The sequence below is a fragment of the Campylobacter sp. LR291e genome, assembly GCF_008633915.1.
GTDB lineage: Bacteria > Campylobacterota > Campylobacteria > Campylobacterales > Campylobacteraceae > Campylobacter_D.
This window is the reverse complement of sequence record NZ_VJNV01000035.1, coordinates 1-57,671: the sequence shown is the minus strand read 5'-3', so window position 1 is coordinate 57,671 and position 57,671 is coordinate 1. Positions and strand designations below refer to the sequence as shown.

The window sequence follows — 57,671 nt, the reverse complement described above, 5'->3', positions numbered from 1 at the left end:
TTTTAGGGATATTTTGCAGGGTATGGACTATGCCAGTTAGTGAATCCATAGGGTCGTTTCCGTGATTTCTTACTATAAATCTTATAATATCTACTAGTTTTAAATTTAATTTTTGAATTTCATTTTGATAAAATTGTATATAAAAATCGCTATGTATGAAAAGATTATAAATTTTAACGCTTTTTTGAATTTCATTATAGGTAAAAAGGGTGCTAAGTTGGGCAGTTGTGATATTTGGCGTATAAAAAAGTATAAGTTTTTCACTACTTAATTCTTTGCTAAAATCATTTAAATGAAAGGCTAGGGCTAAAATTTCAAGATTATCTTCAAAAACTACTATATGTTTATGCTTTTCATTTTTACATAATTGTTTTATTAATGCTCCATTTCCAAAGCCATAAAAAAACAAAACGGGATATTTTTTATAAGTTGTATTAAACAAATTTAAATGTTCGTTTAATTCTGCTTTTGCATTATTATAAAGTATATGCCCATTATCATCTTTAAAATTTGCTACGTTCTCTTCGTTTACAACTTTCATAGTATAGGGCTTTTTTAGGCTTTTTAGTTTATATGCTAAAATTTCATCTACTTGAAAAAGTGCTTTTGTATTATTTAAAAAAAATATCTCATTCATACAAACTCCAAAAATTTAATTATAATAAAAAAATATTAAATTTATCTCATTACAGAATAATAAGCCTTTAAAACCTTGCCAACACTGGCTTGTCTTTGTCTTCTATAAATAAATTTTTCTTGGGCGTTTTGTCTTTGTAGGCTTATTTGTTCTAATTTTTCTTTATCTTGAGCGTTGTATTCATCTTTTAAGCTTTTAAATTCAGATTTCACTCCGTTAATATAAATTTGATAAGTAGAACTTGAATCTGCAAATTCCTTTATATCTAAATCCTTGCTATAAGCTAAATATTGATTATAAAGGCTTGATAATTGTTCTTTTGATGCTGAGTTTTTATCTACGCTATTTACATACAGATATAAATCAAAACTCATTTGTTCTTCGTTATTTTTTTTTACATATTCTTCTATATCTTCTTCGCCCTGTAAAATTTTATATAATTTTTCATGCCCATTATATTCGCTTAAAAAGCTTAACTCATTTTTATTTGCTTCTTTTATATCTTGATAAATAAAATTCATTAATAAACCAGACTTTGAAATTTGACCACTTTTATTTAGATAAGGCTTTAAAATTTCATTATTTGAAGTATCATTAACAGCCTTGTCAAAATGAAAATTTATAATCTTATTATCAAGCATTAAGGTATTTAAACTATTTTGCTTTTCAAGGACCTTGTTTAGCTCATTTTTATTATTATAAATTCTTTGAATATCACCCATAAAATCACCATTACTAGTAGAAAAACCTTGGGCTAAGCTATTAATTTGAGACCGGTTAAATAAACTTTCATCATTGCTATTAAACTCATCATTTACGGCTGATAGGGCATTGTGATATTTATTTAAAAGTTGAGGTAAATCAACATGGGCGTAATTAATATTATCCTGCTTACTAGCAATTTCTTTTGTGATAAGTCTAATGCTTTTAATATTTATATCGTAGTTATTTGGGATATTTGCTAGTTTATTTAATTCTTTTTCAAAAAAGCCATTATCATCGATTCTAAAACCAAATTCACTAGCATAATTTTGATTAAAATTAAAATACAAGCCACTATTTTCGTTTTCTTTTGTCTTATTATTTAGTGAATTTTTTGTCTTTAAACTCTCATAAGCATAGGCTACGTTTTGATAATTTAAACCCGAATCAACTTTCATTCATTCTCCTTATTGCTAAACAAAATTAAGCAATAAATGTGCCAATTTTAAAAAAGCATTTAAGAGTAAAAAAAGAATTAATTTAGTAAAATTAGCCTTTTTTCTTAAAACAAATTTATAAGGAAAAGTTATGCCAAAAATGAAAAGCGTAAAAAGTGCTGTTAAACGTTTTAAAGTAGGTAAAAACAAGATTAAAAGAGGTTCAGCTTTTAGAAGCCATATTTTAACTAAAAAACCTGCTAAAAGAATGCGTGATTTAAGAACAACAAAATATGTTCACAGCACAAATGTAAAGGCAGTTGAAAAAATGCTATGTTTATAGCAAAAAGTTTTTGACATTGGTCATTCAAACTCCCCTTATATAAGGGAAAGCTCCAATTTGGACGCCACTTTATGAAAGGATAAAAATGGCAAGAGTAAAAACAGGCGTGGTTAGAAGACGCAGACATAAAAAAATTCTAAAACTAGCAAGAGGTTTTTATAGCGGACGTCGTAAGCATTTTAGAAAGGCAAAAGAACAGCTTGAAAGAAGTTTAGTTTATGCTTATCGTGATAGAAGACGTAAAAAAAGAGATTTTCGCAGATTGTGGATAATTCGCATTAATGCAGCTTGCAGACTTAATAATATAAGTTATTCTAAATTCATTAACGGGCTTAAAAAAGCAAATATTCAACTTGATAGAAAAATTCTAGCAAATTTAGCTATGAATGACTTAAATGCTTTTTCAAAGGTAGTTGAAGAGGTTAAAAAAGCTCTTTAGTGTTTGATGAGAATTTTTCTCATCAACTTACAAAAAAATCTTTCATAAATTAATCAAATAAAATAATAAATAAATCAAATTTTAGCTATAATGATACATTTCAATTTAAGGAAATATTTATGAATGAAGATATGAACGAACTTTTGCTAAAAAGTGTTGAAGTTTTACCTCCATTGCCTGATACAGTTATGAAACTTAGAAAATATACAGATGAGGCTGGGGCTGAGGTTGATACTAAAAAAGTAGCCCAGATTATACAAGCTGACCCTGTCGTAACAGCTAAGCTTTTACAACTTGCAAATTCGCCATTTTACGGCTTTACAAGCGAAATAACCACAATTACTCAAATTATAACCTTACTTGGTATAGGAAATATTAAAAATATAGTTATAGCAAATTCAATAAGAGATAATTTTAAAATTGATGTTAGCCCTTATGGCTTAGATACCCAGGCTTTTTTGGCTAATTGTAATGAAGAAGTAAATTTTATAACCCATTGGCTAGGCGAAGAAGATGTAAGACTTTCTCGCTCCCTTGTTCCTTGTGCCATGCTTTTAAGACTTGGAATCATTGTTTTTTCAAATTTTTTAATACAAGAAAAGAAGGATAAAATTTTTTATGCCCTTTTAGAAAAAAATAAATTTAAAAATATAACTATGGTAGAAAATGAAATTTTAGGTGTTGATCATATTTCGTTTTTAGGCTTTTTATTGCATAGGTGGAATTTTGATGAAAGCCTTATAGAAAGTATTTGTTTTGTAAATACCCCACATTCTGCCGATGATAGCATAAAAAAAGCAGCCTATGCCCTAGCAATCACCGACCGACTCTTTGCACCTTATAGTAATAATTCTCCATTTCGTGCTAAGGCCGCAGTGGCACTGGTTAAAGAGGCTATTAGCGTGGGTGTGCCTTTTAAATTAAAGACCTTTATTGATAAACTTCCAGCTAAGGCTGTAGAAAATTTAGACAAAGAAGATTAATCAAGCTTTTAAAGCTTGATTGTTATAAATGACAAGCCTTATTTTACCTCCTAATGAATTTTTAGACAATTACATTTTAAACGCTCAATTCCATAAACTTGCTAATATTTCTAAAAACGCTTATAAATTTTGGAAAAAGGTTCAAGTTGGAAGATATCAAGGTACAAGAATCATTTTTTTACATAAAAATTATATACTTGAAAAACATAAAAATGCCCTTTTAAAATGCGATGATTTAAGTGGTTATGTCCTAGCTAGTGCTTTTTGTTCTTTTACTACCTTAGCCCCATCTCACCTTGTAGCAAAAAATAATTCAGCCATTTATAAGCTTTTGGATATAAAAGAACTTTGTGGGATTAAATTTGTAAATTTAAAGGCCTTTTATGATTTTTTAGGGCTTGAATATAACAAGCATATTTATATAGAAAAATGCCATTTTTTTAGCCCTGCACCCTTTGAAAAACGCATTAAAATCACTGATACAATGTGTGTTGGATATTATTAAAATTTTAAAAGTGGCTCTGGATGTAGGATTCGAACCTACGACCAATCGGTTAACAGCCGACTACTCTACCGCTGAGCTAATCCAGAATAAAAGTTGTATTATATTAAAAAAGTATGTTCTTGTCAAGCTGTTTACAAAGTTTTTATTAAATTTAGCCTATTATTTAGCTAAATTCAAAAAGTGATTTTTCAAGTACAGACAAAGGTGTTAAGCCTATGAATTTATCACTCATTTTTCCATTTTTAAACACGCTTAAAACGGGCACTCCATACACTCCATTAACCACACTTGAAAAAAATTTCCCAGCCCTTTTTTCATAAAAGGTGCTTAATTTTAAATCCTTTTTTTTGCTCCAAATTCTAGCTTCGTTTTCATCCTTAATCCCGTCTAAAATAAGAAAAATTTTTAAATCATTTTTCAAGGCTAAGTCTTTTAAAATAGGAATTTGTTCATTGCAAACATTGCATTCTTTAGTAAAAAAAACTAGCAAAAAATTATCTAATTTAGAATTTAAACTCAAGGTTTTTTCAAAGCCATTATAAGAAAATGCTAATCTTTCATTAGTATTTATGCTTTTAAATTCTTCACTACAAGCACTTAAAAAAATGAGTATTAAAGAAAGGATACAAGCTTTGATTCTATATTTTTCCAAGGTTTTTCTCCTAGAATTCTTTCTTTTATGAGATTATCTTTAATTATAATTGTAGTGGGGGTTGCGTAAATGCCATATTTTTGCGAGGTTAGCTTTAAATCATCCTTTAAAATATACACATTTTTAAGCCCTAATTGTTCGGCTATTACTTGTACTACTTCCTTGCTATCGGTTGAATTTATAGCAAAAACTTCTATTTTGTTTTTATTATCAAGCACGAATTTATCAAGCCTTGGTAATTCTTCAAGGCAAGATGAACAGCCATTTTGAAAAAAAACTAAGACCTTTAAATTTGCCTTTGAATTGCTTAGTTTAATGTTTTCACCCTGCATATTTTTAGCTAAAATTTCAATTGATTTACTTCCTACCTTTCCTACACTTTCTTCATTAAAACAAGCACAAAAAAATACGCATAAAAAGGATAAAATAATTTTTTTCATTGCATTATACCATGATGAAGGTGTATGCTCCTATCAGCACTTTCTGCAAGCTCAGGATTATGCGTGATTAAGATTATAGTTTTACCTTCTTTTTTAAGTTCTTTTAATGTGTTAAGCACGATTTGTTCATTTGTCTCGTCTAAGTTACCGGTTGGTTCGTCAGCTAAAATAATATCAGGATTATTTATCAAGGCCCTTGCTATGCAAACTCTTTGTTGTTCCCCTCCACTTAATTGGCTTGGTAAGTGAGAAATTCTATGAGAAAGTCCTACTTTTTCAAGCATCATTTTAGCATCTTCTTCATCAGGGCTTGAGTGATAATATTGTGCTAACATTACATTTTCTAAGGCACTAAGATAGGGGATTAAGTGAAATTGTTGAAAGACAAGACCGATTTTTTCGCGTCTAATAATGATTTTTTGTTCTTCACTTAAATCCTGCAAATGCTTATCATTTAATATATACTCTCCACTACTTGGAGAATCCATTAAGGATAAAATATTTAAAAGCGTGGATTTTCCACTGCCAGAAGGTCCCATAATGGCTAACCACTCCCCTTCATAAACACTTAAATTTATATTATTTAAGGCCTTTACCTTGCCAAATTTTTTATTTAAATTATGAATTTTAATAATTTCTTTCACTTATTCTCCTTTTAAATTATCGCAAACATTGATTTTTAAAGCCTTTTTAATAGGAAAATAGGCTGCAAATGCTGAAAATATCAAAGATATTAACACTGCTAAAATTAAGGCAAAAAATCTAAAATCAATACTTGCATTGAAAATCATATAACCAAAAATGTTTGCTAAAAATATCCCACAACTTGCCCCTATTATGCTAGAAATAAGGGCTAATACAGCATACTCGCTTGAAAAAAGTTTTAAAATTTCATTTTTTTTAGCACCAAGGGCTAAACGCAGGGCTATTTCTTTTTTTCTTGAAAAAATAATAGAACTAAGCGTGGTATTTACGCTTGTTGTAACTATTACTAAAATAATTAATATTATTAAAAACATTAAGGCCTTAATTTTATCTAGTACCATGGCCTCGCTTAGTGATACTGATGAAATAGGCTTTATGCTTATTAAATCATTACTTAGCTTTGCAGTTTTATCGTTAATTTGTTCAAAAGAACCATCAAGCACGGCAGTTGCGTAATTAATCCCACTTATATTGCTTAAATTTTGAACTATTTTTAAAGGGGCTATTAATAAAGAATCAAATTCATCGCTACTTGATAGAATTCCTTTAACCACTAGTTTAACGCTTTTTGAAGTGTTAGGATTATAAATTTGAATGCTATTTCTAACCTTTGCTTGTAAGCTTTTTGCTAAGTCAATGCCTAAAAAGCAAGTATCATCATTAAAATCGCTTAGATTAAAACTTCCTTCCTTAACCTCTAAAAAGGGCTTTGTAACCTTTAAAGAGCGAAAATCAGTACCTAAAACAATGCCACTCGTACTTCCTAAATTTAAAAAATCAAATAAAAAAGGCGTTATAGCCCTTGCTTTTAAGCTTTCTTTTATGGTGTTAAACTCATCATTATCTATAAAATTTCTTTCAATATCCTTTGAAGTAATGCTAATATTAGCTCCATACGCCTTTAACTCCCTTGAAAGCTTTATATCAATGTCAAAATAAATATTTAAAAATGCTGAACTTACCATAGCTCCTATAAAGATTGATAAAAATACTATAAAAAGCCTATGATAAGAAAAACTAAGGCTTTTTAGAATTTCTGTTATAAAAAATTTACCTGCCACAAAGCACCTCCCAAGCCGATAAGCCCATAATGCTTTTAATAGGTAACAAACAACCCAAAATCGCAATAAAACCTGCAAAGATTAAACTTAAAGGCAGGGCTATAAAAGAAATTTGTATTAAATAACCAAATATATTAAAGCTTATTAATTCTGAAATTCCTATACCACAAATAAAGCCACAAATTGCTGCGACTAAGGCTACAATGAGATTTTCACTAGCAAAGATTAAATAAATTTGAAAGGTGTTTGCCCCTAAAACCTTTAAAAGTCCTATTTCTTTTTTGCGTGAATTTATCTCAGAACTCATTAAACTAGCAATTGCAATGCTAGCTACTATAATGCAAATTAAGCTTGTAACACCCATTAAGGATTGAATTTTTTTAACCACTAAACTTTCTGCATCGCTAATGGAATTTAAAGGCTTTGCACTAACTCCTGGCAATTCTTCTTCTATTTGATAAGCAATAGAACCAACATAAGCACTACAATACCAAGTATCATGTTCAATCGCATCCAAACTTGCCACATCTCTTCTTGCTTTTTTTGCTAAATCATCTTCTGGTATAGTTAAAGCAGAAACTTCAGCCCTTGCATAAAGTCCTTCTTTATCAAATAAATTTTGGGCTAATTTTAAAGAGGTGATAATTTTATTGCTAAGCTTGTTTGCATGTAAAATAATGCCTACAACTTCTACTTCTTTGTTGTTTAATAAAAGTTTATCGCCTATTTTTAGATTATTATTTGTAGCAAATTCATCACCTAGCATAATTTCTTCTAAGCTATCATCCTTAGCTAATTTTCCTTGAATTTCAATAAAGGGATAAAGGGTTTTAATGCCTGTTTGAAAATCTTCATCTTCCAAGGGTATATCTTTATTAAAATATGTCCCAACAACTAAAGCCTTTTTATCATTTATGTTAAGTTCTCCTTCTAAGAAAGGAGCAAAGGCCGTTATATTGTTTTGCCAAAAAATTTCTTTTATGATTTTTAAATCCTTTTCTTCTAGGTAGCTTTTATTTTTCAAAGGTTCATAAATTTGATTGCCTATTTCTATGCTAAGGCTTGAACCTTTGGGTAAAACTACTATATTTGAGCCATAACTTCTTAATTGTTTAGTAATTTCATTGCCTATGCTAAGGGTAATATTTAGCATAGTACAAATCAATAAGGTAGCTAAAAAGCAGGTTAAAAAGGCTAGAAATTTTTGTAATTTATTTTTAAATATTGAATTTTTTACCATGTTAACTAACATCATTGCGCCTTTGAATTAAAAATATAGCACTATTTTCATCTACGAATTTAGCAGGGTCTTCTTTGAAAAGTTCGTAATTTTTTTCATTTGTAAAATAATAAGTAATGCCCTTGTAAGAATAAGAATAAGGTGCTTTAAGATTAATAAGCTTTTCTTTTGAAACAGGATCACTTACCTCAATCTCCTTAATCTCATTAAAATAACTTGACCCAGCTACCACATCTTTTAAGGCAATTATTATTTTGCCATTTTCTACTTTGTATTCTAGGGGTATTGGATTACAACCTCCAAATTTACCAACGCTTGGTAAGAAAATTCTAACATTACAAGCTATACAAATTAACTCCCCTCCCTTTTTAATATAGCCTAAATCACCACAAATCATACACGCATCAAAGACGGCTACGGGCGAGCTTTTATCTTCTCTTTTGTTTATTAAGAAAAATCTTATTACCTTGCCTTCTGAACTTACATAAGAAAAACGGTGCAGGTTATTATCATTTAATAAATCTACATTAAAGACAAAATTTCCTTCTTCATTTGGTACAAGTTCAGTTGGAGGGTCTATTTTAATAGGTTTTGATGATATAGTATGAAAATAAGCTAAGATAAATAAAGAACAAAGGCTTATAAATAAAATTGACATAAAATAATTATTTACAAAGCTTCTTTGAGCTATTTTTTTTCTAAATTCACTATCTAAAAAGCCCTTTTTTTGATTGATATCTAGGCGAATTCTTAGGGTAAAAAAGGCTAGAAAAATTATATAAAAAAGATAAATATATATAAAAAAGCCACCAAAATAAAGGCTTTTTGCTACAAAACTAAGCAAGACTGAGTAAGTAGGGATTATATCATTTCTCATTAAGGTAAGAAAAATGTTAGCTAGAACCTTGTCAAATTCAAATAAGATAAGCAAGATTAAAAAGATAAAAGAAAGTGTTTTATTGTATGTTTTTTGCCATTTTAAAAAGAAAAATATCACTACACAAAAAACCATGCCAAGACCTATAAAACCAAGCGAAGAAATGGCAACGCTATCAAGTAAGGAGGTACTAAAAATAGGAAAGTCTTGTGAAATTGTATAGTATCCAAGCACTAAGCAAAAGCTAAGTAAAAAGCTTATTATATAAGATAAAATTTTATTTTGCCAAAAAAACAAAATAGGGGTAAAAAGGCAAGTTACAATAAAAACAAAGTTAAAAACAAAGGCTAAATTTTGCGTTTTTAGAAACTGGGCTGCTATAAAAAATGCAAAATATGAAAATAAAACACCTAAAAATAAGGCTAAAAAATTATTTAAAACAGCTTTTTTAGGCACTATTAAACTTACAAAAATAAAAAGTGGCATAAAAAAACTTATGAAATGCACAAAATAAATATTCATATAACTTCTTTCAATTTTGATAAAGGTTTTCTTTATTCTAAAGAGAACTTATACAAAGTTATCGCTTAATATTTTATAAAATTTGTAAGTTTAACATAATATTTTAAGGGCTTTAAGTTTATTTAAGAAAAGTTAATTTAACATGTAAATTTTGATAAGAATTATAACCTTGCTAATTTGCAAGGTTATTTAGTAGCAAAAATATTTTTAAGGTCAAATTTTTGTGTTTGTTTTTCTTCAAAGACACCAGCATTTGAAAAATCAAGTCCCAAAGTAATAGCCATAGTAACATCAACTAAGATATTTGAAATTTCTTCTCTTTTATCTTCTATATAGGCCAAAACGCCGTTATAATCGCTTTTTTCAAGCACTAATAAGGGGTTTGCAATCTCAAATTCAAAATTTTGCTTTCTCACATAAACGCTAAAGACATTATCAAATAAAGCAGTTCCCATAAAAGAACAATTTTGTATAATAGAAGACGCATCAGCATCAAGGGTCCTTTTTTGCATATCATCAAGGCTTTCATCAATCCTTTGACTAAGGCTAGTATGAATTTTTTTCAAGGCTATATCTAAAACCTGTAAAGCCCCTATAAAATCATTTGCATCGCTAATTTGAGAACAAATTTGCTTAGCCTTAAATACGCCTATATTATCAACATCACCTAAGTGCTTTTTTAAAACATCTAACTCATTCATTTTTCATCCTTCAAAGTTGCATTTGTTTTTAAAAAAGCAATAAGTGTTCCTAATTTTTACTAGTCATTAAAGAACAATCTTTAATAATAGAATTAGTAATGGAATTTAAGGCATTCTCAAAGGCCTTTCTTAAAGAATTGACATTATCATTTTCTAATTTTTCATGTTCATTAATATAATTTTTACTTAAAATTACTTGTAAATTTTTAGAATCAATTAAAGTAATATCCATACTTATACGCACATAACTTTCACCATTTTCATTATAAATTTGAGTAAAATCATTAAGTCTACTTTCGAGTATAAAATCACTTTGTACAATGCTATCTTGACTAAGTACCACTTTAAAGCCACTAGTTGCTTTTTGAATCAAAAAAGAAGTGATAATTTTAGCTGGTGTATCTTCAAAAAAGTGATAAGCCCAAGTTTGCATAATGCCATTTTGTTCGTATATAATATCCTTAGAGTTTAACATTGAAGGCATGGAAGGGGTTAAAATTTTAATGCTTTTATTTGTGTTATTTAGATTTAATGTACTTTCACTTTTAAGACGTAGAATTTGAGTTTTATCAACTTGAGGTGCATCCTTGATAGAACAAGATATAAAAACTAAGCTTATAAGTACTATTAAAAATTTTTTCATTATTCTTCTCCTGGGGCTAATTTTGTTTTTGTTTCTTTAAATATCAAATTTGATGGGCTTTTTTGTAGTTGCATTAATAAAGAATTTGCATTTTGCAACACATTTTTTAAAAGTTCTAAATCCTGTGTTAAGCTATAGCGAATGCTATCATAAGAATCAAGCTTTTTACTAGCCTTTGTAGTAAATTCATTAATAGAATTAATGCCCTTATCCACGCTATCTAAGCTAGTTTGTAGCTTTTTACTCAAAGCAGAAATATTATCAGACATTACTATAAATTTAGCACTCAAGGTGGTTAAATTCTTTGAAAGGTCCTTTGAATGAGCGTTTAGATTTTGACTAAATTCAGCTATGTTATATAATAAAATTTCTATATTTTTTAAATTCTTATCGCTAAGTAATTGTTTAGAGGCCTCTTCGGTTTTTTTAATCAAAGAAAATACATGCTCGCCCTGTGCATCAAGCTTTTTAAAGAAACTATCTTTCATTTTTATAACAGGCAAGGCCCCACTAACGCTAGTAAGCATATTGCTTTCTCTAGTTCCTCCTTGAAGTTGTATATATTTAAGCCCTGTAATACCAGTAGTTTCAAGACTTGCATAGGTATCTTCTTTCACAGGGATATTTTCTTTAACCTTTATTAAAATTTTTATTTTAAGACCTTCATTTGTGAAAAAATCAATCTTTTCAACATTACCAACTTCAACGCCCAAAAGTCTAACAGGTGATTTTATACTAAGCCCTGAAACAGATTCTTCTGTATAAATTTCATAATAATCAAAAATTTCTTTTTTTTCTCCATAATCACCAAGCCATAGCATAATGCCTAAACTTGCAAAAAACACTCCAAAAACAAAGAGTCCTACGAAAAAATAATTAGCCTTGTTTTCCATTTTTACTCCATAAATTTCTTAAAAAGTCTTTCATTTTGTTCCTCTAACTCCTCACAAGTTCCTATAAATCCTACTTTTTTATTTTCTAAAATGATAAATCTATCAAGCAGGGTTTTCATGCTATTCTTATCGTGAGTTACAAGTATAACATTTAAATCAAAACTATGTTTAAGGTTTAAAACTAACTCATCAAATTCACGGCTACTATAAGGGTCAAGTCCCGAGGTTGGCTCGTCTAAAAACAAAAGCTTACTATCAAGTGCTAAAGCCCTAGCAATAGCCACTCTTTTTTGCATACCCCCACTTAATTCGCTAGGATAAAGATTTAAAACATGTTCTTGTAAGCCCACCATTTTAAGCTTCATTAAGACAATTTCATAAATGGCCATGTTATCTAGTTTTGTATATTCTTTTAAGGGTATGGCTATATTTTCAAAGACGCTAAAAAAGCTAAATAGGGCAGCAAATTGAAAAACCACGCCCCATTTTTGTTGCAATTTTAAGGCGTTTTTTTGACTTATATTTTTTAATTTATAGCCTAGAATTTCATATTCTCCACTATCAAAATGTTCAAGCATTAACATTTGCTTTAAAAGCACAGATTTACCACTACCGCTACCCCCTAAAATGCCAAAAATTTCATTTTCTTTTATATTAAAGCTTACTCCATCATGTATAAGCTTAGAACCAAAACGCGTTTTAATATTTTCAGCCCTTACAACCACCATTTAAAGCCCCATTTTTGTTAATACTATTGAGAATAAAGCATCAAAAGCAATCACCCAAAAAATTGCATTTACAACGCTTTTTGTAGTGTAAATTCCTATGCTTTGAGTGGTATTTTTCACCTCAAAGCCCCTAAAACAAGCAATAAGCCCTATTAAAAAGCCAAAAATAGGGGCCTTTACAAGTCCTATCACAATGTGTTTTAAGGGCACTGCCTCGTGAAATCTACGAATAAATTCAATAGCACTTACATCAAGGCTAATTTGTGCTATTATCATTCCTCCAACTATGCTTATAAAATCCCCAACAGCCACGATTAAAGGCATAGCAATAACAAGGGCCATAACTCTAGGCAATATGATAAATTCAAAGCTACGAAAACCCATAGTATTCATAGCTGCAATCTCATCAGTTATTTTCATAACTCCAATTTGGGCTGTATAAGCACTGGCACTTCTACCTGCTATTACAATAGCTACTATTAAGGGGGCAAGTTCTCTAGTGGCTGAAATTCCCATTAAATCAACTATGAAAATATTTGCCCCAAATTGTTGTAATTGATTAGCTGCTTGATAGGCTAAAACAATACCAACTAGCAAAGAGGTTAAGATAATAATAGGCAAGGCTTCAAGGGCAGAGGTTTCAATGTGATATAAAAAAGAAATAAAACGAAAATGTTTAGGATTTTTAACGCATCTCGCAAAACTTGCAAAAAAAGCCCCGATAAAATTAATAAATCTATATAAAATTTTAAATAAATTATGCGTTAATATGCCTAAATTCTCAAAACGTTCTTTTATACTTGTTTTCTTTTTTTGTATCTTTTTAACGCGTATAAAATGCTTTTGACAAAGGGAAAAAAGATTTTCAAACCTTTCGTTTAAATTTATTCTCTCAACCATTACGCCCTTTGCTTTTAAGTCATTTTCAAGGGCAAGTACAAATCTCACCCCTGTCATATCAATAAATTTTAGATTTTTAAAATCAATTATAAGCTTTCTTGTTTTAATCTTACTTAGTATATTTTTTAAATCAAGTTTATAAATATTATCTTTATCCCAGCTACCAAAAAGCAAAAAGCTATCGTTTTGAATATTAAAATTTGCCATTTTTTAATTTTAAAATTCCAAATTTTTTAAAGTCATTTTTCTTAATCCTTTTTTAAAAATGTAAAGTATATTACAAAATTATTAATTAAGAATTAATTTTTAAGTACAAAGTTTAAAAGTTTTTCTTTGCTAAATCCAAAATACTCAAACACGTCTTTATCCTTGCCACTTTCTCCAAAGCTTTCTATAATATAAAGCTTGTCGCAAAATTGATAAAGTTCTTTTGAATTTGCGGCCTCAACGCCTATTACTAAGCCCTTTAAAAGTCTTTGTTTATAAGCTTTATCTTGTCTTTCAAAAAGTTCATAACAAGGCATGGATATTACATTGCATGAAATTTCTTTTTTTTCAAGTTCCTTTGCCACTTCTAAACAAAGATTTACCTCACTACCACTTGCAAGAAGGCTAAATTTTGCATTTTCATGTTCTTTTATTAAGTAAGCTCCATTGCTAATATCGCCATATACGCTATTAGGCAAGGCTTTAAGCTTTTGGCGAGATAAAACAAAAGCACTAGGACAATTACTTTTTAAAGCTATCTCCCAAGCTTTTACATTTTCAAGACCATCAGCCGGACGAAAGCTTAAGAAATTTGGCATAGCCCTAAATGTGCTTAATTGTTCTATAGGTTGGTGAGTAGGGCCATCTTCTCCAACGCCTATGCTATCGTGCGTAAATATAAAAAAGTGTTTTAATTTCATTAAAGCAGCAAGTCTTGCAGCAGGTTTTAAATACTCACTAAAAATAAAAAAGGTAGCCGAAAAAGGTAAGAAAATTCCATATCTTGCAAAGGCATTATTAATGGCAGCCATGGCGTGTTCTCTAATGCCAAAATGAATATTTTTACCACTTACAAAATCGCCCATTTGTTTTAATTCTGTCTTATTTGAAGGGGCGAGGTCTGCACTTCCACCTAAAAAACCTATTAATTGTTTAGCAATCTCGTTAATTATTAAGCCATTGCTATCCCTTGTCGCCATATCTTGTCCCTTTAAATCTGGCAATTTAATATCATTAAAATTTGGTTTTAAAAGTTCGTTTAAAAGGTTTTCTTTACCATTTTCTTTTAAAATTTTATTCCACTTTGCTTCTTCTAAATCACCTCTTTCAATAGCACTTTCAAAACGCAGTCTAACACTTTCATCAATCTCAAATTCATCCTTAAAGTCTAGTTTTTCCTTAGCCCTTTTAATCAAATCAGCCCCAAGGGGAGCTCCGTGGCTTTTATGACTTCCTTCAAGTTCTAAAGCCCCTTTAGCAATGGTTGTTTTTGCTATGATTAATACAGGTTTTAAGGCTTTTTTTGCTAAATTTAAGGTTTTATCTATCTCATCATAATCATGACCATTTATACTAAATACTTCAAAGTTCTGTGCTATAAATCTTTGTTTAATATCTTCATTAAAGGCTAAATTTACATTGCCTTCTATTGAAATTTCATTGCTATCATAAATTATTATTAAATTATCAAGCTTGTGTAAACCTGCTATCGAACAGGCTTCATAACTTATTCCTTCTTGTAAATCGCCATCCCCACACAAACAATAAATTTTATGATTGATAAGTTCATCGCCAAGTAAATTTACAGCCTTTTTAGCCGCCATAGCAAAGCCAACTGCATTTGCCACGCCTTGACCTAAGGGACCTGTAGCAATTTCTACGCCAGGAGTTGAAATTTCAGGGTGACCCGGGGTTTTTGAGTGAAGTTGTCTAAAATTTTTTAAATCATCTAAGCTTAAATCATAGCCACTTAAATGTAAAAAGCTATAAAGTAGGGCGCTTGCATGTCCTCCTGAAAAAATTAATCTATCGCGATTTAGCCAGTGTGGATTTTTAGGATTGTGCACTAAATGATAGCTTAAAACTGCCATTATATCAGCTAAGCCAAGGGGTGCCCCTGGATGGCCACTATTTGCCCTTTCTATCATATCTGTACTTAAAAATCTTAAAGTATTTGCTTGTAAAGCTAGAATTTGTGTTTGCATTAATTATCCTCATAAATATTGTTTGATTAGTTCTTTTATCATAAGACCTATATTTTTATCTACTTCTTTTAAAGAAAGAAAACATTCATTTTTTAAGCTTTCAAGGCTATTTTTCGCTTCTTCAAGTCCTAATAAATTTACAAAGGAATTTTTATCACTATCATTTAAACTAGTTTTGCCACTTTGAGAACTAGACATTGTAGCATCTATGATATCATCATTTATTTGAAAGGCAAGTCCTAATTTTAAGCCTATGTTATAAAGCTTTTTATTTTCTTTTTTGCTAAGTTTGCAAATTTGCCCACCCATTTTTAAACTTGCTGCTATTAATTTTGCAGTTTTGTGAATGTGTAAAAATTTTAAAGACTCTAAATCAAGTTTTTTATTTTCAAAATAGCAATCTAAGGCTTGTCCTAACACCATGCCGTTAATTCCCGCGTTAAAACTAAGCGTTTTTATAAGCTTTAATCTAATGCTTTTTTTAATTTTCATCTTTGAAAGTACCAAAAAAGCCTCGGTATTTAAGCCATCTCCTACTAAAATAGCACTTGATTCGTCATATGTTTTATGCAAAGTGGCAATTCCTCTTCTTAAATCTGCATTATCCATAGCAGGTAAATCATCATGTATAAGTGAATAAGTATGGATAAATTCTAAGGCTAGTGCTGCATCAAGTGCTTTTTTTAGATATTCTGGATACTTTACATTAACTACGCCAAGTAAGAGTTGGGCACGAAAATGTTTTCCACCACTTTCAAGCATTTGAGAAAGTGCTTTATTAAAAAAGGGGTGAAAGCTTTTTACAAAGGGTAAATTGTGCTTTAAATGCTGGGTAAAAAGTGTCTTTATCACTTATTTAACCTTATGAAAAATTGAAATTTACCATCGCCCTTGTCTGCGTAAATTCCTATACTATCACCATAGCCATGCAAGGGTAATTTTTCTCTTTTTCTTTCTACTAAAACATTAAAATCATTACCATTTGCTAGTATATCTTGGATATTTTGAGTACTTGTTACTACTTTATTATTAATGCGTAAAATTTTATCTCCTACCATAAAACCAGCCGAAGAAGCCTTTGAATTTGCATCAACCTTTGTAACCACTAAAGCCTTATTAATGTGTAAGCCAAGATTACTTCTATATCCTGTTGGAACGGGTTTTGGCTTATTATCTGGTAAATTAAAACGACTTAAATCCTTTTCAGTAACCAAGGTTGATATATTTAAATCAAAATTATCCCTTATAACGCCAAAATAAAGCGTACTACCTCTATCAGCAAAAAGTACTTTTTCATTTAATTTTCTAAGGTCTTTTACAATCTCTCCATCAACGCTTACAATCTCATCATTTATTAAAAATTGCCCGTTTTTTCTAACGCTATTTACATAAATTTTATTTTCCCTAACAGCAAAATCAACGCCTATATCACCCCAATAGACATCATTATACTTCATAAAATGTTTTAAGTATCTATTGCCTATAAAGGCCCCATTATCAAGCCCAATGCCTAGCATATTACAACAAGGACTATTTAAAAGTCCGATTTTTGTAGTAAAATCAAGCTGGTCCTTTTCGTTAATATCTTGTGCTAGATACTTAATATGCCCTATAAAGGCACGGCTAGGGTCTAATATACCTACCCAATCATTGCGAGTTAAATTTTGTTCTTCTATCATTCTTGTAGGAATAAGGCTAAATTCAGTTTTTACAAGATACAAATTTAAAAAAGGGTCGTACTTTACATATTTGTTAAGCTTTGTATTTTCTTGTTTTAAAACAGCTAGCAAATTTTCACTTAAAGCAAAGGCTGGTAAGCCCTCATAGGTTAAAACGCTTGCCTTATTTTTTTCATAACAAGCAACAAAGTCTTCAAGTTTTGGTCTTTCAACGCCAAATAAAAAGCCTAAACTTAACAAAAATACTAAAAATACTCTCATAATTTTCCCCCTAAGCTACCTAAAACATCGCTTGTTAGGCTATTGCGATTTTGTGCTACCATGGCTAGTACATCATTTATAGCAGAGATTAATAAAATTTGTAGTGATTCTTTATCTTCAAGTAAAGAATCATCAATGCTAACATCGATTATTTCACCCTTGCCATTTGCACTCACCTTAACAAGCCCGGCTCCACTTTTAGCACTAAATTCGCGATTTTCAAGTTCCAATTCTAAACTCTTTGCCTTTTCTTGAACCTGACTTAAAAGCTCACCCATTTTAGAAAAATCCATATTTTCAAACATTTATTATCCTTGATTTGCAACGATTTGTAAAATTACTTCCTTATCACTAAATGGGTATTTTACACCCTTAATTTCTTGATAAGTTTCATCACCCTTGCCTAAAATAACTACTAAATCGTCCTTTTCTTTAAGCGTTAAAGCCTTTTTAATGGCCTCTTTTCTATCTGTAATTTTTAAAGCCCTATCAGCATTTTTAAAACCCCTTGTAATCTCATTTATAATATCTTGTGGGTTTTCATCGCGTGGATTATCACTTGTAATAATAGCAACTTTTGCATAATGTTCAACAACCTGACCCATTATTTGCCTTTTGCTTTTATCTCTATTGCCACCAGCCCCAAAAACTACGATTAAATCCTTATTTTTTAATGAGTCAAGCACCTTTTCAATGCCATCAGGTGTATGGGCAAAATCCACGATAACGCCCTTACTAACTTCTTCAACCCTGCCACAAACTCCACCAAAGCCAGAAATTGCCTTTTCTAATTTTTTTAAATTTGGCTTTGTTAATTCATACACACAAGCACTAGCTACAAGTAGATTATAAAGATTAAAAAGTCCTATTAATTTTGATTCTATATGAAAACTAATATCCCTTGCTTGAACTAGTGCATCAATGCCATCTTGCAAAGAATATGCCTTAATATGATAAAAAGAAGGATTTTCTATGCCATAACTTATAGAATTTTTAACATTAAATTTAATAGTCTTAGCATCCTTATTTATAAATTTTAAACTCTCATCAGTAAAAAAACTTTCCTTAGCCTCTTGATAAGCTTTTAAATTTTTATGAAAATCTAAGTGGTCCTGGCTTAAATTTGTGTAAATTTTAGCCTTAAATTCAAGCCCTTCTATCCTTTTTTGCACCAGGGCGTGAGAACTTACCTCCATAACGAAAAAATCGCACTTTCTCTCACTTGCACTTTTTAAAAAACTTAAAGTTTGCAAAAGTGGCGAGGTTGTCATGCCTTTGTCTGCTATTTGTTCATCATTTATAAAAACCCCTCTTGTACCACAAAGACCACATTTAAATCCTAAATCAAGTAAAATAGAATAAATTGCAGCAGCTGTTGTAGTTTTGCCATTTGTCCCTGTAATGCCTATAATTTTGATATTTTCATCTATATTTAAAAGCTTTTTTGCCTTTTTTATATCTATGATTATGGCACCCTTATTTTTAGCCTCGTCTGCAAAACTAGCATTTTGAAAGCTTTTTAAAAAAAATGAATCTTTAACACATTCTTTAGAATTATCACTAATAAAAGAATTTGAAAGTTTTATAATCACTTTTTTAATCCTATAAGTTTTTTATGCAATCTCATAAAACGTTCATTTGACCATAAATGTGGCGATACATTTTCAAGATAGGTAAAAACTATATCCTTATAGCCATTATCAAAAAGTTTTTCTAAAAAATCTAAAAAATCATCTTTATTATCTATAATCAATTTTGTATTAAAAATCACATTTTCAAAGCTTTTTTTAAAGCCAAGTACTCTTTCGCTTTGCAAAAAATCACCATAAGAAAGAGCGTTGCTTTCTTCAACCTCGTTTTGTCGTTCTCTTTGTTCTTGCCTTAAATCCACATTTTCTAAAATTTCAGCTAAGTCCTTGTCTATATTAGGGATTGTATAATGAGCAAGGTAAAACTCAAATAGTAAAAAGGCTTCTTTTGGAGCTTTAAAGGCCAAATTGCAAAGGTCTATGAAATTTAATAAACGTTTATTTGGACGTCTTTCATAAGCTAGGCAAAAATAGGTTCTAGCTGTGTTAAAATCTTTATTATAAAAGTGTTTTATAGCTAATTTTTTATAATTTTGCGAACTCATCTTTCCCACCATTTAAATTTATTAAGCTTATATCAGGATGAATATCAATCTTTAATTGCCTTTCAAGCCCATATTTTAAAGTAACTGAACTTGCCACACAGCCACTACAAGCACCCGTTAAATGCACATAGACAACGCCATTTTTAACGCCTAAAAACTCCAATCCTCCACCATCTTGTTCTAAGATATGTAAATTCTTTGCAAGACTCGATTTAACAGGATTTATTAGCTCTTCATCGTTAAAAGGTAGCATTTTCTTTCCTTATATAAATTTATTTACTTTATCAAAATTATATTGAAAATAAAGTAAATTAAAGACTTTTTTTAACGCTTTTTTATAAATTTTTAAAATAAGAAAGCTAAAAAAGTATTTAATTTTTACTAGTTATAAAATTTTGAAACTTTAATTTGATAAAATTTTTTAATTAAAAATAATAATTAAGGTAGCGAAATTTCAAATAAATTTATAACTAGCAAAAAAGGAAACTAAAATATTAATTTTTTGCAATGCAAACAAGAATTTGATGAAAAAATAAAAAGAACACTAATTACAAAGCCTTTTTGCCAGAACATTTAACATTAGATAAAAATGTTAATTTACTAAACAAAGCAAAAACAAATGAAATAGAACAATTTTATAAATAGCAATTTCTTTATAGTATAACAAATTCAGGTCTTTACACAAAAGAATTTATAGGCACAGAAATAACATTTGCCAAAGGGCAATAAAGATAGTAAATCAATAAAAATAGATGCTTGTATTTTTGATGATAAAACTTGGTTTGAAAAATATCAAAATTATCAAAAAATAATGATATAGATGATTTAGAATGGCTTAAACAGCATATTATTGCAATAATTGAGTTTAAAAAAAATAATGGAAAAAGTGTACAAGAAATTTATGAAAAGCAAGTAAAGTCTTATTTAAAAGAAAGTGAAAGAGATTTTTGCCTTGGAATTTATTATGATAGTGAAAAATTATTTTTATTTAAAAAGGTAAATAATAAATTTTTGCGTTACGTAGAAGAATTTAATTCACTTGGTTATAACTCAAAAACAAAAGATTTAAATCTACACTTAACCGACCCTTATGAGTATATTCCAAATTTTACAGATTTGTTAAATCAAACACAATCAAAACAATTACAAAGAGATAAAAGAATATTAAAAGATTTAGATACTATTTCAGGTATTCATTCTACTCAAATAAGTAACGCTATGCATAATATCTTAGAAGCTATGGATAAGGTAGCTTAACTAATCAAAAAGGTTATTCTATTTTAATTCAAATTCTAGCAATTAGAATTTTTAATGAAAAAAGAGTTGAAAAAAATAGTAATTTATATCTAAAATTTTACATTACAAAAGATTAGAAAAACTATACAAATATTTCAGATAAAAATTTTTATGAACTTTATAAAACGTATTGAAAAGATTGTTGATGATGCAAGTGGCAATCATCGCCGTATTTTAAAAGAAAAAGAATTGGATTTTAAAAATAATAACCATACAAAAGTTTTAGTTAGCGTTGTTAAAGAATTTCAAGATTACTCATTTGTAAAATCATACAAAACTGACTTATATCAATTAATTTTTAGTAATTTTGCTTCACATTTTGCAAAAGGTATAAATGGGCAATTTTAACACCTATTCCTGTTATTGATTTTTTAGTAAAAATAGTTAATCCAATAAATGATGAAATTATAATTGACCCAACTGCTGGGATTGCGGATTTTTTATCGATTTCTTATGTGAATTCTAGCAGTAAATTAGATGATAATAATATCTTTGGAATGGATATTGATTCTGATATGGTTAAATTTGCTACGCTAAATATGCTTTTAAATGGTGATGGAAATGCAAACATAGAACAAAGAAGTGATTTAGGTTCTATACTTTATAAATTTGATAAAGAAAATAATATAATAAAACTTGACCCAAATATAAATATTAACGGGCTTTGGGATAATAGGGCTGATGATAAAGCACTTAAAAAATTTGATGTAGTTTTGACAAATCCACCTTTTGGACAAGAAAGGGCATTTTACCCACGAAACGAGAGAGATAATAAGCTGTTATGAAACTTGGAATTTATACACACAAGATGACCCTACTAACTTAGAAATTTTGTTTTTAGAAAATGCTTATAGAATTTTAAATGAAAATGGCATACTTGGCATAGTTTTATCAAATTCAATAGTAAGCATTGATACTCATATAAAAGTAAGAGAGTGGCTAATGAAAAATATGAGAATTGTTGCTTTGTTTGATTTGTCTTCAAATGCCTTTGCTGAAACAGGAGTAAATACAAAAATAATTGTTGTTTATAAGCCTAGACAGGAAATATTATTAAATTTACAGCAAAATAATTATCAAGTTTTTGTAAAAAACATAGAAAATTTAGGATATAAGGTAGTAACCAAAAATAGAAATAAATTTTTTCAATCAATATATAAAATAAATCTTGAAAATTTTGAGATAATCATATATGAAAATGGTAAGGCTATGATTGATGAAGATTTTACTCAAACCATACTTGAGTTTAAAAAATGGTGTCTAGGACAAGAACAAGACCTGCAAGATATTTTTATAAAGGAAAAATAAGCTTACAATGAAATCATTTATTGATATACCAAGTATTATAAATTATAAGGATATTATGCAAAATTATTGTAATCTTTCAAGCAATGCTTATAAATGTTTAATTGTAAAAAATTACAATTTAAAATCTCTTAAAGAACTTTTAGATAGAAATTTATTAAGGCAAGATTTAGGCTATAAAGTAGGTTCATTAGCTTATGCAAAATCATCAAAATATTTTTTTATTAAAAGTAGGGCTTTATAAGAGCATTCATTTTTGTTAAACCTTGAAAAAAGTGCGAGCGAGTATATTATGTCACAAGCTTTTATCGATATGAATTTAAAAGAAAATGACATAATTATTTAAAAAGATAGCAATATTGGCGAAGTAGTTATACTTGAAAAAAATTATCCAAATGCTATATTATCGGGTGCATTGTATAAACTTCCTATTACAAAATATAAATTTTATATTTTAGCAATGATAAAACATGGTATTTTTAGGCAACAATTAGATTTTATGGTTTCAAAGGGTGCTACAATAAGATACGCAAAAACATTATTTTTAGATTGTAAAATTTCTTTTCCAAATCATAATGCTGACCAAACTATAACTTTCATAGAAACCATAACAAAGTCCATCATAAAAAAAAGAAAAGTTAATCAAGGAACGACACAAACAAATTTAAAACTTATAAAAAATGAGCTTTTAAACAATCAAAAAGAACATAAATTTATCTATCAAGAACCAACTACAAAAGATTTGCAAACAAGTGGACGCTTTAGATACTGGAGTTTATTCTAAGGAGTTTAAATATATTGCATTCTTGATAAAAAATTATAAATATGGTTATAATAATTTTGAAGAATGGGACTTTAAATTTAGTAGAGAACAAAATTTATAAGAAAGCTGTATCGGTAAAGTGTTTATGGTAGAAATTATGCAAAAAATTTTTATTCATTGGCATTGCCAACATATTTTTCTAAATATGGAACTATTGATAAAATTATATATTTAGGTAATAAAAATCAATTAAAAATATTATCAAAAGGAGAAATTATTTTCGATGCAGAAGCTACATTTAGGGGTATGGTAGTTATAGATAGTAATGAAAATTATATTACAAACATTCATGGCATTACACTTTATAAAAATAATTTAATCAAAAGTATGTTCATAAAGTGTTTTTTAGATTTTTTTGTAAGTAAAAAAATTATAGATTTTGTGAAAGTTGGTGGGCATGGTGGCAGTTTTGCTCAAACATATTGGAATATTTATCTTTTCCAAATTTTCCAACTCAAAAACAAGAAGAAATCACAAAGTTATATCATAATCTAAATATTAATTTAGATTATAAAAAATTAACTTTAGAAAATTTTAACGAAGTTGATAATATATTTTGTGAAAATGCAGGAATTTATGATTTAGATAAAAGTATTAAATATATAAAAAGAATTTTAAACTCAAATATAGAAAAAATTATAAATGATGAAAATGTAAATATAAATTTTTAAAATTAAATTTTAATTTACAACTTCTATATCATCGCCTAAATTCATAGTTATATTTACTTGTTGAGATTTTGGAGGGTTTGCTATAAATTTGCCCTTTTGTCCTTCTAAGAATTCTAAAACCTTAGAATCAAAGGCTTCGTTATAGCTTTTTGCCACCTCTGTATACCCAAAATTTCCATCTTTATCTATGAAAATTTTAACCACAACAGTAATCTTTTTAGAATTTGGATAATACAAACTCCATCTTTCTTGTATAACCCTAGTAACCCTACCTAAAAATGCATCATAAACGCCTGTTCGTTGCTTTTGCGTGTTTTCGCCCTTGCCTTGATTTTCATCTTGCAATAAATTATCAGTAGCTTTTTTTACAATCTCACTTGCTGAATTTTTAGGAGTGCTTGTTTTAGAGTCTGATTTTTTAGAAGATTGAACTTTGGTATCCTTTGCTACTTGAATTTCTTTTACATCGCCAAAAAGTGCGTCAAAATTTGTAGCTTCTTGTTTAATAGGACTTGTTTCAACAGCTTTATTTGTAGTTTCTTGTTGAATCTTTTCAGGTTCAGGTTCTGGTGGCTTTACTTCTTCTTCAACTTGCTTTGGCTGTGGAGTAGCTATGGGCTTTGGCGTAGCAGGGGCAGGGTCTGCTAATTCTATATCCACAAAGCTATCTTGTATATCTGTGTAGCGAATGGCGTTTTCTTGCATTTGTACAAAGCGAAAAAATATAAAGGCAATCACTAGTACATAAAAAAGCACTGCTAATAAAAAAGAATTAAAATTTCCTATGCCGTAATTATTCATTACTCTGTCTGCAAGGCCACTTTATTAAAGCCTAAATTTTTAATACTTCTTAATACAAAAATAACATCATCATATTTTAAATTCTTATCAGCCCTTATAAAAACCGTTTCTTCAGGGTTAAATTGAGACCTTTTTTGAGCTAGGTTATCAGCAAAGCTAACAAAATTAAATTTTTCTTGATTGATTAAAATATCTTTATTTGCATTAATGCTAACTATTAAGCTTTTAACGGTTGGGGAGCTTGAATTTTTTTGAGAACCTTGAGGCAGGTTTATTTTTTCTTCATAGGTAATGCTTGGGGCTGTTACCATTAAAATTGCAAGTAGAACAAGCATAATATCAACTAAGGGAGTAATATTTAATTCTGGCTTTTCATCATCAAAGAGCATTTTAAGCCTTGCTACTTATAACTTTTATCTCGCTATCTATAACGCTTATTAACTCATAAGCCTTTCTTTTTATAATAAGGTGAAAGGTATAAGCAGGGATAGCAACTAAAATTCCACAACCAGTAGCTACTAGCGCCTCGCTAATTTTCGGGGCTATTATACTAAGTGAATTTTGTGTTCCAAGTCCTCCAAAGGTTTCTAATATAGAAATAACCGTTCCAAAAAGACCTATAAAGGGCGAAGTTGAAGCTATAATGCTTAACCAAGTAAGACCTCCAGTTGCCCTTCTTTGTGCTAAATTTTTGTAAATTTCTAAATGCAAAGGATTACTATCAGTGCTTTTTCTTAGAATTGAACGCGTTTTGCTAATATCTTTTTGTCCTAAAAGCAAACTTTCTAAGCTTTGTTTTTCTCTTAATCTCCATGCTGCCAGATAAGTAGATCTTGCAAAAAGTATGGCAAAGGAGATTATAAAATAAAAAGAAAGCCAAGCCAAAACTATGTAAGTTATAAGGCTTGAGCTATTAAAAAAATGAAAGGCTGCTTCTATGTTCATTTACGAGCTTTCGCAGTATCAAGTTTAGAAAAGGTTGCAGCCATAGCTACATTATCTGAGCTAATTGATTGGATTAAATTCTTAGCCTTTTGTAGATTACGTTCTATTTCGCTTTCATCGCCACCTGCAACCCAAACAGCACCCTTTGCTAAAACACAAACCCCAAATTCATCAACTTGGGCATGACCTTCATCAATGGCTATTAATTCATGTTCTCCGTCGTTTTTTTCTATATCAATAACACCTGATTTTAAAGAAGATATTAAAGATGCATGTCCTTTTAAAACCCCAAATTCACCTTCACTTCCTGGCAAATTTACAGATTTTACATCACCTTCATAAATTCTACCCATAGGCGTAACAATTTCGAATTTAAGTAAATCACTCATATTTAGCCCTTAATTTTATCTGCTTTTGCGATAACCTCGTCAATATTTCCTACCATGTAAAAGGCATTTTCTGGTAGATTATCATATTTGCCTTCTAAAATTCCTTTAAAGCCTACTATTGTATCTTCAAGGCTAATGTACTTACCCGGGCTACCTGTGAAAACTTCTGCCACAAAGAATGGTTGAGATAGGAATTTCTCTATCTTTCTAGCCCTTTCAACAGTGAGTTTATCTTCTTCACTTAACTCATCCATACCTAAAATAGCAATAATATCTTGTAAATCTTTATATTTTTGAAGTACGGATTGAACCCCACGAGCTACATTATAATGTTCTTCGCCTACTATATTTGGGTCAAGCATTCTAGAAGTAGAATCAAGAGGGTCAACAGCTGGATAAATTCCTTTTTCAGCAATGGCCCTATTAAGAACTGTAGTGGCATCAAGGTGTGCAAAAACGGTTGCTGGCGCTGGGTCTGTAAGGTCATCAGCTGGAACATAAACAGCTTGAACAGAGGTAATTGAACCTTTTTTAGTAGAAGTAATTCTTTCTTGGAAACGTCCCATTTCACTAGCAAGGGTTGGTTGGTATCCAACGGCTGATGGGATACGACCTAGTAGTGCTGACATTTCTGAACCTGATTGAGAAAATCTAAAAATGTTATCGATAAACATTAACACATCAAGTCCCATTTCATCTCTAAAATATTCTGCCATTGTAAGACCTGTTAAAGCGATACGATTTCTTGCACCTGGTGGTTCGTTCATTTGTCCATAGCAAAGGGCAACCTTATCCAAAACATTACTTTCTTTCATTTCATTATAAAGGTCATTTCCTTCTCTAGTTCTTTCTCCAACACCCGCAAATACAGAATACCCACTATGTTTAAAGGCAACATTATGTATAAGTTCCATAATAATAACTGTCTTACCAACACCAGCACCACCGAAAAGTCCTACTTTACCACCCTTTGCATAAGGGGCAAGTAAGTCAACTACCTTAATGCCTGTTTCAAAAATTTCACTCTTTGTACTTTGGTCTTCAAAGGCTGGTGGGTCTCTATGAATAGTCCAACGTTTTTCAAAATTTATCTCCTCACCTTCATCTATTAAATCACCCACGACATTAAAAACCCTACCTAAAACCTTTTCGCCAACAGGTACGCTAATAGAACTTCCCAAGGCCTCAACCTTTGTTCCACGCACTAAGCCATCGGTCATATCCATAGCTATAGTCCTAACTCTATTGTCTCCTAAATGTGCAGCTACTTCTAAAACAAGTTTATGTTGTTTACCCTCAGCTTCGAAATTTGCAATAATTGCTTCATTAATCTGAGGTAAATATTCTTCAAAATCAACATCAACAACCGCACCAATTACTTGTGAAATAAATCCTTGCATAAGTTTTGTTCTCCTTAAAATTTCTACTTCATAGCCTCAACACCACTGATAATCTCTATAAGTTCAGTAGTAATTGACTCTTGTCTTGCTTTATTGTAAGCTAAATTTAGCTCTCTAACCCTATCTTTAGCGTTATTTGTAGCACTATCCATTGCCTGCATTCTAGCACTATGTTCAGCAGCTAATGAATCAATCAAGGCATAATACATATTGTATTCAAAATAAGTTTTCATTAAATCTTGTAATAAATTTTCGCTCTCAGGTTCTAATTCTAAAATAGAATGAGATTGTGATTCTTCTTCTAATATCAAAGGTTCAACAGGTACTATATGACCTATTTTAATTTCCTGCGATATCATATTTTTATATCCATTATGTACTAAAACTACGCCATCAGTAATGCCATCCATAAAATCCTTAATCGCAGCATGTATTACAGCAGAAGCCTTTTCATAATCTGGACTTGAACTAAGATGAAGATATTTTTCTAAAAGTTCTACCTTTTGAAAATTATAATATTCAATGCCTTTTTTTCCAACAGCTCTCAAGCGTACATTTATATTTTTACTTTTATAATCTTCTAAAAGTTCATTAACTGCCTTAATGGTTTTATAATTAAAACCACCGCAAAGCCCTTTATCAGCAGTTATGAAAATAAGGTCGATATTTTTAACCACTTCTTTTGGATGAAATAAATTAAATCTATCATCAGATTCATTTAATATAAGTTTGTTTAATTGAAAAGAAATTTTACTTAAAATTTCATCAATCTTTTCCGCATAAAGCCTAGCTCTTTTGGCTGCTTCTTCTGCTTTTTTAAGTTTAGCAGAAGAAACATTCTTCATAGCATTTGTGGTCTTTTGCGTATTATGAACGCTTTTGATTTTTCTTTTAATTTCTTTTAAATTTGACATAAAGAAACCTTATAAATGATTTGCTTTAAAATCGTTAATAGCTTTGCTAATTTTTTCTTCTAACTCACTATCTAAAGCCTTTTTAGTGCGAATTTGTTCAAAAAGCTCAGGATACTTAGTATCAATAAAAGAATAAATTCCCGTTTCAAATTCCCTAACCTTGCTAATATCAATATCATCTAAAAAGCCTCTAGTACCTGCAAAGATAAGAATTACTTGTTTTTCAGCAGGTAATGGTGCGTAAGGAGGTTGTTTTAAAACCTCTACCATTCTTTGTCCTCTTTCAAGTTGCTTACGACTTGACTCATCAAGGTCGCTTGCAAATTGTGCGAAGGCTTGAAGTTCTCTATATTGTGCTAGGTCAAGTCTAAGCGTACCTGAAACTTGTTTTGTAGCCTTAATTTGAGCTGCCCCTCCAACACGAGATACGGATAAACCAACATTAATAGCAGGACGAACGCCTGAGTTAAACAAGTCGGTTTCAAGAAAAATTTGTCCATCGGTAATTGAAATAACATTTGTAGGAATGTAAGCAGAAACATCGCCAGCTTGTGTTTCAATAATAGGCAAGGCTGTTAATGAACCAGCCCCAAGACTATCATTTAACTTACTAGCCCTTTCAAGCAATCTTGAATGTAAATAGAAAACATCACCAGGATAGGCCTCGCGACCTGGAGGACGACGTAAAATAAGCGACATTTCGCGATAAGCTACAGCGTGTTTGCTTAAATCATCATAAATAATTAAGGCATGTCTTGAATTATCTCTAAAAAATTCTCCCATTGTTACACCAGCATAAGGTGCTAGGTATTGAAGCGCGGCGGGATCAGACGCACTAGCACTCACAACTATAGTATAATCCATAGCCCCATGTTCTTCAAGTCTTTTAACGACTTGTGCCACATTGCTTTGCTTTTGACCAATGGCTACATAAATACAGATAACATCTTGTCCTTTTTGGCTAATGATTGTATCAATAGCGACTGTTGTTTTACCTGTTTGTCTATCGCCTATGATTAATTCTCTTTGACCACGACCAATAGGAACTAGTGCATCAATGGCCTTTATGCCAGTGTGAAGTGATTCATGAACGCTTTTTCTAGCCATAATGCCCTTTGCTTTTTCTTCAACAAAGCGATATTTATCGGTATTAATAGCACCCTTAGCATCAATTGGCTCACCCAATGCATTTACAACACGACCTACCATAGCATCGCCAACAGGAACCTTTAAAAGTCTTTTAAGTCTTTTTACAGAAGAACCTTCTTTTAAATTACTTCCTTTGCCTAGAATAACGATACCAACGCTACTTTCTTCCAGGTTTAAGGCCATCCCTTTGTCGCCATTTTCAAATTCTACCATCTCACCAGCCATGATATTTTTAAGACCATAAACCTTAGCAATACCATCGCCAATAGAAATAATCTTACCTGTTTCTTCGATTTCTAAATTTAAATCAAAATTTGCGATTCTTTCTTTGATGATTGAACTGATTTCATCAGCTTTAAATTTCATTATTCATACTCCTTAAATAGTTTTTAATATAAATTCACTTATTCTGTTTTGAAGTGTTTTCATAGAAAAAGAAATTTCATAACCTAACTCTTCTAAAACAATTTTAACGCCATCAATATTTATAAGTTGATTTTGCAACTGAATTTTAACCTTGAATTTTTGACTTAATTTAGCTTGTAATTCTTCAAGCTTTTCTTGGGCTAAGACTTCTTTTGTATAAACAAGTCCTATATAAATATTTTCCTCAGTTATTTTTTGTCTTTCAAGTTCTTTGACTATTTGAGGAATATAAGAAATTCTTGAATTTTCAACTAATAAATTTAAAAAATTCTTACAATTTAGACTTAAATTTTCAAAAAAAGAAAAAAGCAATTCCGCTTTTTTTTTCTTTTTAACCTGCGTTGATTCTACTATTATTTTAAATTTTGGTAAGGAAAAAGCAGGGACTAGACCACTTAATGTTTCATAAATTTCATTAATATCTTGTTTAGAAACAGCCCTTGCGTATCGTTTTGCTATTATATCATTCATTAGGATACCTTTTTCGTTATAATATCAATAACTTCATTTTGTTTAAGTGCTACTTCTTTGTCGTTGAAAAGTTCTGTTAAAACTTGAGAAACAACTTCTTTTTGCATTTTTCTAAGTTCATATTCTTTTTGTTCTTCAAAATGCTTTTCAAATAACACTAACTCTTTTTTTGCATCATCTTTTATCTTTTGTGCTAAAAGTTCGGCTTCCTGTTTGGCGGTAGCTATTGCATTTACTGAACTAAGCCTTGTATCTTCAAGCTTTTTCATAGTTTCAAATTTCTTTGCCTTGCTTTCATTAAGTTTTTTTTGAATTTCATCAAGTCTATTTGAAATTTTATCCTTTCTAGACTTAAAAAAATTCTTTAAAGGAGAAGCTATAAAATAATAAAGAATAGCAACAAAAATAATAAAATTTATAAGTCTTGGAACTATGTCATATTCGCCACTTCCACCAGCACTTGCAAAAAGATATAAAGGGAATAAAAATAAAAGTATTTTTTTCATAATTAAACCTTTTTAATGCTATTTTGCAAACTTTGTTTAAAATCGGGCAAATAGGCAAATAATTGCTGTTTTAATTCTTGTTTTTGCGTTTCAAGTTCTGTGTAAAAAAGAGCCATTTTTCGCTCTAACTCATCTTTTTTTGCCTGTATAAGCTGATCAGCTTCTACTCTTGCTTCATTAATCGCACTTTGTTTAATATTATGAATTTCTTCTCTAGTTTTTTTATAAATCAATTCTACTTCATCATTTGCACCAAGCATTTCTTTTGAATTTTCTTTAACTTTGTTTTCATCTTTTTTAATAGAATCATCTCTTTCATCCATAAATTTTAAAAGTGGCTTATAAAATATAGCATTTAAGATAACTATCATAGCTAAAAATATCGCTACTGTAGCTATCATTATGGAAGGGCTCATATCATCAAACATAACTCTCCTTTATTTATAATTTATTAACAAATCTTTAAAATCTTATCTAAAAAAAGCTAAGATTCACTTAAATTATTTTAAAATTTTTACTAATTTTTTAATTTTTTCAATACTACTCAAACAAATGGTAAGATTTTCCTTGCTGTTTTTACACTCAAAACCTAGTTTTTCAAGTATTTTTTTAAGATTTTGCATTTGAGCTTCAAACTCAAGTCTATTGGGTAAATTTTGCACTTCTTTATTTTTAACACTTTGTGCAATCTTTTCTGTCTGTCTAACATTTAATTTTTGCCCTATAATGCTATCTACTATAACCTTTTCATCATCCTTATTAAGCCCGACAAGCACCTTAGCATGACCTTGTGAAAGCTTACCCTGGGCTATTAATTTTTGAGTTTTTTCATCTAAATTTAAAAGCCTTAGTGTATTTGTTATTTGAGTTCTTGATTTATGTATGAGAGTAGATAAATTCTCTTGTGTTATTTTATATTCTTCAATCAAACTTTTATAAGAATGTGCTAATTCTATAGGATTTAAATTTTCCCTTTGTATATTTTCAATCAAGGCAAGTTCTCTAAGCTTATCTTCTTTAGCATCGCAAATTATGGCCGAAATTTTTTTGAGGCCTAAAATTTTACTAGCCCTAAGTCTTCTTTCACCCGCTACAAGTGTGAAATCTGTACCATTTTTTACTACAATTATAGGTTGGATTAAGCCGTGTTCTTTGATTGATTGGGCAAGTTCATTTAAGGCTTCTTCATTGAAATTTTTACGAGGTTGAAAAGGATTTGTCTTAATTTTAGCGATTGAAAGTTCTATAATCTCTTTTTTATCAAGTCCTAATTCTTTGCTATAAACTGCATCCATATCACCTAATATAAAACTTAAGCCTTGTTCTTTATTTAAACCCATTTTCTTAACCTAAAATAGAATATGCCAAATTTTGATAAGCAACAGAACCGGGCGATTTAATATCAAATAAAATAATAGGCTTACCATAACTTGGGCTTTCAGCTAGTTTTATATTGCGAGGAATGATTATAAATTCATCTTTTTTACTATTGTCAAGTCTAAATAATTGGTCTGTAAAATTTTGTTTAATATCAGCAACCACGTCTTTTGAAAGATTATTCTGAGCACTAAACATAGTAGGCAAAAAGCCACGAATTTTGAGCTTTGGATTTAGAGTTCGTTTTATAATTTTAATCGTATTTAATACCATTGCTACGCCTTCAAGTGCATAAAATTCACATTGTATAGGAATGATAACGCTATCACTTGCAACAAAGGCGTTTATTGTAATATTTCCTAGTGCTGGGGGCGAATCGATAATTATAAAATCATACTCGTCAATCACTTCTTTTAATTGATTTTTTAAAACTAGTTTTGTTTCATTATCTTTACTTTCGGCAAGTTCTTGTTCAATGCCTACTAAACCTATATTTGAGGGTGCAAGGTGAAGTTGAGGAAGTTCTGTTTTAAGGATAATATCAGAAAGTTTTTTCTTGTCTATGAAAACATGATAAATATTATATTCATAAGTGCTTCTTTTAAAGCCAAGCCCTGTTGTAGCATTTGCTTGAGGGTCTACATCAACAAGTAAAACTTTTTTTTCAGCCACGGCCAAAGAAGCAGCTAAATTTACTGCTGTAGTCGTTTTTCCAACACCACCCTTTTGATTTGCAATAGTAATAATCTCACTCATCTTAAACTATATACCCTCACATTATCTAATAAAATTGATCCATCCTCATAGAGCAAAACATTATCTAATGGATATTTTTTGCCCTTGTAATGAACACTAAATTTTCTTGATTTTTCAAATTCTAGCACATATTTATTAAAAATATCTTTCCATTGAATTTTTTCATCTAAATATTTTACAAAATCATGCACAAGTTCCTTTAAATCAATCTCTATATCTAAAATTCCTGCACCATTTGGGGCCTTTTTTAAATTTAAACCAACTCCAACTATAACAAAATTTTTTATCTTTGAACTCATGAGCCCACCTACCTTTAAATCATCTATATAAAGGTCATTTGGCCATTTAAGCCATACATTTGAACCCTTTTTTGCAAGGCATTCTTTTAATAAAAAAGCAAAATAAATACTAGCTGAACTTAATTTTAAATCCTTGCTTAAATCATCTTCTTTTATACAAAAAGAAAGGTGTAAATTTCCCTTAAAGCTAGTCCATAAATTTTCTCTACTACCTATGCCACTACTTTGTTCTAAGGCATAAATGGCAGTATTTTGTGTAATTTTATTTTGTCTAATTTGTTCGCATAAAAAAATCTGAGTAGAAGGTAAATTTTCAACACAAATTATCTTCATTTTTAAGCCTTTTTCCATTTAAAAACACTCTAGCATCTAAAATTTTTTTACCACTTTCTTGTATTTTTTTTATCCTTAATGTCCCTTTTTTACAAGCTAATAAAAAAGAATCTTTTTCAAGGGCTAAAATTTTACCCATTTTTTCATGTTCTTTTTCATCTATAAATTCTATATCTATAAATTTTAAGCCATTTTCTAAAAAAATACCTGGCCAAGGTGTAAAGGCTAAAAATTTTTGATAAAGTTCTTTTGCATTTTGCAAACTTACAAGCCCATCTTCTTTTTTTATCTTAGTACAATACGATGCCCTTGTGTTATCTTGTTTTATAGGGTTTAGGTTATTAAAATTACAAAGTACCTCTTTGCAAAGTATGCTTGCTAAATTTGCTAAATCATTAAAAACTTCTTTTGCATTTTTACCCCTAATATCACATTCAACGCTTTTTAAAATATCTCCTTCATCAAGCCTTTCATTCATTAACATAGCACAAACGCCACTTTTTTCATCACCATTTAAAATAGCACTTTGTATAGGACTTGCCCCTCTATATTTTGGAAGCAAAGAAGCGTGTAAATTTATGCAAGGGGCGATTTGCAAAACAGCCTTTGGTAAAATTTTTCCATAAGCAGCAACTACTATAAAATCAGGCTTAAAAGCCTTAATTTTAACTATTAATTCATCATTATTAAAATTTTTTGGCGTAAAAATGGGTACTTCTTTTAAATTATGCAAGGCATAATCCTTAACAGCACTAGGGCTTAAAATTTGCTTTCTACCTACCTTTTTATCACTTTGTGTAAGAATTGCCTTAATATTATAACCAACTAAGCCTTGCAAGATTTGCACAGCAAAATCAGGAGTCCCCATAAAAATAATATTCATTTAAACCTACCATTAGTTAAATTAATCCATGTCAAGTACTGCACCCTTACTAGCATTACTTACTAGTTTTTGATACATTTTTAACCATCTTGAATTTAGATTTTTTTCTGGTATTTTAAATTCTTTTTTTCTTTTTTTAATCTCACTTTCGTCTAAACGAGCATTTATTGTATAAGAATCAACATCAATATCTATAATATCACCATCCCTTAAAAGTCCTATTAAACCAGACTCAGCAGCCTCAGGGCTAATGTGACCTATACAAAGACCCCTTGTAGCCCCACTAAATCTACCATCGGTTATTAAAGCTACATCACTTCCAAGACCCATTCCCATTAATAAACTAGTAGGACTTAGCATTTCTTGCATACCAGGGCCTCCCTTTGGCCCTTCATAGCGAATTACGCATACATCACCCTTTTTAACTGAACCCTTTATAATGCCCTTTATTGCCTCGTCCTGTGAATTAAAACAAACAGCCTTGCCACTAAATTTACGCTCTCCCATAATACCAGCAGTTTTTACAACACAACCTTGTAAGGCTAAATTTCCAAATAAAATAGCAAGACCTCCTACCTTTGAATAGGCATTGTCTATTTTTCTAATCACTTCTTTATTATGAGTTGTAGCATTTTTAATTCTTTCTCTTATACTTTCGCCAGTTATTGTTAATGCATCAAGTTCTAATAAATTTTCACTTTGCAGAGAAATTTCTTTCATTACAGCATTTACGCCACCGGCCTCATGTATATCACTCATTACAACGCTAGGTAAAGAAGGGGCTATCTTAGCAATATGGGCTGTTTTTTTGCTAATCTCATTTAAACTAGCTATATCTAGGGCACAACCTGCCTCTCTTGAAATTGCAAGCATGTGTAAAATCGTATTTGAACTTCCACCCATAGCCATATCAACAACCATAGCATTTTTAACGGCTTTTTCATTTATAATATTTTTTATTTTAAATTTATCATCTAAGGCAATCTCACAAATTCTTTTTGCTGCCTTTCTAAGCAATTCTTCTCTTTGTGGGGTTAGGGCTAAGATAGTCCCATTTCCTTCTAAGGCAATTCCCATGGCTTCGCACAATGTATTCATAGAATTTGCTGTAAACATACCACTACAACTACCTCCTCCAGGACAGGCCTTGCACTCAATATCCTTTAAGGTATCTTCATCTATTTTATTTACTTCAAAGGCCCCAACAGCTTCAAAAACGCTATTTAAGGTAAGTTTTTCTCCACTTTTACTATAACCAGCACTCATAGGACCACCACTTACAAAGATAGTAGGTACATTTACCCTTAATGCACCCATAAGCATTCCAGGGGTTATTTTATCGCAGTTTGGAATACAAATAAGGGCATCTAGTTGGTGAGCGTTCATCATAGTTTCTATAGAATTTGCTATAAGTTCGCGACTTGGCAAAGAATAAAGCATACCCCCATGCCCCATAGCAATGCCATCATCAACGCCTATAGTGTTAAATTCAAAGGGCACACAGCCATTTTTTTTAATCTCATCCTTTATAATTTTTGCATAATCATTTAAAAAAAAGTGACCAGGTATTATATCTATATAGGAATTGGCTACTGCTATAAAGGGCTTATTAAAATCTTCATCCTTTAAGCCACAAGCCCTTAATAAAGAGCGATTTGGGGCCTTTAAATGTCCTTTTTTTATCGCATCACTTCTCATAATTTATCCTTTTTTAATCAAATATTACAAAGCCATCATCTTCGTGTTTATGTATGTTTTCTTGGCTTTCGTTTGTGCTTGTTTCTACAGCTTTAACATTTTCTTCATCAAAGCTATTATCTATATTAAATTCAGCATAACCTTCCTCGTTTTGTGTTTCACTACCTTCAAAGCCTGTAGCCTTTGGCATATTTTCATAAAGGCTTTTTAAAGTGCTTTTATAAAAGGATAAAAAGCTTTTATCTATCTCAAAGGCAGGTCTTTCTAAGCCCTTATTTAACTGAGTTGGCACAGAAGAAAGCGTGGTTTTAAACATGTTTACTCCTTCTGTGCTTTTTATAGGATATACAAGTTCTACATTAGAATCAAGTTGGGTATTGCTTTTAATATTTGTCGCACTTTGAGGCTTATTTGCGTTGATAAAATCAATATGTCCTTCAAATCTAAGTCCTAAATTTGAAGTTATTGACTCGCCACTTAGCCATTGTTCACTTTTTTGGGCGTTACTTTCATCAATATAAATTGTAATATTACTTGTAAGCTTATAATGAGGGTTGGAATTGCTTAACTCATAGCCCTTTAAGGCGATAATATTTTTCATTTGTTCTTCTAAATTTTGCTTTAAAAGTTCTATTTCTTCATCTATCCTTATCCTTAAAACAGAATTTTCAAAATAATCAGTGTAGTTGTTGTTTCTTTCTATGTTTATTTCTTGTAAAGCTACCCGGGCACCTGAACTTACAGGCTTTATATCAGGATTAACTTGAGGCTTGAAATTTGGCATAGAAACATTTACAAAGGTAGAACTAGCACCTCCACACGCTGCGAAAAATAAGGAAATCACTAAAGACAAAGAGCTTATAATGAGCAGATATTTTTTCATTTGCTAAACCTTTTTTAGAAATTTTTGTGAAATTATAACAAGTTAAAGTTTTTTTGCTATATTTTTACAAAATTTTTTGGAAAAGATTGTGAATTTTTGGCAAAATATTTATTCAAATTTCGATGTAGTAGCGTTTTCTATATTTGGTTTTAAGGTTCATTGGTATGGCATTATGTATGTTATTGCCTTACTTTTAGCCTTGGTTTTGGGAAAATTCTTTGTTAAGAAATTTAAGATTAATATTAGCAATGCTATGCTTGATAATTATTTTGTATGGGTAGAAATTGGCGTAATCTTAGGGGCTAGACTTGGTTATATTTTAATTTATGATGATAATACCCTTTGGTATCTAATAAGACCTTGGGAAATTTTTAATCCTTATCATAATGGCGAATTTGTAGGAATTCGTGGCATGAGTTATCATGGGGCAGTGCTTGGATTTTTTATAGCAACCTTTGCCTTTTGTAAAAGACACAAACAAGATGCTTGGCTATATTTAGACTTAGTGGCCTTAAGCGTACCTTTGGCGTATTTTTTTGGTAGAATTGGAAATTTTTTAAATCAAGAATTATTTGGACGTGTTACTGATGTAGCCTGGGGCATTTATGTAAATGATGTTTTAAGGCATCCATCACAACTTTACGAGGCCATTTTAGAAGGTCTTGTGGTTTTTGTCTTTATTTATTTAATTAAAATTAAACAAAATTTTAAAGGTGAGTTAATAATAGCATATGCCGGACTTTATTCATTAGCTCGTTTTATCTGTGAATTTTATAGGGAACCTGATTTTGGTATGGGATTTGTATGGCTTAATTTTAGCATGGGTCAAGTGCTTAGTTTACTAATGTTTTTTTGTGCAATGTTACTTTATGTTCACCTAAAATTTAAAAAACAAGGGATTTAATTTATATTAAAGGCTAATGTAATATAATACTTACATTTTCAAACATTAATTTTAAGGAGTAAAGATGAGTACTCAGCTTATCGAAGGATATTTTGGTAAGTCGCTTGAGGGTAAAAAAAGTAGAATACCTGCAAGATTAGACTTTATCCAAAGTGCTACTGGCCTTTTCTTAGGGCTTTTTATGTGGATACATATGATTTTTGTATCGACTATTTTAGTTAGCGAAGAGTTTTTTAATTCTGTTGTTCATATTTTAGAATTAAAATTTGTTTATGATAACCCTGTTATGAGTTATGTAACCTCGTTTTTAGCAGCCTGTGTTTTAATCATATTTATTATACATGCTTGTTTGGCGATGAGAAAATTTCCTATAAATTATCGTCAATACCAAATTCTAAGAACACATACTAAAAAGATGAAACATAGCGATACTTCACTTTGGTGGGTTCAAGCTTTCACAGGTTTTATAATGTTCTTTCTTGGTTCTGCGCACCTAGTTATTATTATTACAAATGCTGATAAAATCACAGGTGAGCTATCAGGTGCTAGAGTTGTAAATCACTTTATGTGGTTATTTTATATAGTTTTACTTCTTTGCGTTGAATTTCATGGTAGTATAGGTCTTTATAGACTTTGTGTTAAATGGGGTTGGTTTGAAGGAAAAGATGCAAAACAAAGCCGTAAAAAGTTAAAAGCTGCAAAATGGATTATAGGTATTATTTTCTTGGTTTTAGGAATTTTAAGTCTTGCAGCCTTTGCAAAAATCGGTTATTCAAATTTATATTAATGGAGCAAATTTATGAATATACAATATAGTGATGCTTTGATAATAGGTGGAGGTTTAGCAGGTCTTCGTGCAGCCATTGAAGTAGCAAAAAGTGGTCAAAGTGTAACACTTTTGAGTATTTGTCCTGTTAAAAGGTCGCACTCAGCAGCTGTTCAAGGTGGTATGCAAGCAAGTTTAGGAAATGGAGCTAAGGGAGAGGGTGATAATGAGGATCTACACTTTGCCGACACGGTAAAAGGTTCGGATTGGGGATGCGACCAAGAAGTAGCTAGAATGTTTGCACAAACTGCCCCAAAAGCAGTACGTGAATTAGCCTCTTGGGGTGTGCCTTGGACTAGAGTTACAAAGGGTCCAAGAACGGTTGTTATTAACGCACAAAAAACCGTTATCGAAGAAAAAGAAGCCTCTCATGGACTTATAAATGCAAGGGATTTTGGTGGTACTAAGAAATGGAGAACTTGTTATATAGCCGATGCGACAGGGCATTGTATGCTTTATGGCGTAGCAAATGAGGCCATTAAACACCAAGTAAAGATTATAGATAGAATGGAAGCAGTACGCATTATGCACGATGGCAAAAAATGCTTAGGTGTAATAGCTAGAGATTTAACAAATGGTCAATTAATTGCTTATATAGCAAGAGGGACAATGTTAGCTACTGGTGGGTATGGTAGAATTTATAAACAAACTACAAATGCAGTTATTTGTGAAGGAACAGGTGCAGCTATAGCACTTGAAACAGGGCTTTGCAGACTTTCAAATATGGAAGCAGTGCAATTTCACCCAACTCCTATTGTACCGAGTGGAATTTTACTTACTGAGGGCTGTCGTGGAGATGGTGGAATTTTGCGTGATGTTGATGGTTATCGCTTTATGCCTGATTATGAACCTGAAAAAAAAGAACTTGCAAGTAGAGATGTCGTAAGTCGTCGCATGATGGAACATATTCGTAAGGGTAAGGGTGTAAAAAGTCCTTATGGAGATCACTTATGGCTTGATATTTCAATACTTGGCCGTGCTCATATTGAAAGAAATTTACGCGACGTACAAGATATATGTAAAACCTTTAATGGCATAGACCCAGCAGATGAGGGTCCAAAGGGTTGGGCTCCTGTTTTACCTATGCAACATTATTCAATGGGTGGAATTCGCACTAAGCCAACAGGTGAAAGCCAATGGTTAAATGGTCTTTTTGCTTGTGGTGAGGCAGCTTGTTGGGATATGCATGGCTTTAATCGTTTAGGTGGAAATTCTTGTGCTGAAACGGTTGTAGCTGGTATGATTATAGGTGATTATTTTGCTGATTATTGTAAGAATAATGGCGAGGTGGTTGATACAAATATAGTAAAAGATTTTTTAAGCAAAGAATATCAATATCTTAAATCATTAACTACTAAAGAAGGAAAATATAATGTTTTTGAGATAAAAAACAGAATGAAAGAGTTAATGTGGGATAAGGTAGCTATATTTAGAACAGGACAGGGCTTACAAGAAGCAGTTAATGAACTTGAAGAACTTTATAAGCATTCTTTAGATGTTAAGGTTCATAGTAAAGAATTAGACACTGCAAACCCTGAACTTGAAGAAGCTTACAGGGTGCCTAGAATGCTAAAAGTTGCACTTTGCGTTGCTAAGGGTGCACTAGATAGGACTGAAAGTCGTGGGGCACATTATAGAGAAGATTATACAAAAAGAGATGACTTAAATTGGTGTAAAAGAACACTTACTTATTGGGTTGAGGGTGAAACTATGCCAAGGGTTGAGTATGATGAACTTGATATTATGAAAATGGAAATGCCACCGGCCTTTCGTGGATATGGTGCAAAGGGTAATATCATAGAAAATCCTTTAAGTGAAAAACGTCAAGCAGAAGTTGATGCGATTCGTGAAAAAATGGAAAGTGAGGGCAAAAGCCGACAAGAAATTCAACACGCTTTAATGCCTTATGAACTTCAAGCAAAATATAAAGCATTAAATCAAAGAGTAGGAGTAGATTATGAGTAGAACATTAAAAATTAGGGCTTTTAAATATAATCCTTTAAGCAAAATTTCTAAGCCACATTTTGTGACCTATGAACTTGAGGAAACTCCTTTTATGACAGTCTTTGTTTGTCTTACTACAATTCGCGAAAAAATGGACGCTGATTTGAGTTTTGATTTTGTTTGTCGTGCTGGTATTTGTGGAAGTTGTGCGATGATGATTAATGGCGTTCCTAAACTTGCTTGTAAGACCTTGACAAAGGATTATCCTGATGGCGAGATTGAATTAATGCCTATGCCAGCGTTTAGACACATTAAGGATTTAAGCGTTAATACGGGTGAGTGGTTTGAGACTATGTGTAAGAGAGTTGAAAGCTGGGTTCATAATGATAAAGAAGTTGATATTTCTAAGCTAGAAGAGCCAATCGACCCTGCTGTTGCTTATGAAACCTTTGAACTTGATAGATGTATAGAGTGTGGAATTTGCGTTGCAAGTTGTGCTACAAAATTGATGAGACCAAATTTCATAGCTGCTACTGGGCTTTTAAGAACAGCTAGATATTTGCAAGACCCACATGATCATAGAAGCATAGAAGATTTTTATGAATTAGTTGGTGATGATGATGGAGCATTTGGTTGTATGTCCTTGTTAGCTTGTGAGGATAACTGTCCTAAATCTCTACCTTTGCAAAGTAAAATTGCTTACATGAGAAGACAACTTGTTTCACAAGCTAATAAATAAAATTTCCCCTATTTTTAGGGGGAATTCTTAATGAACTTACAAGAGTTTTTACAACAAACTTGGCAAAATCGCTTACAATTTTTAGATATAAATGCTAATTTTAAGTGTGACCTTGATATTTCAGAATGTGCCATAATTTTAAGTGCAAATTTACAAAATTATGAAAGATATTTTTTATTACAAGAATTTAAAAACATTTTTCAAAAAATAGGATGCAGGGTTGATATTTTTGAACTTCAAAACACTCAACTTTGCCTTATAAAGCTTATAAAAGAAGGTTTTTTAGATAAAAATGATTTATTAAAGGCGTTAAAAATTTTAGAAAATGTTTCAAATAATATTTTAATAAGTGAATTTTTACAAAAATTAGAAGTTAATAAAATCGATAAAAAAGCCGAATTTAAAGCAAGTTTTAAAGAACTTGATAGTATAAATTTAAAATTACAAGAACTTAGCTTAAGTGAAAATACAAAACAAAGATTGCAAAGTACGTTACATAAATTTAAAAATTTAGAATTTAACATAGCTATTACAGGCGTTATGAATGCTGGTAAATCAAGCCTTTTAAATGCTTTATTAAAAGAAGATTTTTTAGGCGTTTCTAATATACCTGAAACTGCAAATTTAACCATTTTAAAATATGGGGATTCTAATATAGCTAAAATTTATTTTTGGAATGAAAATGAATGGGAAAATATAATAAAATCGGCTAAGTTTAGTGACGAGTTAAATGATTTTGTTTTGAAGTTAGAAAAAGAAGTAAATATAAAAGATTATGTATTTAAAGAAAATAAAATACAAGAAATTCCAATAAATACTTTAAAGGATTTTAGCAGTGCTAAAAATAAGCTATCAGCTCTTATTAAAAAGATCGAACTTTACACAAATTTAGAATTTTTACAAAATAATATCTCAGTAGTTGACACTCCGGGGCTTGATGATATAGTGGTTCAAAGGGAGATTGTCACAAATGAGTATTTAAAAGAAAGCGATTTTTTAATACACCTTATGAATGCAAGTCAAAGTCTAACGCAAAAAGATAGCGAATTTTTAATAAATTGTTTGTTAAATTCTCGCTTAAATAAATTCTTAATAGTACTTACCAAGGCTGATTTATTAAGTCAAAATGAACTTGATGAAGTGATAGAATATACTAAAAATAGCCTTCAAAATAGACTTGAAGCAGTTGATATAAATTTAGTAGAAAAGATTGATTTTTTATGTGTTAGTGCAAAAAAGGCTAGTGATTTTTATCAAAAAAAGGCTAATGAAAATTCTTTAAAAGAAAGCAAAATGCTAGAATTTGAAGAATATTTATTTAATGCCCTTTATGGAGGGCAAAAAAGCAAAATTGCCCTAAATGCTTATAAAAAAGAACTTTTACTAGAATTAAATGCCCTTATTGAAGAATATGAACTTGCAAATAAATTATTAAAGGATAAAAGTGCGAATTTAAGCCTTGAAAATGAGAATTTATTAAAGGAATTTAAGGAACAAAAAAAGGCCTTAGAATCTGCAAAAAACGAGATTAAATTTAGTAAGGATAAGTTAGAAAATATCCAAAGTGGGATTGAAAATTTATTATTACTTTTGGCTAAAAAGCTTAAAGAAAGGCTTGTTGATGAGCTTAGCTATATTAAAAATAATGCTAAAAAGCTTAATTTAGCCCGTATTTTAAATATTATTGATATTTGCGTAAAAGATGGGATAAATGATATTTTAAGAGAGGTTAAGTTTGAAAATTTAAAAAAGATTGATGATATAAAGACAAAATTAAGCATTGAGTATAAATTCTTGCAAGATGATTTTGATAACGGCTTTGAAGCCTTTAAAGACGGTATTTCTAAAAATATTGATAATATATTTTCAGGAGAAAAATTCGCCCTTTTAAGAATGCAAATTTCAAAATTGTGTGAGCAAAAAATGGAACTTTTCATGCTTGAAAAAGAACTTGATACTATGATTTTACAGGGTTTCAAGGATTTTGAATTGAATAAAATGCTTGATAGCTTAAATATAAATTCCACCTTTTTTAATTTTTTAAATGAAAAATTGCAACATTTTGAAAAAATGCAAAATGAAAAATTACAAAATTTACAAGCCTTGCTTTCAAATTTAAATAATGAAAATGTAAATTTTACCAGTACCTACGAAGAAAATAACGAAAAAATAGCTCTTTTAAATCAGCTAAAAATAGGACTTTTAAATGCAAATTAAAATTTTAAATGACTTTATAAACGCTTATAACAATGCCTTTGAAGTAAAATTTGATGAAAGCTTTAAGGGGCAGATTAACGCCCTTTGTAAAAGATTAAAAGAACCCTTTATGCATCTTAGTAAGGCTATGACTGATGAATTAGACGAACTTCTTTTTAGCCTTGATAAAAATGTAAATATAGCAATCATAGGTCAATTTTCAAGTGGAAAATCAAGTCTTTTAAATTTGTTATTAAAAAAAGAATGTCTTCCAACAGGCGTTATCCCCGTTACCTTTAAGCCTACTTTTTTGCACTTTGGAAAGGATTATTTTTTAAGAATTAAATTTAAAGATGGTAGTGATAAGGTAACCGATATTAGCGAGTTAGCAAGTTATACAGACCAAAGACAAAGCAATAAAGAAGCAACCTCTTTGCACATTTATGCCCCTGCAACAATCTTGCAAGAAATCACCCTTGTAGATACCCCAGGCCTTAATGCAAACGATACAGACACACTTACAACTATGAAAGAATTATCAAACACTCACGCTGTAGTGTGGCTAAGTTTGATTGACAATGCAGGTAAAAAAAGCGAAGAAGATGCTATAAAGGCAAATTTAGAACTTTTAGGGGGTCAAAGCATTTGCGTTTTAAATCAAAAAGATAAGCTAAATGAAAGTGAGCTTAATAATGTTTTAAACTATGCAAAGGGCGTTTTTAATCAATATTTTAAAGAAGTAATTGCCATTTCTTGCAAAGAGGCAAAAGAAGAAAAAAGCTATGAAAAATCAAATTTTCCTTTGCTTTTAAAATATTTTGAAAATTTGGATAAAAAAAGCTTGAAAGAAAATTTTACCAAGAGAAAAATGCTTTATTACACTCAAATTTTAGAAAATGAAACAAGGCTTTTTGAAGAGGTTTTTACGCGTTTACAAAATGAATTTAAAGACTTTGAAAGCTATTTAAAAGAGTATTTTAAAAATTTGCTTGAAAGGGTAGAAATTTTAAGTCACCAGCTTTTAGATAAGCTTAAAAGCATAAGTGAGCGAATAAGTACGGAGATTTTTTCTTATGTAAAGGAAAAGGACGCTCATTTTTACAAAGAGGCTAAGGGCTTTTTAAAAAATGGCTTATTTATTAAATATGATTACAAAAGTCCTTATATATCAAGTGATGATGCCTTTTTGGCTATGTTTTACAATTCTGATATTATGAGTAAGGAATTTAAAAAAACGAAAAATGAATTAGGTATTTCTTTTGAAAATTTAAAAAGCGATTTAAGGCAAGGTTTTGAGAAATTACATAAGGATATCTTGCTTTTTAAGGCTAGGTTTTCAAATTTGCAAAAGGATAATTTTTTGCAAAGCGAGATTAATTTTAGCGAACTTAGGGCCTTTGCAAATGCAAGTGATGAGTATTTTTTAAAGGACTTTGAAAAGGCTTTATTTAAGCATTGTTTAGAAATCGATATCTTTTTTGAAAAACTGAATTTAAAGGCCTTTGCAAATTATGAAAATGCTACAAAATTAAGTCTTAGTTTTTTTAGTAGAAAGATTAATGAAAGCAGAGCATTTTACGAGCTAGACAGCACGCAATTTTCACTTTTTTATCCTAAAAAAAGTGAAATTTATGAAAGGGTTTTAACCGAGTTAAATGTATATGAATTTGAAGCCTTGCTTATATCTAAGCCAGTTATTACTAAGATTATTAAGTCTTTTTTTAATGAAAATTTTGATATTATTAGTCAGAAAAATTCCTTTATAGATGAGAAAAAAAGCGAATTAAATAAAAGATTAAGCTTGATTTTAAGTATAAAAAAAGACTTGGAGAACTTATAAATGCGAATTTTGCTTTTGTTATTTTTAAGCATTTTTGCCTTTGGAGATATAAACGAGGCCATGAAATTTTATGATAAAAACAATTTTGTAAAGGCCTATGAAATTTTTGATTATCTTTGCGAAAAGGGCAGTGCAAAGTCTTGTTTTTTCTTAGCTTACATGAATGAAAATGGCCAAGGCGTTAGTAAAAATATAACAAATGCAAATAAATTTTATGAAAAATCTTGTCGTTTTGGACTTGCTAAGGCTTGTTCAAATTTAGCTATTAATTTAAGAAGTGAGAGCAAGGAAAATGAAGCTCTTTTGCAGTTTCACAATGCTTGTAAGCTAAATGATACGCAAAGTTGTAACACTTTAGGGCTTTTTTATGAAAAGGAAAAAGATGGGGAAATGGCTATTTATTTTTATCACACTTCTTGTAATCTAAAAGATGGTAGGGCTTGTTATAAACTAGCTTCTATTTATGAAAATGGGACACTAGTTAGGCAGAATCTAAAAACTGCCCTTAGTTATTACTCAAAGTCTTGTAGTTTAGATTTTGGAGAGGCTTGTTATTTATTGGGTCGTTATTATCAAAAAGAAAAAAACGAGATAAATATGGCAAAAAGATACTTTGCTATGGGTTGTGATAAAAGACATGAGCAATCTTGTGCTATTTATAAGGAGTTAAATAGTAAGGATATTAAATTATATTAAGGAATAAAATGAGTTTTGCAGTTTTAATGGCAAGTGATGAAAATTTAGACTTTGCTGTGGCAAATGTTATAGTAGGGCTTAAAAGGTATAATAAAAAGGATATTACAAAGATTATTGTAATGTATGATGGTATAAGTGAGCAGATTCAAAGGCAGATTGAAAGCATTTGGCCGGGAGTGGTTGAGTTTAGATATTATGGTATACAAGATTTTAAAAAAGATTATCCGGGGGATATAGATAAAATTCCTTGGCCAGATAATAAAAGATGGGGCAATGGATATATACTGTATGCTAAATTTTATATTTTTGAACTTTTAAAAGAATTTGATAGCGTTTTATGGCTTGATAGCGATATGTTAGTAACCCGTGATATCTTTGATAGAGCCCTTAGCTTTGATTATGACATGGGGGGGGGCTTTATGTAAAAATGCATATATCACAAAGCCGTATCTTAAAAGCCTTGGTATAAAGGGTGAAAATATAAAGCCAAATGGTGGACTCTTTCATTTAAACAAATCCTTACTAGAAAAAACACAAAATAATTTAACTAAAGAATGCTTTGAAAATTTACGTTTTATTTTTGAAGTACAAAGGCATCATGATTTATGCCTAAGCGATGAATCACCCTTTGGGGTTTTAATTGATAAATATAAGTTAAATACTAAACATTTAATTCCATTTGCAAATGTTAATCTAGTATCTAGTAGTGCAAGTAGCGATATTTGGCATTTAGCAGGATTTGCGAATAAACCTTGGAGAAACAAGGATGTACTATTTTGCCTTTACGAATGGATGGTAAATTACAAAATTTGCGTTAATGAATTTGGCTTTATTGATAGACTTGATTTAATTGACATTGATTTACAAGAAAGCAAAATGTATAAACTTTTATCTTATATAAATAAAGAAAAACTTGATTTAGAAGCCATTAAACAACTAAGGGCTAAACCAAATATAGCACAACAAAAGGACTTAGAAGAATTAAGATTATTTAAGGCAAAACGCGAATTTAAAGAACTTCAAACAATAGCCCTTAAAAAAGAACTAAATAAAAAATATCAAAATTTAAATGTCAATCTTAGCATTTCACAAGATATTAAAACAAACGCTGTAGCAAGGGTTAAAAACCAGCTCTCATATAAGCTTGGTTTTGCAATGATACAAAATTCAAAATCCCTCATGGGTTACATAAGATTGCCTTTCGTGCTAAGTTATATTTACGCACTTCACAAAGAAGAAAGTGCTAAATTTAAACTAGCTACTCAGCAGCACAAGCACATTTTATCACCACTTGAAAGCTATGCAAATTATGAAGATGGTTTAAAATGTAAAGAACATTTAAGCTATAAACTAGGTCAAGGCTTTATCAAAGCCTATAAATACTGGTATCTTGGGGGTTTAATAAAATTTGTCTTAATAGATATATTTTTAATAAAAAGAAAATTTAAGAAAAGGTACTAATCACCTTTTCAAGACAAATTCCCTCCCTTAAACCTTCATCAACTACTATAATCTTTTCATTTTCTAAAATGGAGTAAAATAAAAAGCAACCTGCTACGAGGTAATTTTTTCTCATGGACCCGACCCATTTTTTAGCCTCGTTTTCACTCATGGACCAAATTTTAAGCCCTAGATATAAAAAATCATTTTTGCTTAAACTTTTACCATTTATTAAATTTGAATCATACTCATCATATCTTAGCCCTTGTTTTAAAGAGACTAAAGTAGTAGGAACGCCCGAGTTTAAAACTATATTTTTACACTTCATTTTATGAATCATTTTTTTCATAAATTTTACCTCTTCAAAGGCTTTAAATGCAAGGTTTAAAAGCTTTTTATCTTTTATCACAGCTTGTAATTTAAGTCTTTTATTTTTTGTATTTTTTAAAAAAGGACATTTTAAAGCACTTTGCATTGCTAGGGGGTTTTCAATAGCCCTTTCATAAAAGCTAATAATGCCAAAATCAAAGCTTTGAAAATAGCTTTTAAAAGTAAACTCACATGACGCCCCACCTAAATCAATAAAGCCAAACTCACCACTCATTTTTAAATTTCTAAGCCCAAATTTCATACCCAAAATGCTTAATCTTGCCTCAGTTTTTGCGTCAATTGTCTTAAAATTTATATCAAATTCATTTTTTAAATTTTCAAAAATTTCATTTGTATTATTAGCCTTACGAAAGGCAGCAGTAGCAAAGGCTCTAGCATTTTTTAAATCATATTTTTTAAGCTTTGTCAGGGCATTTTTAAGTCTTAAAATAGCCTCATCTCCTATTTTGCCACTTTCATTAAGATTTTTAGCAGCCCCAATTATAAATTCAAAACTATCAATTTTTTTAAAATTTTCATCCATTACAACGCCACGCATAGTATTTGAACCCAAATCAATCCCAAGCATAAACTTTTCCTTTAAATTTTTTTAGTATAATAGCAAAAATTTTTAAAGGAAAATTAATGTTTTTAGGCGTAAATATCGACCACATTGCCATTTTAAGACAAGCAAGAATGGTAAATGACCCAGACCTTTTAAAAGCAGCTTTTATATGCGAAAATTTGTGCGAACAAATCACTATACATTTAAGAGAAGACCGTCGCCATACCCAAGATTTTGATTTAATAAATTTAATTAAATTTTGCAAATTACCTATAAATTTAGAATGTGCTTGTGTGGATGAAATTATAAATTTAGCTACGACTTTAAGACCTAGCAGGGTTACTTTGGTGCCTGAAAAAAGAGAAGAATTAACAACTGAGAGTGGTTTAAATTTAGACAATAAAGACCTTGTTTTAAGCATTGAAAAATTACAAAATGCTGGCATTGAGATATCTTTATTTATCAATCCAAATTTAAAGGATATTAAACAGGCATTTGAATTAAAAGCCCAGTTTATCGAACTTCATACAGGTAATTATGCAAATTTATATAATGCCTTATTTACAAATATCAATAATACAGCTTTTGCATTAGATGAGCTTAAACTTTCAAAATTTGAGCTTAAACAAAGACTTAAAGATGAATTAAATAAGCTTAAAATTTGTGCAAAAGAGGCCAAAAGCTTGGGTTTAAAAGTAGCTGCTGGACATGGTTTAAATTATCATAATGTAAAAGAAATAGTTAAAATCAATGAAATTTGTGAGTTAAATATAGGCCAAAGCATAGTTGCAAGGGCTATTTTTGTAGGGCTTAAAGAAGCGATTTTAGAAATGAAGGCCTTGCTTAAAAGATGAAAAAAATAGCCATTAGCATAGGCGATATAAACGGCATTAGCGTCGAACTTTTAGCAAAAACTCACAAAGAACTTTGCAAGATATGCATCCCTTTTTATTTTGTGCATAAAAATTTATTAAAACAAGGTTTAAAACTTGCAAATTTAGGGCTTAAAAATGTTAATCTAGTGGAATTTCACAAGGGCGTAAATGATAGTTTTAAACTAATTAAAAAGGGCAAGAAATTTAATATTTATTCTTATACAAGTGCTATAAACTTTGAAGTTTGCAGAGATTTTAAAATAAGACCTGGACAGGTTAGCGAACAAAGTGGAATGTATTCTTTTTTAAGCTTTGCAGCAGCAAATAATTTTGTAGCAAAAAAACGTGCAAATGCCCTTGTAACCTTGCCTATAAATAAAGAAGCTTGGAGTAGAGCGAGTATCGAGTTTAAGGGGCATACTGAATTTTTAAGAAAATTTTATAATAAACAAGCCATTATGATGCTAGGTTGCAAGGAGTTATTTGTAGGGCTTTTTACTGAGCATATTGCCTTAAATGAAGTAAGTTCAAAGATTGAATTTAAGGCATTGTGCGAGTTTTTTTATGATTTTTACAAAGAAAGCAAATTTAAAAAAATTGGTGTTTTAGGCTTTAATCCACATGCATCTGATAATGGAGTAATAGGTGGAAGAGAAGAACTCATCATAAAAAAAGCGATTAAGTTTACAAACGCTTATATAAATTTTTTAAACACAACAGGCGATACAAAAGAACTTAAAGAATTTTTAGATAATGAAAATTTACAAAATGAAATTATAAAGCATAAAAAAAATGTTTTTATCCCTTATCCATTGGTAGCAGATACAGCTTTTTTAAAGGCTAATTTAAAGCATTGCAATAGGCTTATTGCAATGTATCATGACCTAGGCCTTGCACCCTTAAAGGCCTTGTATTTTGAAAAAAGCATTAATGTAAGTTTAAATTTACCAATAATTCGCACAAGCGTAGACCATGGAACAGCATTTGATAAGGCATTTAAAGGACTTAAACTAAATACAAAAAGTTACAAGCAAGCAGTAAAATTTGCTATAAAGCTTTCAAGCAAATAGCTTTTAGGGCAACTTGATTTTTTTTTTTTTTTAATAAAATGCGTTTTCAAATTTTACAAAAAGGAGAAAACATGGACTCAAACATTGTACTTATGTCGCTACAAGATAAGATATCATCAGAAGGTGCTCCATTATTAAAAAGCAAGTTAGATAAGCTTTCACCACAACAAATGGAAGATTTTAATGTTAAATTGCCATTTTTAAATCTTAAAAATCCTATTATATGGCTTATCTTAGGTATTTTCCTTGGTACCCTTGGGGTAGATAGATTTTATAAAGGCGATATGGGATTAGGCGTTGCTAAATTATTTTTATGGTGGCTTACTTTGGGACTTTGGATATGGCTTGATTTTTTTGTATGGAAAGGTATTAAAAAAGATAATTTAAACAAAGTTTTAAAGGTTCTTTAATGCAAAGCCTCCAAGCTTTGTACTTACCCTATCAATCTTTATATCCTTAATTTTTCCCACTTCCCTAAATTTATTAAATTTCAACTCACAAAAAAACTTTTTCCAAATTCCCCACCTAACCCTTACCTTTTTAAACTCCATTTAAGAATAATTCTATATAATTTCACTTCGTTTCGTCAAAAAACACGAAACTCAAATCCAAAATAATTTTAGTATTGTTTTGAATTTTGTTCTTTAATTTAGTATTGTTATTTTTAAATCTTATTAGTCAATCTTTGAAATCTAAATAAGTGATCGATTGAGTCAGAGATAAGCTTTAAGCTTATAAATTTTCTTTGAAGTCTTTGAAAAAAGATTATAAAAGATTAAACTTTCTTTATTTTATGGAGAGTTTGATCCTGGCTCAGAGTGAACGCTGGCGGCGTGCCTAATACATGCAAGTCGAACGATGAAGCTTTTAGCTTGCTAGAAGTGGATTAGTGGCGCACGGGTGAGTAAGATATAGTTAATCTGCCTTTTGCTAGGGGACAACATTTAGAAATGAGTGCTAATACCCTATACTCCGTTTTATCACAAGATAAAATGGGAAAGTTTTTCGGCAAAAGATGAGACTATATAGTATCAGCTAGTTGGTAAGGTAATGGCTTACCAAGGCTATGACGCTTAACTGGTCTGAGAGGATGATCAGTCACATTGGAACTGAGACACGGTCCAAACTCCTACGGGAGGCAGCAGTAGGGAATATTGCGCAATGGGCGAAAGCCTGACGCAGCAACGCCGCGTGGAGGATGACACTTTTCGGAGCGTAAACTCCTTTTCTTTGGGAAGAATTCTGACGGTACCAAAGGAATAAGCACCGGCTAACTCCGTGCCAGCAGCCGCGGTAATACGGAGGGTGCAAGCGTTACTCGGAATCACTGGGCGTAAAGGGCGCGTAGGCGGATTATCAAGTCTCTTGTGAAATCTAGTGGCTTAACCATTAAACTGCTTGGGAAACTGATAATCTGGAGTGAGGGAGAGGCAGATGGAATTGGTGGTGTAGGGGTAAAATCCGTAGATATCACCAAGAATACCCATTGCGAAGGCGATCTGCTGGAACTTAACTGACGCTAAGGCGCGAAAGCGTGGGGAGCAAACAGGATTAGATACCCTGGTAGTCCACGCCCTAAACTATGTATGCTAGTTGTTGGGGTGCTAGTCATCTCAGTAATGCAGCTAACGCATTAAGCATACCGCCTGGGGAGTACGGTCGCAAGATTAAAACTCAAAGGAATAGACGGGGACCCGCACAAGCGGTGGAGCATGTGGTTTAATTCGAAGATACGCGAAGAACCTTACCTGGGCTTGATATCCTAAGAACCTTTTAGAGATAAAGGGGTGCTAGCTTGCTAGAACTTAGAGACAGGTGCTGCACGGCTGTCGTCAGCTCGTGTCGTGAGATGTTGGGTTAAGTCCCGCAACGAGCGCAACCCTCGTCCTTAGTTGCTAACGGTTCGGCCGAGCACTCTAAGGAGACTGCCTTCGTAAGGAGGAGGAAGGTGGGGACGACGTCAAGTCATCATGGCCCTTACGCCCAGGGCGACACACGTGCTACAATGGCATATACAATGAGACGCAATACCGTGAGGTGGAGCAAATCTATAAAATATGTCCCAGTTCGGATTGTTCTCTGCAACTCGAGAGCATGAAGCCGGAATCGCTAGTAATCGTGAATCAGCCATGTCACGGTGAATACGTTCCCGGGTCTTGTACTCACCGCCCGTCACACCATGGGAGTTGATTTCACTCGAAGAGGGGATGCTAAACTAGCTACTCTCCACAGTGGAATCAGCGACTGGGGTGAAGTCGTAACAAGGTAACCGTAGGAGAACCTGCGGTTGGATCACCTCCTTTCTAGAGTACAAAGTAAGTTCTCTCACAAGACTTACTAAAACTCAATCCTCATTTGTTTAGATTTTAAAGATTGATAATAAAAATAGTGCAAATAAATATAAATTTTAAGCTAACTTAAAATACGAGATAATTCGGGGAATTAGCTCAGCTGGGAGAGCGCCTGCTTTGCACGCAGGAGGTCAGCGGTTCGATCCCGCTATTCTCCACCATAAAGGGCCTATAGCTCAGCTGGTTAGAGTGCACCCCTGATAAGGGTGAGGTCACAAGTTCAAGTCTTGTTAGGCCCACCATTATTTATCAATCTTAGTAAGATTTATTAATAACTAGTCTTGAAAGCTAAAATAAGATTATAGTTTATAATTTTATTTTAGGTTTTAAGACCTAAGATAATAATTTTTTTATTATATGTTCTTTTAATTATCATTGTTAAGAGTCACAAGCAAGTTTTTAAACAATTTTACAGGACTTGTTAAAGGGATTAAAGAATTTTATTTTTATCTTTAAATTTTTAAAGATATAAGTTTCAAATATCACGTCTTATATTTTTGCTTAATATAAGTTTTTGAATGCTTTCCGTCTTAGATAAAAGAATTTAATCGTATAAAACTTTAACAAGGAAGTGATGCGTTTTAGAATTATATAAATACAGCTTAAATTTAATTTTTAAATTTAAATGCTTATTTATGCACAATACTTTTTAATTAAGTGATAAAGTTAAGCTTAAACTTTCAAGCTTTTATAAGGCTTGGTGGGGTAGGTCTTTAACTTTTGTTACTTTTAGCACGAATTTACTCCGTGCGTTAAAAAGTAAATCAAAAAGGTAAGCTACTAAGAGCGAATGGTGGATGCCTTGACTGGTAAAGGCGATGAAGGACGTACTAGACTGCGATAAGCTATGGGGAGCTGTCAAGAAGCTTTAATCCATAGATTTCCGAATGGGGCAACCCAATATATTAGAGATATATTACCTAAATGGAGCGAACGAGGGGAATTGAAACATCTTAGTACCCTTAGGAAAAGAAATCAAAAGAGATTACGTTAGTAGCGGCGAGCGAAAACGTAAGAGGGCAAACCTAGTGCTTGCACTGGGGGTTGTAGGACTGCAATGTGCAATAATTACGGTAAGCATAATATTCTGGAAAGGATAGTCAAAGAGGGTGATAGCCCCGTGTGCGAAACCAAGATTTAGCTAGCAGTATCCTGAGTAGGGCGAAACACGTGGAATTTTGTCCGAAGCTGGGGAGACCACTCTCCAACCCTAAATACTAATACCAGATCGATAGCGAACAAGTACCGTGAGGGAAAGGTGAAAAGAACCGCGGTGAGCGGAGTGAAATAGAACCTGAAACCATTTGCTTACAATCATTCAGAGCACTATTATGAGTCCTTTTGAGGAATTATAAAAAATAAGCTTAGACTTTAAATTTTTCTTTTTAAATTTATCTAAGCTAAAAAGCAAAGCCAAAATTCTTCAAAAGGATTCATAAGTGTGATGGACTGCCTTTTGCATAATGAGCCTGCGAGTTGTGGTGTCTGGCAAGGTTAAGCAAACGCGAAGCCGTAGCGAAAGCGAGTCTTAATAGGGCATATAGTCAGATGCTGCAGACCCGAAACGAAGTGATCTATCCATGAGCAGCTTGAAGCTAGTGTAAGAGCTAGTGGAGGAGCGAACCCATAGGCGTTGAAAAGCCCCGGGATGACTTGTGGATAGGGGTGAAAGGCCAATCAAACTTCGTGATAGCTGGTTCTCTCCGAAATATATTTAGGTATAGCGTTATGTCGTAATTAGAGGGGGTAGAGCACTGAATGGGCTAGGGCATACACCAATGTACCAAACCCTATCAAACTCCGAATACCTTTAATGTAATCATAGCAGTCAGGCGGCGAGTGATAAAATCCGTCGTCAAGAGGGAAACAACCCAGACTAACAGCTAAGGTCCCTAAATCTCATTTAAGTGGAAAACGATGTGAAGTTACTTAAACAACCAGGAGGTTGGCTTAGAAGCAGCCATCCTTTAAAGAAAGCGTAATAGCTCACTGGTCTAGTGATTTTGCGCGGAAAATATAACGGGGCTAAAATGAGTACCGAAGCTTTAGACTTGCACTTAATTCTAGTTATTTAAGAACAAAAAAATAAAAAAATTAACTTGTATAAATTCAATATCTTATTTGATGTCAAACTATAAAGCAAATATAGAAATTTTATACAATATTCTTTGATTTTAGTTGTAAACTTTATCAACATAAAAGTAATTAGAATTAAGTGCAAGTGGTAGGAGAGCGTTCTATTTGCGTTGAAGGTATACCGGTAAGGAGTGCTGGAGCGAATAGAAGTGAGCATGCAGGCATGAGTAGCGATAAAATATGTGAGAATCATATTCGCCGTAAACCCAAGGTTTCCTACGCGATGCTCGTCATCGTAGGGTTAGTCGGGTCCTAAGCAAAGTCCGAAAGGGGTATGCGATGGCAAATAGATTAATATTTCTATACCAACATAAATGTGCGATGGAAGGACGCTTAGGGCTAGGGGGGCTAGCGGATGGAAGTGCTAGTCTAAGGTTGTAGGAGCTTATATAGGCAAATCCGTATAAGAATACTCCGAGAGCTGAAAGGCTCTTCAAAGTCTTCGGATAGCGAGGAGAACCCCTGATGCCGTCGAGCCAAGAAAAGTTTCTAAGTTTAGTTTATGTTGCCCGTACCGTAAACCGACACAGGTGGGTGGGATGAGTATTCTAAGGCGCGTGGAAGAACTCTCTTTAAGGAACTCTGCAAAATAGCACCGTATCTTCGGTATAAGGTGTGGTTAGCTTTGTATTAGCATTTACTGCGAAAGCAAAGAAACTTACAACAAAGAGTCCCTCCCGACTGTTTACCAAAAACACAGCACTCTGCTAACTCGCAAGAGGATGTATAGGGTGTGACGCCTGCCCGGTGCTCGAAGGTTAATTGATGGGGTTAGCATTAGCGAAGCTCTTGATCGAAGCCCGAGTAAACGGCGGCCGTAACTATAACGGTCCTAAGGTAGCGAAATTCCTTGTCGGTTAAATACCGACCTGCATGAATGGCGTAACGAGATGGGAGCTGTCTCAAAGAGGGATCCAGTGAAATTGTAGTGGAGGTGAAAATTCCTCCTACCCGCGGCAAGACGGAAAGACCCCGTGGACCTTTACTATAGCTTGACACTGCTGCTTGGATAAGAATGTGCAGGATAGGTGGGAGGCTTTGAGTAATAGACGCCAGTTTATTATGAGCCATTGTTGAGATACCACTCTTTCTTATTTGGGTAGCTAACTAGCTTGAGTTATCCTCAAGTAGGACAATGTCTGGTGGGTAGTTTGACTGGGGCGGTCGCCTCCCAAATAATAACGGAGGCTTACAAAGGTTGGCTCAAAACGGTTGGAAATCGTTTGCAGAGTATAAAGGTATAAGCCAGCTTAACTGCAAGACATACAAGTCGAGCAGAGACGAAAGTCGGTCTTAGTGATCCGGTGGTTCTGAGTGGAAGGGCCATCGCTCAAAGGATAAAAGGTACCCCGGGGATAACAGGCTGATCTCCCCCAAGAGCTCACATCGACGGGGAGGTTTGGCACCTCGATGTCGGCTCATCGCATCCTGGGGCTGGAGCAGGTCCCAAGGGTATGGCTGTTCGCCATTTAAAGCGGTACGCGAGCTGGGTTCAGAACGTCGTGAGACAGTTCGGTCCCTATCTGCCGTGGGCGTAAGAAGATTGAAGAGATTTGACCCTAGTACGAGAGGACCGGGTTGAACAAACCACTGGTGTAGCTGTTGTTCTGCCAAGAGCATCGCAGCGTAGCTAAGTTTGGATAGGATAAACGCTGAAAGCATCTAAGCGTGAAGCCAACTCTAAGATGAATCTTCTCTTAGCTCTCTAGTAGACTACTAGTTTGATAGGCTGGGTGTGTAATGGATGAAAGTCCTTTAGCTGACCAGTACTAATAGAGCGTTTGGCTTACTTTAATAGCATCACTTCCTTGTTAAGGTTTTATAGTGTTTTTAAACTTGCTTCTTAACATTGTTATATAAATATTTTAAAAAAATATTTATATAACAATGTCCGTGATTATACAGATGTGGAAACGCCTTGTGCCATCCCGAACCAAGAAGCTAAGCATATCGTGGGTGATGATACTACGTCTTACTGACATGGGGAAAGTAGCTCATTGCGGACTTTGTTTTTTTTATGATTTCTTTATTCTTTTTTATTTACTTTTTTTCGAGTGTATTTCATATAAAAATTATTATTTTTTTATTTCATAAGAACATGTCAGTTTTAAGTAAAAGTGTTAATTTTTAGTAATTACAAGACTTATATTAATTTATAAAAGAATAAGTTTATAACATTTTTTAGCAATTTTGAAAAGTAAAAAAATTACATTTAAATGTATTTTTTTAATTTTAACAGGGTTTGTCTTAATCAAGTGCTATAAATTAAAAAAAAATGCAAATTTGAGATTTATATAAAAATCGCTTAATAAAAGCGATTTTTAAGCTTTAAATTTATTTATTCAACGCTGATAGAATCTTTAATCGAATCATAAATTTTATCACCAATACCCTTTACTTTTTTAATATCTTCGATACTAGTGAAATTTTGTTCGTTTCTATATTCTATGATAGCATTAGCCTTTGCATCACCAACACCATTTAAACTTTTTAATTCATCTATTGTGGCAGTATTGATATTTATAGTAGCAAATAAAAATCCTACAAAAGCAAAGATTAAAAATAAAATTTTTTTCATGATTTTTCCTTTTTTTAAAAAATGAATTTGAATTCTAACTAAAAATATTTGAATTTAAGATAAAAAATAACATTAGCATAAATTTTTAATAATTTATTTTTTGCACAATCTAAAAAAGTTTGAAAAAAGTAATTTTCAATACA

60 protein-coding genes, 3 tRNA genes, 3 rRNA genes and 1 pseudogene (1 of these 67 running past the window's edge) are annotated in these 57,671 nt (G+C 31.4%); 28 read left to right on the top strand and 39 right to left on the bottom strand.

What is annotated here, in order from left to right; genetic code table 11:
* Together FMM58_RS07780 and FMM58_RS07775 are read right to left on the bottom strand one after the other, a co-directional pair.
* Nucleotides 1-637 carry the beginning of a motility associated factor glycosyltransferase family protein gene (locus tag FMM58_RS07780; protein ID WP_150140695.1) on the bottom strand. It extends 1,223 nt beyond the left edge of the window, so the window shows 637 of its 1,860 coding nt (coding positions 1-637); it begins with the start codon at nt 635-637; its stop codon lies beyond the left edge, outside the window.
* Nucleotides 638-678: 41 nt separating this feature from the next.
* Nucleotides 679-1,797, bottom strand: a complete 1,119-nt coding sequence (locus tag FMM58_RS07775; protein WP_150151120.1) for a hypothetical protein — start codon at nt 1,795-1,797, stop codon at nt 679-681.
* Nucleotides 1,798-1,927: 130 nt separating this feature from the next.
* Here FMM58_RS07775 and rpmI point away from each other — a divergent pair, with 130 nt between their 5' ends.
* From rpmI to cheQ, 4 genes are all read left to right on the top strand, one after another.
* Nucleotides 1,928-2,119: a 50S ribosomal protein L35 gene (gene rpmI / locus FMM58_RS07765; RefSeq protein WP_150140699.1), complete on the top strand. Its 192-nt coding sequence runs from the start codon at nt 1,928-1,930 to the stop codon at nt 2,117-2,119.
* An 85-nt stretch (nt 2,120-2,204) separates the two neighbouring features.
* Nucleotides 2,205-2,558 (top strand): 50S ribosomal protein L20, encoded by a 354-nt coding sequence (gene rplT, locus FMM58_RS07760; protein ID WP_150140701.1) that lies wholly within the window; start codon nt 2,205-2,207, stop codon nt 2,556-2,558.
* Nucleotides 2,559-2,677: 119 nt separating this feature from the next.
* A complete protein-coding gene (locus FMM58_RS07755) occupies nt 2,678-3,541 on the top strand; it encodes an HDOD domain-containing protein (RefSeq protein ID WP_150140703.1) in 864 nt (287 codons plus the stop codon).
* Nucleotides 3,542-3,569: 28 nt separating this feature from the next.
* Nucleotides 3,570-4,046 carry a cheVAW transcriptional regulator CheQ gene (gene cheQ / locus FMM58_RS07750; protein WP_150140705.1) on the top strand — a complete coding sequence of 159 codons (477 nt, stop codon included), beginning with the start codon at nt 3,570-3,572 and terminating at the stop codon, nt 4,044-4,046.
* An 11-nt stretch (nt 4,047-4,057) separates the two neighbouring features.
* Here cheQ and FMM58_RS07745 read toward each other — a convergent pair.
* The 19 genes from FMM58_RS07745 to FMM58_RS07655 form a co-directional block, all read right to left on the bottom strand.
* Nucleotides 4,058-4,132: transfer RNA gene (locus tag FMM58_RS07745), tRNA-Asn, on the bottom strand.
* 77 nt (nt 4,133-4,209) lie between these two features.
* Nucleotides 4,210-4,698: a thioredoxin family protein gene (locus FMM58_RS07740; RefSeq protein ID WP_150151117.1), complete on the bottom strand. Its 489-nt coding sequence runs from the start codon at nt 4,696-4,698 to the stop codon at nt 4,210-4,212.
* Nucleotides 4,659-5,138 (bottom strand): TlpA family protein disulfide reductase, encoded by a 480-nt coding sequence (locus FMM58_RS07735; RefSeq protein ID WP_150140709.1) that lies wholly within the window; start codon nt 5,136-5,138, stop codon nt 4,659-4,661. The genes FMM58_RS07740 and FMM58_RS07735 overlap by 40 nt, the downstream gene beginning before the upstream one ends.
* A complete protein-coding gene (locus tag FMM58_RS07730; protein ID WP_150151114.1) occupies nt 5,135-5,782 on the bottom strand; it encodes an ABC transporter ATP-binding protein in 648 nt (215 codons plus the stop codon). The genes FMM58_RS07735 and FMM58_RS07730 overlap by 4 nt, the downstream gene beginning before the upstream one ends.
* Nucleotides 5,783-6,904, bottom strand: a complete 1,122-nt coding sequence (locus FMM58_RS07725) for an ABC transporter permease (RefSeq protein WP_150180551.1) — start codon at nt 6,902-6,904, stop codon at nt 5,783-5,785.
* Nucleotides 6,894-8,156, bottom strand: a complete 1,263-nt coding sequence (locus FMM58_RS07720; protein ID WP_150140715.1) for an ABC transporter permease — start codon at nt 8,154-8,156, stop codon at nt 6,894-6,896. Before FMM58_RS07720 ends, FMM58_RS07725 begins: the two co-directional genes overlap by 11 nt.
* On the bottom strand, nt 8,146-9,543 hold the full coding sequence (locus tag FMM58_RS07715; RefSeq protein ID WP_150151111.1) for a Fe-S-containing protein: 1,398 nt from the start codon (nt 9,541-9,543) through the stop codon (nt 8,146-8,148). The genes FMM58_RS07720 and FMM58_RS07715 overlap by 11 nt, the downstream gene beginning before the upstream one ends.
* 185 nt (nt 9,544-9,728) lie before the next feature.
* Nucleotides 9,729-10,244 carry a flagellar FLiS export co-chaperone gene (locus FMM58_RS07710; RefSeq protein WP_150180550.1) on the bottom strand — a complete coding sequence of 172 codons (516 nt, stop codon included), beginning with the start codon at nt 10,242-10,244 and terminating at the stop codon, nt 9,729-9,731.
* A gap of 49 nt (nt 10,245-10,293) precedes the next feature.
* Complete coding sequence (locus tag FMM58_RS07705; RefSeq protein ID WP_150140721.1) at nt 10,294-10,887, bottom strand: ABC-type transport auxiliary lipoprotein family protein; 594 nt, start codon at nt 10,885-10,887, stop codon at nt 10,294-10,296.
* Nucleotides 10,887-11,780: an MlaD family protein gene (locus tag FMM58_RS07700; protein WP_150180549.1), complete on the bottom strand. Its 894-nt coding sequence runs from the start codon at nt 11,778-11,780 to the stop codon at nt 10,887-10,889. Before FMM58_RS07700 ends, FMM58_RS07705 begins: the two co-directional genes overlap by 1 nt.
* A gap of 2 nt (nt 11,781-11,782) precedes the next feature.
* Nucleotides 11,783-12,505, bottom strand: coding sequence for an ABC transporter ATP-binding protein (locus tag FMM58_RS07695; RefSeq protein ID WP_150140818.1), 723 nt, complete (start codon nt 12,503-12,505; stop codon nt 11,783-11,785).
* A 3-nt stretch (nt 12,506-12,508) separates the two neighbouring features.
* Nucleotides 12,509-13,615 (bottom strand): ABC transporter permease, encoded by a 1,107-nt coding sequence (locus tag FMM58_RS07690; protein ID WP_150140725.1) that lies wholly within the window; start codon nt 13,613-13,615, stop codon nt 12,509-12,511.
* Nucleotides 13,616-13,707: 92 nt separating this feature from the next.
* The gene (gene tkt, locus FMM58_RS07685) at nt 13,708-15,600 is read right to left on the bottom strand and encodes a transketolase (protein WP_150140727.1); all 1,893 of its coding nucleotides are present in this window, start codon (nt 15,598-15,600) and stop codon (nt 13,708-13,710) included.
* A gap of 9 nt (nt 15,601-15,609) precedes the next feature.
* Nucleotides 15,610-16,449: a polyprenyl synthetase family protein gene (locus tag FMM58_RS07680; RefSeq protein ID WP_150180570.1), complete on the bottom strand. Its 840-nt coding sequence runs from the start codon at nt 16,447-16,449 to the stop codon at nt 15,610-15,612.
* The gene (locus tag FMM58_RS07675; RefSeq protein WP_150180548.1) at nt 16,449-17,540 is read right to left on the bottom strand and encodes a PDZ domain-containing protein; all 1,092 of its coding nucleotides are present in this window, start codon (nt 17,538-17,540) and stop codon (nt 16,449-16,451) included. Before FMM58_RS07675 ends, FMM58_RS07680 begins: the two co-directional genes overlap by 1 nt.
* Complete coding sequence (locus tag FMM58_RS07670; protein WP_150140731.1) at nt 17,537-17,845, bottom strand: YbaB/EbfC family nucleoid-associated protein; 309 nt, start codon at nt 17,843-17,845, stop codon at nt 17,537-17,539. The genes FMM58_RS07675 and FMM58_RS07670 overlap by 4 nt, the downstream gene beginning before the upstream one ends.
* Before the next feature lie 3 nt (nt 17,846-17,848).
* On the bottom strand, nt 17,849-19,132 hold the full coding sequence (locus FMM58_RS07665; protein WP_150151097.1) for a UDP-N-acetylmuramoyl-L-alanyl-D-glutamate--2,6-diaminopimelate ligase: 1,284 nt from the start codon (nt 19,130-19,132) through the stop codon (nt 17,849-17,851).
* Complete coding sequence (locus FMM58_RS07660) at nt 19,129-19,674, bottom strand: histidine kinase (protein ID WP_150140735.1); 546 nt, start codon at nt 19,672-19,674, stop codon at nt 19,129-19,131. Before FMM58_RS07660 ends, FMM58_RS07665 begins: the two co-directional genes overlap by 4 nt.
* Nucleotides 19,655-19,927, bottom strand: a complete 273-nt coding sequence (locus tag FMM58_RS07655) for a NifU family protein (protein ID WP_150140737.1) — start codon at nt 19,925-19,927, stop codon at nt 19,655-19,657. The genes FMM58_RS07660 and FMM58_RS07655 overlap by 20 nt, the downstream gene beginning before the upstream one ends.
* A 758-nt stretch (nt 19,928-20,685) precedes the next feature.
* Here FMM58_RS07655 and FMM58_RS07650 point away from each other — a divergent pair.
* The 7 genes from FMM58_RS07650 (at nt 20,686) to FMM58_RS07615 (ending at nt 23,769) form a co-directional block, all read left to right on the top strand.
* Nucleotides 20,686-20,931, top strand: a complete 246-nt coding sequence (locus tag FMM58_RS07650) for a hypothetical protein (protein ID WP_150140739.1) — start codon at nt 20,686-20,688, stop codon at nt 20,929-20,931.
* Nucleotides 20,932-21,081: 150 nt separating this feature from the next.
* Entirely contained in the window at nt 21,082-21,318 is a 237-nt protein-coding gene (locus FMM58_RS07645) for a hypothetical protein (protein WP_150151094.1), read from the top strand.
* Nucleotides 21,312-21,755, top strand: a complete 444-nt coding sequence (locus FMM58_RS09215) for an N-6 DNA methylase (RefSeq protein ID WP_150180547.1) — start codon at nt 21,312-21,314, stop codon at nt 21,753-21,755. The genes FMM58_RS07645 and FMM58_RS09215 overlap by 7 nt, the downstream gene beginning before the upstream one ends.
* Nucleotides 21,700-22,278 carry an N-6 DNA methylase gene (locus tag FMM58_RS09210; protein ID WP_190317972.1) on the top strand — a complete coding sequence of 193 codons (579 nt, stop codon included), beginning with the start codon at nt 21,700-21,702 and terminating at the stop codon, nt 22,276-22,278. The genes FMM58_RS09215 and FMM58_RS09210 overlap by 56 nt, the downstream gene beginning before the upstream one ends.
* Before the next feature lie 7 nt (nt 22,279-22,285).
* Nucleotides 22,286-22,519 carry a hypothetical protein gene (locus tag FMM58_RS07630; protein WP_150140746.1) on the top strand — a complete coding sequence of 78 codons (234 nt, stop codon included), beginning with the start codon at nt 22,286-22,288 and terminating at the stop codon, nt 22,517-22,519.
* A 171-nt stretch (nt 22,520-22,690) separates the two neighbouring features.
* Nucleotides 22,691-23,059, top strand: a complete 369-nt coding sequence (locus FMM58_RS07625; RefSeq protein WP_150140748.1) for a hypothetical protein — start codon at nt 22,691-22,693, stop codon at nt 23,057-23,059.
* Between the two features lie 461 nt (nt 23,060-23,520).
* Nucleotides 23,521-23,769 (top strand): hypothetical protein, encoded by a 249-nt coding sequence (locus FMM58_RS07615; protein WP_150140749.1) that lies wholly within the window; start codon nt 23,521-23,523, stop codon nt 23,767-23,769.
* A gap of 9 nt (nt 23,770-23,778) precedes the next feature.
* Here FMM58_RS07615 and FMM58_RS07610 read toward each other — a convergent pair whose 3' ends face one another.
* From FMM58_RS07610 to FMM58_RS07535, 16 genes are all read right to left on the bottom strand, one after another.
* Nucleotides 23,779-24,570 (bottom strand): TonB C-terminal domain-containing protein, encoded by a 792-nt coding sequence (locus FMM58_RS07610; protein ID WP_150140751.1) that lies wholly within the window; start codon nt 24,568-24,570, stop codon nt 23,779-23,781.
* Nucleotides 24,570-24,959: an ExbD/TolR family protein gene (locus FMM58_RS07605; protein ID WP_150140753.1), complete on the bottom strand. Its 390-nt coding sequence runs from the start codon at nt 24,957-24,959 to the stop codon at nt 24,570-24,572. Before FMM58_RS07605 ends, FMM58_RS07610 begins: the two co-directional genes overlap by 1 nt.
* 1 nt (nt 24,960) lies before the next feature.
* Nucleotides 24,961-25,515 (bottom strand): MotA/TolQ/ExbB proton channel family protein, encoded by a 555-nt coding sequence (locus FMM58_RS07600; RefSeq protein ID WP_150140755.1) that lies wholly within the window; start codon nt 25,513-25,515, stop codon nt 24,961-24,963.
* Nucleotides 25,512-25,904 (bottom strand): ATP synthase F1 subunit epsilon, encoded by a 393-nt coding sequence (gene atpC, locus FMM58_RS07595; protein ID WP_150140757.1) that lies wholly within the window; start codon nt 25,902-25,904, stop codon nt 25,512-25,514. Before atpC ends, FMM58_RS07600 begins: the two co-directional genes overlap by 4 nt.
* Nucleotides 25,905-25,906: 2 nt before the next feature.
* Nucleotides 25,907-27,304, bottom strand: coding sequence for a F0F1 ATP synthase subunit beta (gene atpD / locus FMM58_RS07590; RefSeq protein WP_150140759.1), 1,398 nt, complete (start codon nt 27,302-27,304; stop codon nt 25,907-25,909).
* A 23-nt stretch (nt 27,305-27,327) separates the two neighbouring features.
* Nucleotides 27,328-28,218 carry an ATP synthase F1 subunit gamma gene (gene atpG, locus FMM58_RS07585; protein ID WP_150140761.1) on the bottom strand — a complete coding sequence of 297 codons (891 nt, stop codon included), beginning with the start codon at nt 28,216-28,218 and terminating at the stop codon, nt 27,328-27,330.
* Nucleotides 28,219-28,227: 9 nt separating this feature from the next.
* Nucleotides 28,228-29,733 (bottom strand): F0F1 ATP synthase subunit alpha, encoded by a 1,506-nt coding sequence (atpA, locus tag FMM58_RS07580; RefSeq protein ID WP_150140763.1) that lies wholly within the window; start codon nt 29,731-29,733, stop codon nt 28,228-28,230.
* A 12-nt stretch (nt 29,734-29,745) separates the two neighbouring features.
* Nucleotides 29,746-30,264 (bottom strand): F0F1 ATP synthase subunit delta, encoded by a 519-nt coding sequence (locus tag FMM58_RS07575; protein ID WP_150140765.1) that lies wholly within the window; start codon nt 30,262-30,264, stop codon nt 29,746-29,748.
* Nucleotides 30,264-30,770, bottom strand: a complete 507-nt coding sequence (locus FMM58_RS07570) for a F0F1 ATP synthase subunit B (protein WP_150140767.1) — start codon at nt 30,768-30,770, stop codon at nt 30,264-30,266. The genes FMM58_RS07575 and FMM58_RS07570 overlap by 1 nt, the downstream gene beginning before the upstream one ends.
* Nucleotides 30,771-30,772: 2 nt before the next feature.
* Entirely contained in the window at nt 30,773-31,198 is a 426-nt protein-coding gene (locus tag FMM58_RS07565; RefSeq protein WP_150140769.1) for a FoF1 ATP synthase subunit B', read from the bottom strand.
* Nucleotides 31,199-31,270: 72 nt separating this feature from the next.
* Nucleotides 31,271-32,110 (bottom strand): ParB/RepB/Spo0J family partition protein, encoded by an 840-nt coding sequence (locus tag FMM58_RS07560; protein ID WP_150140771.1) that lies wholly within the window; start codon nt 32,108-32,110, stop codon nt 31,271-31,273.
* A gap of 4 nt (nt 32,111-32,114) precedes the next feature.
* Nucleotides 32,115-32,903: a ParA family protein gene (locus tag FMM58_RS07555; protein ID WP_150140773.1), complete on the bottom strand. Its 789-nt coding sequence runs from the start codon at nt 32,901-32,903 to the stop codon at nt 32,115-32,117.
* Nucleotides 32,900-33,553 carry a biotin--[acetyl-CoA-carboxylase] ligase gene (locus FMM58_RS07550; protein WP_150140775.1) on the bottom strand — a complete coding sequence of 218 codons (654 nt, stop codon included), beginning with the start codon at nt 33,551-33,553 and terminating at the stop codon, nt 32,900-32,902. Before FMM58_RS07550 ends, FMM58_RS07555 begins: the two co-directional genes overlap by 4 nt.
* Complete coding sequence (gene fmt / locus FMM58_RS07545) at nt 33,516-34,418, bottom strand: methionyl-tRNA formyltransferase (protein ID WP_223810216.1); 903 nt, start codon at nt 34,416-34,418, stop codon at nt 33,516-33,518. The genes FMM58_RS07550 and fmt overlap by 38 nt, the downstream gene beginning before the upstream one ends.
* Before the next feature lie 21 nt (nt 34,419-34,439).
* Entirely contained in the window at nt 34,440-36,116 is a 1,677-nt protein-coding gene (gene ilvD / locus FMM58_RS07540; RefSeq protein WP_150140777.1) for a dihydroxy-acid dehydratase, read from the bottom strand.
* 13 nt (nt 36,117-36,129) lie between these two features.
* Nucleotides 36,130-36,999: a hypothetical protein gene (locus FMM58_RS07535; RefSeq protein ID WP_150140779.1), complete on the bottom strand. Its 870-nt coding sequence runs from the start codon at nt 36,997-36,999 to the stop codon at nt 36,130-36,132.
* Nucleotides 37,000-37,087: 88 nt separating this feature from the next.
* Here FMM58_RS07535 and lgt point away from each other — a divergent pair, with 88 nt between their 5' ends.
* From lgt to FMM58_RS07490, 9 genes and pseudogenes are all read left to right on the top strand, one after another.
* Nucleotides 37,088-37,903 carry a prolipoprotein diacylglyceryl transferase gene (lgt, locus tag FMM58_RS07530; RefSeq protein WP_150140781.1) on the top strand — a complete coding sequence of 272 codons (816 nt, stop codon included), beginning with the start codon at nt 37,088-37,090 and terminating at the stop codon, nt 37,901-37,903.
* Nucleotides 37,904-37,967: 64 nt separating this feature from the next.
* Nucleotides 37,968-38,681: pseudogene (locus FMM58_RS07525) on the top strand (fumarate reductase cytochrome b subunit); the annotation flags it as partial.
* Between the two features lie 21 nt (nt 38,682-38,702).
* Nucleotides 38,703-40,694 carry a fumarate reductase flavoprotein subunit gene (locus FMM58_RS07520; RefSeq protein ID WP_150140785.1) on the top strand — a complete coding sequence of 664 codons (1,992 nt, stop codon included), beginning with the start codon at nt 38,703-38,705 and terminating at the stop codon, nt 40,692-40,694.
* Nucleotides 40,687-41,412 carry a fumarate reductase iron-sulfur subunit gene (locus tag FMM58_RS07515; protein ID WP_150140787.1) on the top strand — a complete coding sequence of 242 codons (726 nt, stop codon included), beginning with the start codon at nt 40,687-40,689 and terminating at the stop codon, nt 41,410-41,412. Before FMM58_RS07520 ends, FMM58_RS07515 begins: the two co-directional genes overlap by 8 nt.
* Nucleotides 41,413-41,442: 30 nt before the next feature.
* Nucleotides 41,443-43,629 (top strand): dynamin family protein, encoded by a 2,187-nt coding sequence (locus tag FMM58_RS07510; RefSeq protein ID WP_150140788.1) that lies wholly within the window; start codon nt 41,443-41,445, stop codon nt 43,627-43,629.
* The gene (locus tag FMM58_RS07505; protein WP_150140790.1) at nt 43,619-45,448 is read left to right on the top strand and encodes a dynamin family protein; all 1,830 of its coding nucleotides are present in this window, start codon (nt 43,619-43,621) and stop codon (nt 45,446-45,448) included. Before FMM58_RS07510 ends, FMM58_RS07505 begins: the two co-directional genes overlap by 11 nt.
* Entirely contained in the window at nt 45,449-46,144 is a 696-nt protein-coding gene (locus FMM58_RS07500) for a tetratricopeptide repeat protein (protein WP_150151083.1), read from the top strand.
* A gap of 8 nt (nt 46,145-46,152) precedes the next feature.
* Nucleotides 46,153-46,569, top strand: coding sequence for a glycosyltransferase (locus FMM58_RS07495; protein ID WP_150180545.1), 417 nt, complete (start codon nt 46,153-46,155; stop codon nt 46,567-46,569).
* Entirely contained in the window at nt 46,544-47,605 is a 1,062-nt protein-coding gene (locus FMM58_RS07490) for a hypothetical protein (RefSeq protein ID WP_150180544.1), read from the top strand. The genes FMM58_RS07495 and FMM58_RS07490 overlap by 26 nt, the downstream gene beginning before the upstream one ends.
* Here the strand turns inward: FMM58_RS07490 and FMM58_RS07485 are convergent.
* Nucleotides 47,589-48,542: a Ppx/GppA family phosphatase gene (locus FMM58_RS07485; RefSeq protein WP_150151077.1), complete on the bottom strand. Its 954-nt coding sequence runs from the start codon at nt 48,540-48,542 to the stop codon at nt 47,589-47,591. The genes FMM58_RS07490 and FMM58_RS07485 overlap by 17 nt on opposite strands.
* 56 nt (nt 48,543-48,598) lie before the next feature.
* Between FMM58_RS07485 and FMM58_RS07480 the strand changes: the two genes are divergently transcribed.
* The 8 genes from FMM58_RS07480 (at nt 48,599) to rrf (ending at nt 56,956) form a co-directional block, all read left to right on the top strand.
* Nucleotides 48,599-49,372 carry a pyridoxine 5'-phosphate synthase gene (locus tag FMM58_RS07480; protein WP_150151074.1) on the top strand — a complete coding sequence of 258 codons (774 nt, stop codon included), beginning with the start codon at nt 48,599-48,601 and terminating at the stop codon, nt 49,370-49,372.
* A complete protein-coding gene (gene pdxA, locus FMM58_RS07475) occupies nt 49,369-50,463 on the top strand; it encodes a 4-hydroxythreonine-4-phosphate dehydrogenase (protein ID WP_150151071.1) in 1,095 nt (364 codons plus the stop codon). Before FMM58_RS07480 ends, pdxA begins: the two co-directional genes overlap by 4 nt.
* A gap of 71 nt (nt 50,464-50,534) precedes the next feature.
* Nucleotides 50,535-50,873, top strand: a complete 339-nt coding sequence (locus FMM58_RS07470) for an NINE protein (RefSeq protein ID WP_150140804.1) — start codon at nt 50,535-50,537, stop codon at nt 50,871-50,873.
* 380 nt (nt 50,874-51,253) lie between these two features.
* Nucleotides 51,254-52,766, top strand: a 16S ribosomal RNA gene (locus tag FMM58_RS07465).
* Between the two features lie 133 nt (nt 52,767-52,899).
* A tRNA-Ala gene (locus FMM58_RS07460) sits at nt 52,900-52,975 on the top strand.
* 4 nt (nt 52,976-52,979) lie between these two features.
* Nucleotides 52,980-53,056 (top strand) — tRNA-Ile (locus FMM58_RS07455).
* Between the two features lie 528 nt (nt 53,057-53,584).
* Nucleotides 53,585-56,744, top strand: a 23S ribosomal RNA gene (locus FMM58_RS07450).
* A gap of 95 nt (nt 56,745-56,839) precedes the next feature.
* Nucleotides 56,840-56,956 (top strand): 5S ribosomal RNA (rrf, locus tag FMM58_RS07445).
* Together the 16S, 23S and 5S rRNA genes with 2 tRNA genes alongside form the textbook arrangement of a ribosomal RNA operon.
* Nucleotides 56,957-57,288: 332 nt before the next feature.
* Here rrf and FMM58_RS07440 read toward each other — a convergent pair.
* The gene (locus tag FMM58_RS07440) at nt 57,289-57,528 is read right to left on the bottom strand and encodes a ComEA family DNA-binding protein (RefSeq protein ID WP_150140806.1); all 240 of its coding nucleotides are present in this window, start codon (nt 57,526-57,528) and stop codon (nt 57,289-57,291) included.
* Nucleotides 57,529-57,671: the final 143 nt, after the last annotated feature.

Excerpts from the sequence above, each read along its gene's own strand:
- cheQ (WP_150140705.1), top strand. The coding sequence starts at position 3,570 with ATGACAAGCCTTATTTTACCTCCTAATGAATTTTTAGACAATTACATT.
- FMM58_RS07655 (WP_150140737.1), bottom strand. The coding sequence starts at position 19,927 with ATGCTACCTTTTAACGATGAAGAGCTAATAAATCCTGTTAAATCGAGT.
- rplT (WP_150140701.1), top strand. The coding sequence starts at position 2,205 with ATGGCAAGAGTAAAAACAGGCGTGGTTAGAAGACGCAGACATAAAAAA.
- FMM58_RS07500 (WP_150151083.1), top strand. The coding sequence starts at position 45,449 with ATGCGAATTTTGCTTTTGTTATTTTTAAGCATTTTTGCCTTTGGAGAT.
- FMM58_RS07645 (WP_150151094.1), top strand. The coding sequence starts at position 21,082 with ATGAACTTTATAAAACGTATTGAAAAGATTGTTGATGATGCAAGTGGC.
- FMM58_RS07720 (WP_150140715.1), bottom strand. The coding sequence starts at position 8,156 with ATGTTAGTTAACATGGTAAAAAATTCAATATTTAAAAATAAATTACAA.
- FMM58_RS07715 (WP_150151111.1), bottom strand. The coding sequence starts at position 9,543 with ATGAATATTTATTTTGTGCATTTCATAAGTTTTTTTATGCCACTTTTT.
- FMM58_RS07700 (WP_150180549.1), bottom strand. The coding sequence starts at position 11,780 with ATGGAAAACAAGGCTAATTATTTTTTCGTAGGACTCTTTGTTTTTGGA.
- FMM58_RS07560 (WP_150140771.1), bottom strand. The coding sequence starts at position 32,110 with ATGGGTTTAAATAAAGAACAAGGCTTAAGTTTTATATTAGGTGATATG.
- FMM58_RS07610 (WP_150140751.1), bottom strand. The coding sequence starts at position 24,570 with ATGAATAATTACGGCATAGGAAATTTTAATTCTTTTTTATTAGCAGTG.
- FMM58_RS07605 (WP_150140753.1), bottom strand. The coding sequence starts at position 24,959 with ATGCTCTTTGATGATGAAAAGCCAGAATTAAATATTACTCCCTTAGTT.
- FMM58_RS07735 (WP_150140709.1), bottom strand. The coding sequence starts at position 5,138 with ATGAAAAAAATTATTTTATCCTTTTTATGCGTATTTTTTTGTGCTTGT.
- tkt (WP_150140727.1), bottom strand. The coding sequence starts at position 15,600 with ATGCAAACACAAATTCTAGCTTTACAAGCAAATACTTTAAGATTTTTA.
- FMM58_RS07660 (WP_150140735.1), bottom strand. The coding sequence starts at position 19,674 with ATGAGTTCGCAAAATTATAAAAAATTAGCTATAAAACACTTTTATAAT.
- FMM58_RS07485 (WP_150151077.1), bottom strand. The coding sequence starts at position 48,542 with ATGCTTGGGATTGATTTGGGTTCAAATACTATGCGTGGCGTTGTAATG.
- fmt (WP_223810216.1), bottom strand. The coding sequence starts at position 34,418 with ATGAATATTATTTTTATGGGGACTCCTGATTTTGCTGTGCAAATCTTG.
- FMM58_RS07535 (WP_150140779.1), bottom strand. The coding sequence starts at position 36,999 with ATGAAAAAATATCTGCTCATTATAAGCTCTTTGTCTTTAGTGATTTCC.
- FMM58_RS07600 (WP_150140755.1), bottom strand. The coding sequence starts at position 25,515 with ATGAACATAGAAGCAGCCTTTCATTTTTTTAATAGCTCAAGCCTTATA.
- FMM58_RS07495 (WP_150180545.1), top strand. The coding sequence starts at position 46,153 with ATGAGTTTTGCAGTTTTAATGGCAAGTGATGAAAATTTAGACTTTGCT.
- FMM58_RS07565 (WP_150140769.1), bottom strand. The coding sequence starts at position 31,198 with ATGTTTGATGATATGAGCCCTTCCATAATGATAGCTACAGTAGCGATA.
- atpC (WP_150140757.1), bottom strand. The coding sequence starts at position 25,904 with ATGAGTGATTTACTTAAATTCGAAATTGTTACGCCTATGGGTAGAATT.
- FMM58_RS07440 (WP_150140806.1), bottom strand. The coding sequence starts at position 57,528 with ATGAAAAAAATTTTATTTTTAATCTTTGCTTTTGTAGGATTTTTATTT.
- FMM58_RS07575 (WP_150140765.1), bottom strand. The coding sequence starts at position 30,264 with ATGAATGATATAATAGCAAAACGATACGCAAGGGCTGTTTCTAAACAA.
- FMM58_RS07520 (WP_150140785.1), top strand. The coding sequence starts at position 38,703 with ATGAATATACAATATAGTGATGCTTTGATAATAGGTGGAGGTTTAGCA.
- FMM58_RS07510 (WP_150140788.1), top strand. The coding sequence starts at position 41,443 with ATGAACTTACAAGAGTTTTTACAACAAACTTGGCAAAATCGCTTACAA.
- FMM58_RS07490 (WP_150180544.1), top strand. The coding sequence starts at position 46,544 with ATGACATGGGGGGGGGCTTTATGTAAAAATGCATATATCACAAAGCCG.
- FMM58_RS07755 (WP_150140703.1), top strand. The coding sequence starts at position 2,678 with ATGAATGAAGATATGAACGAACTTTTGCTAAAAAGTGTTGAAGTTTTA.
- FMM58_RS07690 (WP_150140725.1), bottom strand. The coding sequence starts at position 13,615 with ATGGCAAATTTTAATATTCAAAACGATAGCTTTTTGCTTTTTGGTAGC.
- rpmI (WP_150140699.1), top strand. The coding sequence starts at position 1,928 with ATGCCAAAAATGAAAAGCGTAAAAAGTGCTGTTAAACGTTTTAAAGTA.
- FMM58_RS07570 (WP_150140767.1), bottom strand. The coding sequence starts at position 30,770 with ATGAAAAAAATACTTTTATTTTTATTCCCTTTATATCTTTTTGCAAGT.
- FMM58_RS07555 (WP_150140773.1), bottom strand. The coding sequence starts at position 32,903 with ATGAGTGAGATTATTACTATTGCAAATCAAAAGGGTGGTGTTGGAAAA.
- FMM58_RS07480 (WP_150151074.1), top strand. The coding sequence starts at position 48,599 with ATGTTTTTAGGCGTAAATATCGACCACATTGCCATTTTAAGACAAGCA.
- FMM58_RS07470 (WP_150140804.1), top strand. The coding sequence starts at position 50,535 with ATGGACTCAAACATTGTACTTATGTCGCTACAAGATAAGATATCATCA.
- FMM58_RS07505 (WP_150140790.1), top strand. The coding sequence starts at position 43,619 with ATGCAAATTAAAATTTTAAATGACTTTATAAACGCTTATAACAATGCC.
- FMM58_RS07710 (WP_150180550.1), bottom strand. The coding sequence starts at position 10,244 with ATGAATGAGTTAGATGTTTTAAAAAAGCACTTAGGTGATGTTGATAAT.
- atpD (WP_150140759.1), bottom strand. The coding sequence starts at position 27,304 with ATGCAAGGATTTATTTCACAAGTAATTGGTGCGGTTGTTGATGTTGAT.
- ilvD (WP_150140777.1), bottom strand. The coding sequence starts at position 36,116 with ATGAGAAGTGATGCGATAAAAAAAGGACATTTAAAGGCCCCAAATCGC.
- FMM58_RS07550 (WP_150140775.1), bottom strand. The coding sequence starts at position 33,553 with ATGGAAAAAGGCTTAAAAATGAAGATAATTTGTGTTGAAAATTTACCT.
- FMM58_RS07675 (WP_150180548.1), bottom strand. The coding sequence starts at position 17,540 with ATGAGAGTATTTTTAGTATTTTTGTTAAGTTTAGGCTTTTTATTTGGC.
- atpA (WP_150140763.1), bottom strand. The coding sequence starts at position 29,733 with ATGAAATTTAAAGCTGATGAAATCAGTTCAATCATCAAAGAAAGAATC.
- pdxA (WP_150151071.1), top strand. The coding sequence starts at position 49,369 with ATGAAAAAAATAGCCATTAGCATAGGCGATATAAACGGCATTAGCGTC.
- FMM58_RS07670 (WP_150140731.1), bottom strand. The coding sequence starts at position 17,845 with ATGTTTGAAAATATGGATTTTTCTAAAATGGGTGAGCTTTTAAGTCAG.
- atpG (WP_150140761.1), bottom strand. The coding sequence starts at position 28,218 with ATGTCAAATTTAAAAGAAATTAAAAGAAAAATCAAAAGCGTTCATAAT.
- FMM58_RS07775 (WP_150151120.1), bottom strand. The coding sequence starts at position 1,797 with ATGAAAGTTGATTCGGGTTTAAATTATCAAAACGTAGCCTATGCTTAT.
- FMM58_RS07630 (WP_150140746.1), top strand. The coding sequence starts at position 22,286 with ATGAAATCATTTATTGATATACCAAGTATTATAAATTATAAGGATATT.
- FMM58_RS07705 (WP_150140721.1), bottom strand. The coding sequence starts at position 10,887 with ATGAAAAAATTTTTAATAGTACTTATAAGCTTAGTTTTTATATCTTGT.
- FMM58_RS07515 (WP_150140787.1), top strand. The coding sequence starts at position 40,687 with ATGAGTAGAACATTAAAAATTAGGGCTTTTAAATATAATCCTTTAAGC.